Annotated in this window: 50 protein-coding genes, 2 tRNA genes and 1 other RNA gene (1 of these 53 running past the window's edge); 30 read left to right on the forward strand and 23 right to left on the reverse strand. The window is 68.0% G+C overall.

All coding sequences use genetic code 11. The features are described 5' to 3' along the window. A partial coding sequence (locus tag DFP85_RS19150; RefSeq protein WP_243737337.1) for a pyruvate kinase occupies positions 1-113 on the reverse strand: 113 nt, incomplete at its 3' end. 380 nt (positions 114-493) lie between these two features. On the opposite strand from DFP85_RS19150, the gene gap reads away from it, so the two are divergent. Both gap and DFP85_RS17075 read left to right on the forward strand, forming a co-directional pair. Next, positions 494-1,516: a type I glyceraldehyde-3-phosphate dehydrogenase gene (gene gap, locus DFP85_RS17070; protein WP_133637632.1), complete on the forward strand. Its 1,023-nt coding sequence runs from the start codon at positions 494-496 to the stop codon at positions 1,514-1,516. A 113-nt stretch (positions 1,517-1,629) separates the two neighbouring features. Continuing rightward, the gene (locus DFP85_RS17075; protein WP_133637633.1) at positions 1,630-2,376 is read left to right on the forward strand and encodes a sulfite exporter TauE/SafE family protein; all 747 of its coding nucleotides are present in this window, start codon (positions 1,630-1,632) and stop codon (positions 2,374-2,376) included. A 3-nt stretch (positions 2,377-2,379) separates the two neighbouring features. On the opposite strand, the gene DFP85_RS17080 is transcribed toward DFP85_RS17075, so the two are convergent. The 5 genes from DFP85_RS17080 to smpB form a co-directional block, all read right to left on the reverse strand. Then, on the reverse strand, positions 2,380-3,675 hold the full coding sequence (locus DFP85_RS17080; protein ID WP_166644655.1) for an aspartate kinase: 1,296 nt from the start codon (positions 3,673-3,675) through the stop codon (positions 2,380-2,382). Positions 3,676-3,895: 220 nt separating this feature from the next. Then, positions 3,896-5,053 (reverse strand): carboxynorspermidine decarboxylase, encoded by a 1,158-nt coding sequence (nspC, locus tag DFP85_RS17085; protein ID WP_133637635.1) that lies wholly within the window; start codon positions 5,051-5,053, stop codon positions 3,896-3,898. A 6-nt stretch (positions 5,054-5,059) separates the two neighbouring features. Next, entirely contained in the window at positions 5,060-6,259 is a 1,200-nt protein-coding gene (locus tag DFP85_RS17090; protein ID WP_133637636.1) for a saccharopine dehydrogenase family protein, read from the reverse strand. 316 nt (positions 6,260-6,575) lie between these two features. Next, positions 6,576-6,955: a transfer-messenger RNA gene (gene ssrA / locus DFP85_RS17095) on the reverse strand. 40 nt (positions 6,956-6,995) lie between these two features. Then, positions 6,996-7,487, reverse strand: a complete 492-nt coding sequence (gene smpB, locus DFP85_RS17100) for an SsrA-binding protein SmpB (protein WP_133637637.1) — start codon at positions 7,485-7,487, stop codon at positions 6,996-6,998. Between the two features lie 128 nt (positions 7,488-7,615). Between smpB and DFP85_RS17105 the strand changes: the two genes are divergently transcribed. Both DFP85_RS17105 and DFP85_RS17110 read left to right on the forward strand, forming a co-directional pair. Then, on the forward strand, positions 7,616-8,050 hold the full coding sequence (locus DFP85_RS17105) for a type II toxin-antitoxin system RatA family toxin (protein ID WP_106232298.1): 435 nt from the start codon (positions 7,616-7,618) through the stop codon (positions 8,048-8,050). Further along, complete coding sequence (locus tag DFP85_RS17110) at positions 8,040-8,354, forward strand: RnfH family protein (protein WP_166644656.1); 315 nt, start codon at positions 8,040-8,042, stop codon at positions 8,352-8,354. The genes DFP85_RS17105 and DFP85_RS17110 overlap by 11 nt, the downstream gene beginning before the upstream one ends. 57 nt (positions 8,355-8,411) lie before the next feature. On the opposite strand, the gene DFP85_RS17115 is transcribed toward DFP85_RS17110, so the two are convergent. Then, positions 8,412-8,840 carry an outer membrane protein assembly factor BamE gene (locus DFP85_RS17115; RefSeq protein ID WP_133637638.1) on the reverse strand — a complete coding sequence of 143 codons (429 nt, stop codon included), beginning with the start codon at positions 8,838-8,840 and terminating at the stop codon, positions 8,412-8,414. Positions 8,841-8,912: 72 nt separating this feature from the next. On the opposite strand from DFP85_RS17115, the gene fur reads away from it, so the two are divergent. Continuing rightward, positions 8,913-9,359 carry a ferric iron uptake transcriptional regulator gene (gene fur, locus DFP85_RS17120; RefSeq protein ID WP_106232295.1) on the forward strand — a complete coding sequence of 149 codons (447 nt, stop codon included), beginning with the start codon at positions 8,913-8,915 and terminating at the stop codon, positions 9,357-9,359. Between the two features lie 119 nt (positions 9,360-9,478). Here the strand turns inward: fur and recN are convergent, their stop codons facing one another. Further along, entirely contained in the window at positions 9,479-11,152 is a 1,674-nt protein-coding gene (gene recN, locus DFP85_RS17125) for a DNA repair protein RecN (RefSeq protein WP_133637639.1), read from the reverse strand. Positions 11,153-11,388: 236 nt separating this feature from the next. Between recN and grpE the strand changes: the two genes are divergently transcribed. From grpE to dnaJ, 3 genes are all read left to right on the forward strand, one after another. Beyond that, positions 11,389-12,018 (forward strand): nucleotide exchange factor GrpE, encoded by a 630-nt coding sequence (grpE, locus tag DFP85_RS17130; RefSeq protein ID WP_133637640.1) that lies wholly within the window; start codon positions 11,389-11,391, stop codon positions 12,016-12,018. Between the two features lie 124 nt (positions 12,019-12,142). Beyond that, positions 12,143-14,071 carry a molecular chaperone DnaK gene (gene dnaK / locus DFP85_RS17135; protein WP_133637641.1) on the forward strand — a complete coding sequence of 643 codons (1,929 nt, stop codon included), beginning with the start codon at positions 12,143-12,145 and terminating at the stop codon, positions 14,069-14,071. A 92-nt stretch (positions 14,072-14,163) separates the two neighbouring features. Continuing rightward, positions 14,164-15,315 (forward strand): molecular chaperone DnaJ, encoded by a 1,152-nt coding sequence (gene dnaJ / locus DFP85_RS17140; RefSeq protein WP_133637642.1) that lies wholly within the window; start codon positions 14,164-14,166, stop codon positions 15,313-15,315. 75 nt (positions 15,316-15,390) lie between these two features. On the opposite strand, the gene DFP85_RS17145 is transcribed toward dnaJ, so the two are convergent. Both DFP85_RS17145 and corA read right to left on the reverse strand, forming a co-directional pair. Further along, positions 15,391-16,335 carry an HNH endonuclease gene (locus tag DFP85_RS17145; protein ID WP_133637643.1) on the reverse strand — a complete coding sequence of 315 codons (945 nt, stop codon included), beginning with the start codon at positions 16,333-16,335 and terminating at the stop codon, positions 15,391-15,393. Between the two features lie 126 nt (positions 16,336-16,461). After that, positions 16,462-17,427, reverse strand: coding sequence for a magnesium/cobalt transporter CorA (corA, locus tag DFP85_RS17150; protein WP_133637644.1), 966 nt, complete (start codon positions 17,425-17,427; stop codon positions 16,462-16,464). 183 nt (positions 17,428-17,610) lie between these two features. Between corA and DFP85_RS17155 the strand changes: the two genes are divergently transcribed. After that, positions 17,611-17,889, forward strand: a complete 279-nt coding sequence (locus tag DFP85_RS17155) for a DUF2218 domain-containing protein (protein ID WP_133637645.1) — start codon at positions 17,611-17,613, stop codon at positions 17,887-17,889. Then, complete coding sequence (locus tag DFP85_RS17160; protein ID WP_243737336.1) at positions 17,886-18,791, forward strand: DMT family transporter; 906 nt, start codon at positions 17,886-17,888, stop codon at positions 18,789-18,791. The genes DFP85_RS17155 and DFP85_RS17160 overlap by 4 nt, the downstream gene beginning before the upstream one ends. Here DFP85_RS17160 and DFP85_RS17165 read toward each other — a convergent pair. Next, positions 18,788-20,734 carry an MBL fold metallo-hydrolase gene (locus DFP85_RS17165; RefSeq protein ID WP_166644657.1) on the reverse strand — a complete coding sequence of 649 codons (1,947 nt, stop codon included), beginning with the start codon at positions 20,732-20,734 and terminating at the stop codon, positions 18,788-18,790. The two genes, DFP85_RS17160 and DFP85_RS17165, sit on opposite strands and share 4 nt — an antisense overlap. Before the next feature lie 123 nt (positions 20,735-20,857). On the opposite strand from DFP85_RS17165, the gene dapB reads away from it, so the two are divergent. The 4 genes from dapB (at position 20,858) to greA (ending at position 27,035) form a co-directional block, all read left to right on the forward strand. Next, complete coding sequence (gene dapB / locus DFP85_RS17170; protein ID WP_133637647.1) at positions 20,858-21,664, forward strand: 4-hydroxy-tetrahydrodipicolinate reductase; 807 nt, start codon at positions 20,858-20,860, stop codon at positions 21,662-21,664. Between the two features lie 453 nt (positions 21,665-22,117). Next, positions 22,118-23,263: a glutamine-hydrolyzing carbamoyl-phosphate synthase small subunit gene (gene carA, locus DFP85_RS17175; RefSeq protein ID WP_208108542.1), complete on the forward strand. Its 1,146-nt coding sequence runs from the start codon at positions 22,118-22,120 to the stop codon at positions 23,261-23,263. A 53-nt stretch (positions 23,264-23,316) separates the two neighbouring features. Then, on the forward strand, positions 23,317-26,562 hold the full coding sequence (carB, locus tag DFP85_RS17180; protein ID WP_133637649.1) for a carbamoyl-phosphate synthase large subunit: 3,246 nt from the start codon (positions 23,317-23,319) through the stop codon (positions 26,560-26,562). After that, a complete protein-coding gene (greA, locus tag DFP85_RS17185; RefSeq protein WP_133637650.1) occupies positions 26,559-27,035 on the forward strand; it encodes a transcription elongation factor GreA in 477 nt (158 codons plus the stop codon). The genes carB and greA overlap by 4 nt, the downstream gene beginning before the upstream one ends. Positions 27,036-27,184: 149 nt before the next feature. Here greA and yhbY read toward each other — a convergent pair whose 3' ends face one another. Further along, the gene (gene yhbY, locus DFP85_RS17190) at positions 27,185-27,511 is read right to left on the reverse strand and encodes a ribosome assembly RNA-binding protein YhbY (RefSeq protein ID WP_133637651.1); all 327 of its coding nucleotides are present in this window, start codon (positions 27,509-27,511) and stop codon (positions 27,185-27,187) included. 193 nt (positions 27,512-27,704) lie between these two features. On the opposite strand from yhbY, the gene rlmE reads away from it, so the two are divergent. From rlmE to pnp, 15 genes are all read left to right on the forward strand, one after another. Next, positions 27,705-28,370, forward strand: coding sequence for a 23S rRNA (uridine(2552)-2'-O)-methyltransferase RlmE (rlmE, locus tag DFP85_RS17195; RefSeq protein ID WP_133637652.1), 666 nt, complete (start codon positions 27,705-27,707; stop codon positions 28,368-28,370). Between the two features lie 200 nt (positions 28,371-28,570). Further along, entirely contained in the window at positions 28,571-30,535 is a 1,965-nt protein-coding gene (gene ftsH / locus DFP85_RS17200) for an ATP-dependent zinc metalloprotease FtsH (RefSeq protein ID WP_133637653.1), read from the forward strand. Positions 30,536-30,601: 66 nt separating this feature from the next. Then, positions 30,602-31,465, forward strand: coding sequence for a dihydropteroate synthase (gene folP / locus DFP85_RS17205; RefSeq protein WP_481808279.1), 864 nt, complete (start codon positions 30,602-30,604; stop codon positions 31,463-31,465). After that, entirely contained in the window at positions 31,458-32,807 is a 1,350-nt protein-coding gene (gene glmM, locus DFP85_RS17210; RefSeq protein WP_133637654.1) for a phosphoglucosamine mutase, read from the forward strand. Before folP ends, glmM begins: the two co-directional genes overlap by 8 nt. A 78-nt stretch (positions 32,808-32,885) precedes the next feature. Then, positions 32,886-33,635, forward strand: coding sequence for a triose-phosphate isomerase (tpiA, locus tag DFP85_RS17215; protein ID WP_133637655.1), 750 nt, complete (start codon positions 32,886-32,888; stop codon positions 33,633-33,635). Between the two features lie 4 nt (positions 33,636-33,639). Further along, positions 33,640-33,999: a preprotein translocase subunit SecG gene (gene secG / locus DFP85_RS17220; protein ID WP_133637656.1), complete on the forward strand. Its 360-nt coding sequence runs from the start codon at positions 33,640-33,642 to the stop codon at positions 33,997-33,999. Between the two features lie 23 nt (positions 34,000-34,022). Next, positions 34,023-34,109: transfer RNA gene (locus tag DFP85_RS17225), tRNA-Leu, on the forward strand. A gap of 111 nt (positions 34,110-34,220) precedes the next feature. Next, a tRNA-Met gene (locus tag DFP85_RS17230) sits at positions 34,221-34,297 on the forward strand. Between the two features lie 217 nt (positions 34,298-34,514). Then, positions 34,515-34,973 (forward strand): ribosome maturation factor RimP, encoded by a 459-nt coding sequence (rimP, locus tag DFP85_RS17235; protein ID WP_106232276.1) that lies wholly within the window; start codon positions 34,515-34,517, stop codon positions 34,971-34,973. Between the two features lie 43 nt (positions 34,974-35,016). Continuing rightward, positions 35,017-36,510, forward strand: a complete 1,494-nt coding sequence (nusA, locus tag DFP85_RS17240) for a transcription termination factor NusA (protein WP_133637657.1) — start codon at positions 35,017-35,019, stop codon at positions 36,508-36,510. Between the two features lie 27 nt (positions 36,511-36,537). Continuing rightward, a complete protein-coding gene (infB, locus tag DFP85_RS17245) occupies positions 36,538-39,069 on the forward strand; it encodes a translation initiation factor IF-2 (protein WP_133637658.1) in 2,532 nt (843 codons plus the stop codon). Positions 39,070-39,087: 18 nt separating this feature from the next. Beyond that, positions 39,088-39,549: a 30S ribosome-binding factor RbfA gene (gene rbfA / locus DFP85_RS17250; RefSeq protein ID WP_133637659.1), complete on the forward strand. Its 462-nt coding sequence runs from the start codon at positions 39,088-39,090 to the stop codon at positions 39,547-39,549. After that, complete coding sequence (gene truB / locus DFP85_RS17255) at positions 39,549-40,466, forward strand: tRNA pseudouridine(55) synthase TruB (RefSeq protein WP_133637660.1); 918 nt, start codon at positions 39,549-39,551, stop codon at positions 40,464-40,466. Before rbfA ends, truB begins: the two co-directional genes overlap by 1 nt. A 79-nt stretch (positions 40,467-40,545) precedes the next feature. Further along, positions 40,546-40,815, forward strand: a complete 270-nt coding sequence (gene rpsO, locus DFP85_RS17260) for a 30S ribosomal protein S15 (protein WP_133637661.1) — start codon at positions 40,546-40,548, stop codon at positions 40,813-40,815. 336 nt (positions 40,816-41,151) lie between these two features. Further along, positions 41,152-43,287: a polyribonucleotide nucleotidyltransferase gene (gene pnp / locus DFP85_RS17265; protein ID WP_208108543.1), complete on the forward strand. Its 2,136-nt coding sequence runs from the start codon at positions 41,152-41,154 to the stop codon at positions 43,285-43,287. 224 nt (positions 43,288-43,511) lie between these two features. Here the strand turns inward: pnp and DFP85_RS17270 are convergent, their stop codons facing one another. The 11 genes from DFP85_RS17270 to dksA all read right to left on the reverse strand — a co-directional run bounded on the left by DFP85_RS17270 (position 43,512) and on the right by dksA (position 55,772). Beyond that, positions 43,512-44,687 (reverse strand): acetyl-CoA C-acetyltransferase, encoded by a 1,176-nt coding sequence (locus tag DFP85_RS17270; protein ID WP_133637663.1) that lies wholly within the window; start codon positions 44,685-44,687, stop codon positions 43,512-43,514. 212 nt (positions 44,688-44,899) lie between these two features. Further along, entirely contained in the window at positions 44,900-45,280 is a 381-nt protein-coding gene (gene panD, locus DFP85_RS17275) for an aspartate 1-decarboxylase (RefSeq protein ID WP_133637664.1), read from the reverse strand. Between the two features lie 36 nt (positions 45,281-45,316). Continuing rightward, the gene (gene panC / locus DFP85_RS17280) at positions 45,317-46,165 is read right to left on the reverse strand and encodes a pantoate--beta-alanine ligase (protein ID WP_133637665.1); all 849 of its coding nucleotides are present in this window, start codon (positions 46,163-46,165) and stop codon (positions 45,317-45,319) included. Positions 46,166-46,190: 25 nt separating this feature from the next. Further along, positions 46,191-46,982: a 3-methyl-2-oxobutanoate hydroxymethyltransferase gene (panB, locus tag DFP85_RS17285; RefSeq protein WP_133637666.1), complete on the reverse strand. Its 792-nt coding sequence runs from the start codon at positions 46,980-46,982 to the stop codon at positions 46,191-46,193. Between the two features lie 115 nt (positions 46,983-47,097). Further along, positions 47,098-47,610, reverse strand: coding sequence for a 2-amino-4-hydroxy-6-hydroxymethyldihydropteridine diphosphokinase (gene folK / locus DFP85_RS17290; protein WP_133637667.1), 513 nt, complete (start codon positions 47,608-47,610; stop codon positions 47,098-47,100). Beyond that, a complete protein-coding gene (pcnB, locus tag DFP85_RS17295; protein ID WP_133637668.1) occupies positions 47,607-49,004 on the reverse strand; it encodes a polynucleotide adenylyltransferase PcnB in 1,398 nt (465 codons plus the stop codon). The genes folK and pcnB overlap by 4 nt, the downstream gene beginning before the upstream one ends. An 841-nt stretch (positions 49,005-49,845) precedes the next feature. Further along, entirely contained in the window at positions 49,846-51,234 is a 1,389-nt protein-coding gene (locus DFP85_RS17300) for a sigma-54-dependent transcriptional regulator (RefSeq protein ID WP_133637669.1), read from the reverse strand. Then, positions 51,212-54,172, reverse strand: coding sequence for an ATP-binding protein (locus tag DFP85_RS17305; protein ID WP_133637670.1), 2,961 nt, complete (start codon positions 54,170-54,172; stop codon positions 51,212-51,214). Before DFP85_RS17305 ends, DFP85_RS17300 begins: the two co-directional genes overlap by 23 nt. Continuing rightward, on the reverse strand, positions 54,162-54,338 hold the full coding sequence (locus DFP85_RS18945) for a hypothetical protein (RefSeq protein WP_166644658.1): 177 nt from the start codon (positions 54,336-54,338) through the stop codon (positions 54,162-54,164). Before DFP85_RS18945 ends, DFP85_RS17305 begins: the two co-directional genes overlap by 11 nt. Before the next feature lie 12 nt (positions 54,339-54,350). Beyond that, entirely contained in the window at positions 54,351-55,244 is an 894-nt protein-coding gene (gene gluQRS / locus DFP85_RS17310; RefSeq protein ID WP_133637671.1) for a tRNA glutamyl-Q(34) synthetase GluQRS, read from the reverse strand. Between the two features lie 90 nt (positions 55,245-55,334). Then, the gene (dksA, locus tag DFP85_RS17315; RefSeq protein WP_106232261.1) at positions 55,335-55,772 is read right to left on the reverse strand and encodes an RNA polymerase-binding protein DksA; all 438 of its coding nucleotides are present in this window, start codon (positions 55,770-55,772) and stop codon (positions 55,335-55,337) included. Between the two features lie 219 nt (positions 55,773-55,991). Here dksA and DFP85_RS17320 point away from each other — a divergent pair, with 219 nt between their 5' ends. Continuing rightward, on the forward strand, positions 55,992-56,123 hold the start of the coding sequence (locus DFP85_RS17320; RefSeq protein WP_133637672.1) for a pyridoxal phosphate-dependent aminotransferase. 1,029 nt of this gene lie beyond the right edge of the window; the window shows 132 of its 1,161 coding nt (coding positions 1-132); its start codon is at positions 55,992-55,994; its stop codon lies off the right edge, out of view.

Genomic DNA, 56,123 nt, shown 5'->3' on the forward strand with positions numbered 1-56,123 from the left:
TCGACGCCGGCCTCGAGCATCGCCTCGAGGACCCCCTCCCGGTCGCTGGCCGGGCCCAGGGTGGCGACGATCTTGGTGCGACGGATGGGGGTGTGCAGTGGGGTGGTCGACATGTCGTGCTCCTCCGGTGGACGCGAGTTGTTATCCGGTCACGATAACGCTTTCAAGGTAAGTTTACTACATTGTGGCCGATGCCGGCCTTCCCTTGTGGCTCGGCGAAAGCCTCTTTCTTATGGCGGAAGCTATCGGGTGTGTGGGTTTGCGGGCAGTGGCATCCGGTGTCAGGGTGAAGAGCGATATGTTGTAAAGTTACTAAAAAGTGCTTGAGCCTTGGACAGGACTGGTCCACATTATGGGGCAGATGACACGTGGCCACCGCGCAGGGATGAACGATCGCGCAGGCACGATTCGAGCCGGGCGCTCGCCAGGACCCGCTGGCCCATCGGCTCCGCCACGACCCATAGAACGCTACTGGACCGAGGAGAACAACGCCATGACGCTCAAGATCGCCATCAACGGTTTCGGCCGCATCGGCCGCAACGTGCTGCGTGCGCTTTTCGAGAACGGCTACCGCAATCGCGTGCAGGTGGTCGCCATCAACGATCTCGGCGACCCGGCGCTCAATGCGCACCTGCTGCGCCATGACACCGTGCACGGTCACTTCCCCTTCGCCGTCGAGCACGACGAGGAGAGCATGACCGTGGATGGCGAGCGCATCGCCATCCTCTCCGAGCGGGACCCCGCGGCACTGCCGTGGAAGGCCCTGGGCGTGGACCTGGTGATGGAGTGCACCGGCCTCTTCACCAAGCGCGAGGCCGCCGCCAAGCACCTCGCGGCCGGCGCCGAGCGGGTGCTGATCTCGGCGCCAAGCCCCGATGCCGACGCCACTGTGGTGTACGGCGTCAATGAGGACGTGCTCACGCCCGAACACAAGGTGGTCTCCAACGCCTCCTGCACCACCAATTGCCTGGCCCCGGTGGCCCAGGCGCTGCACCAGGCGGTGGGCATCGAGAACGGCCTGATGACCACGGTGCACGCCTACACCAACGACCAGAACCTCTCCGACGTCTACCACAAGGACCCCTATCGGGCACGCAGCGCCACGCACTCGATGATCCCCACCAAGACCGGCGCCGCCGCCGCGGTGGGCCTGGTGCTGCCGGAACTGTCGGGCAAGTTCGATGGCCTGGCCGTGCGCGTGCCGGTGATCAACGTCTCGCTGGTCGACCTGGTGTTCACCGCCGGTCGCGACACCACCAGGGAAGAGATCAACGAGATCGTGGCCAACGCCGCCGAGGCCTCCCCGGTGCTGGCGGTCAACGCCCAGCCGCTGGTCTCCATCGACTTCAACCACGATGCTCACTCCTCGACCTTCGATGCCAACCACACCCGGGTGAACGGCCGCCTGGTCAAGGTGATGGCCTGGTACGACAACGAGTGGGGATTCTCCAACCGCATGCTGGATACCGCCCTGGCCATGCACGCCGCCGCAGGGCACAAGCGCGACGCCGCCTGATGGCTGGCCGTCCCTGACGGTCACCCTTGCAGCGTGCGGTATGATGACGCCGGGCCACCACCGTGGCCCGGCGTCGTCTCGTGACGAGGATGGATGAAACCCAAGGAAGGCCCATGTCGCTCCCTGACTACTCCTGGCTGGCCTGGACCCTCATCGTGGTGTCCACATACCTCACCGGTGTCTCCAAGGGCGGGTTCGCCGGCGGCTTCGGCACCCTCTCGGTGCCGCTGATGGCGCTCGCCATCGGCCCCGTCGAGGCGGCCGGCCTGCTGCTGCCGCTGCTGCTGGTGATGGATGCCTTCACGGTGAAGGCCTGGTGGGGGTATCACGACCCTACCGAGGTGCGTCGTGTGCTTCCGGGGCTGGCCATCGGGGTGGTCATCGGCACCCTGCTGATCGGTCGCCTGGACGAGGATGGCGTGCGCCTGCTGCTGGGCGTGATCTCCCTGCTGTTCGCTGCCTACATGCTGCTCAAGCCGGGGGCGGGGCGTCCCCTCTCGACCCGCTGGGCACTGCCGGCCGGTGTTGGCTGCGGCTTCACCAGCTTCCTGGCCCATGCCGGGGCGCCGCCGCTCAACCTCTACCTGGTTCCCCGGCGGCTGAGCAAGCAGGCCTTCATCGCCACCAGCGCGATCCTCTTCGCCGCGGTCAACCTGATGAAGCTGCCGCCCTACCTGTGGCTCGGCGAGATCAACCTGACGAGTGCCGGGGCCTCGCTGCTGCTGGTACCGGTGGCCTGGGCCGGGGTGCGCAGCGGCCTGTGGCTGCAGCACCGGGTCAGCGAGCGGCTCTTCTACCGCCTGGTGATCCTGGCCATGGCCATCGTCGGTGTGCAGCTGCTGCTCCGGGCGCTGGGCTGAGCCTCAGGCCGGGATGTGCCAGGTCCCCCGGCACTGGCTGCCGGGGAAGACGCGCTGGGCGGTATCGGCGTTGCGCCGTTCGGCGAGGCTGTCGCGTCCGGCGCCCAGGGCTGCGAGCAGGGCGTCGTCGGCATGGCGCACAGTGAGCAGGGTCAGGTCGTCGCGACGCGCCACCGCGTAGTCGTCGCACAGCGACGCGACCAGCGGCTCCAGGCGCTCGGGGTGGCCGTCCAGGCACAAAGAGAGACGCATGGCGCCGCTGTCGATCAGGCCGGCATGCAGCCCGGCCGCCACCAGACGGCCGAGGATGTCGTGCTGGCGGGCCTCGTCCATGAAGGCGAAGTCCCGGGGGCGGATCTCCAGCAGCGTCTGCGCCTCGCGCAGGATAAGGGAGGGCGTCTGAGTGTCGAACCGGGTGTCGCGGCCGATGGTGCTTGGCGGCGCCTCCAGGTCCTCGAAGGAGCGCACCGTCAGCGGGATCGCCTTCTGCTGCAGCGGCCCCAGGGTCTTGGGGTGGATCACCTTGGCGCCGTGCCAGGCCAGCTCGATGGCCTCGCCGTAGGAGATCTGCTCGAGCTGTTCCGCATTGTCGAAGCGCCGCGGGTCGGCATTGAAGAGCCCGGGCACGTCCTTCCAGATGGTGACCTCCTCCGCGTCCAGGCAGTGGGCGAGGATCGCCGCGCTGAAGTCGGAGCCCTCGCGGCCCAGGGTGGTCGAGGCGCCCTCGGCGGTGCCGCCGATGAACCCTTGGGTGACGCGGATCCTGCCGTCGTCGCTATCCAGGCCGCGCACCCGCTCGGCGGTGGCCTGCCAGTCGACGTTGGCCGCCTGGTGGCAGTCGTCGGTGACCACCAGCTCCCGGGCATCGAGCCACTGGGTGGCCATGCCGGCTTCCTCGAGCCAGGCACTGACGATGGTGGTGGAGAGCAGCTCGCCGAAGCAGACGGTCTGGTCGTAGTGGAAGGGGCGCTCGCGGCCCGCATGGCGGCGATGGCGGCGGTCGAGCTCGGTGATCAGTGCCTCGACCCGCTCCGCCACGGGGCCGGTCCTGGTGCCGAACAGGCTCTCCACCGCGGCCAGGTGCTCCCGGCGCAGGGTCTCGAGGCGGTCGCGATAGTCGTCGTCCTCGCCCTCCCGTGCCGCTTCCAGCAGCGCCTCCAGGGCATTGGTGGTCTTGCCCATGGCCGAGACCACCACCACCAGGGGACGCGCCCGGAAGCGGGCCAGCAGCTCCCCCAGTCGGCGGATTGCCGCGGCGTCCTGGATCGAGGCACCGCCGAACTTGAAGACCTGGGTCATCCGAATCCTCCCGCCGTTCGCTGTGGTCACGGGTGCTACCTTGCGTGAAATCGCCGCTCGGGGAAAGGGCATGACGCCGCTGGCCAGGCGGTAGGTGGCTGTCGGCTGCCTCGTCGCCTCCAAGGCATGAACCCACGGCGGACCAGAAAGGCGACAGGCACCCTTGGGTGCCTGTCGCGTTCTGCCTGTCGTGGCATGCCTGCCGGGCCCTTCGCGGGCGTCAGCTCAGCCGCTGCCGGTAATCCTCGTAGCCGAAGTGCTTCACCGTGCGCACCTCGCGGCTGGCCTCGTCGATCCGGCAGATCGACGGCAGGCGCATGCCGTTGAAGGTGGTGGTCTTCACCATGGTGTAGTGGGCCATGTCGGTAAACACCAGCCGGTCGCCGATCGCAAGCGGAGCGTCGAAGCTGTATTCGCCCACCACGTCGCCGGCCAGGCAGGTCAGCCCGCCCAGCCGGTAGGTGTGGGCCTTCTCGCCGGGCTCGCCGGCGCCGATGATCTCGGGCCGGTAGGGCATCTCCAGCACGTCGGGCATGTGCGCCGTGGCGGAGGTGTCGAGGATGGCGATGGGGCCGTCGTTCTCGACGATGTCCAGCACGCTGCATACCAGGTAGCCGGTGTTGAGCGCGATCGCCTCGCCGGGCTCCAGGTAGATCTCGAGGTGCGGATGGCGCGCCTTGAAGTCGCGGATCACCCGCACCAGCCGCTCCACGTCATAGTCCTCGCGGGTGATGTGGTGGCCGCCGCCGAAGTTCACCCACCGGCGACCGGCGAGGTGGCGGCCGAAGCGCTCCTCGAAGGCGGCCAGGGTGTGCTCCAGGGCGTCGCTGTTCTGCTCGCACAGGGTGTGGAAATGCAGGCCCTCGAGCCCAGCGAGGTCCACGCCCTCCAGGTCCACGGCCCGGGTGCCGAGCCGTGAGCCCGGGGCGCAGGGGTCGTAGAGCGCCACCTTGCCCTCGGAGTACTCGGGGTTGACCCGCAGGCCGCAGGAGACCCGCCGCGGCGCCTGGGCCACCCGCTCGCGGAAGCGCTGCCACTGGGCCGGGGAGTTGAAGCTGAGGTGGTCCGCGTACTGCAGCACCACCGCCATCTCCGCCTCGCTGAAGGCCGGCGAGTAGCAGTGTACCTCGCCGCCGAAGGTCTCGGCCCCCAGCCGCGCCTCGTCCTGGCCGCTCGCCGTGGTGCCCACCAGGTACTGGCTGACCAGCGGAAAGGTGTCCCACATGGCGAAGCCCTTCAGCGCCAGCAGGATGCGCGCGCCGCTCTCTTCCTGGACTCGCTGCAGCAGCTCCAGGTTACGGCGCAGCAGGGCATCGTCCACCACGTAGGCGGGCGACGGGCAGGCCTCGATGTCGAAGGGGTAAGCCGTCTCGGACATCGTGGGTCAGGCCAGCGGGTCGGCATCGGGGTCGAGCTCGACCATCTGCCACGGCAGGCCCATGTCGCCGATGCGCTCCATGAAGGGGTCCGGGTCGAGCTGCTCGACGTTGAACACGCCGTCGCCCTTCCACAGGCCCTCGAGCATCAGCATGGCGCCGGTCACCGCCGGCACGCCGGTGGTGTAGGAGATCGCCTGGGACTGCACCTCGGCGTAGCACTGCTGGTGGTCGCAGATGTTGTAGATGTGCACCTTGCGACGCTTGCCGTCCTTGATGCCGTCGAGGATCACGCCGATGTTGGTCTTGCCCTTGGTGCGCGGGCCGAGCGAGGCGGGATCCGGCAGCACCGCCTTGAGGAACTGCAGCGGAGCGATCTCGCGGCCCTCGAACTCGATCGGCTCGATGCGGGTCATGCCGACGTTCTCGAGCACCTTGAGGTGGGTGATGTACTTCTCGGAGAAGGTCATCCAGAAGCGGATGCGCTTCAGCCCCTTGATGTTCTGGCTGAGGGACTCGAGCTCCTCGTGATAGAGCAGGTAGAGGTCCTTCTCGCCGATGCCGTCGAAGTCGAAGGTGCGCTTCTCGGCCAGCGGTGCGGTCTCCTTCCACTCGCCCTCTTCCCAGTAGCGGCCGTTGGCGGTGATCTCGCGGATGTTGATCTCGGGATTGAAGTTGGTGGCGAACGGGTAGCCGTGGTCGCCGCCGTTGGCATCCAGGATGTCGATGCGGTGGATCTCGTCGAACAGGTTCTTCTGGCCCCAGGCGCAGTAGATGTTGGTCATGCCCGGGTCGAAGCCGCAACCCAGGGTGGCCATGTTGCCGGCCTTGGCGTAGCGCTCCTGGAAGGCCCACTGCTCCTTGTACTCGAACTTGGCCTCGTCCGGGTGCTCGTAGTTGGCGGTATCCAGGTAGGGCACGCCGGTGCGCAGGCAGGCCTCCATGATGGTCAGGTCCTGATAGGGCAGGGCGACGTGGATCAGCACGTCGGGCTGGAAGGACTCGATCAGCGCGACCAGCGCCTCGACGTCATCGGCATCCACCTCGGCGGTCTGGATGGGGCGCTCCAGCTGGGCCGCGATGGCGCGGCACTTCGCCTGGTTGCGGCTGGCCAGGCAGATCTCGCTGAACACCTCGGGATGCTGGGCACACTTGTGGGTGACGACACCGCCGACGCCGCCGGCGCCGATAATCAGGACTTTGCTCATGGGGGTTCGAATCCAGATCGGGAAAATATCAACAATGGTAGGGTCTTATCGGTAATTGGAGCGCCTTGGCGCGTCCGGACCCGATGCCACCCCGGTCTCACTCTCGCCTGGCCGGTCGCATGGGCCGGCGAGTGGGCGCTGATAATGGCTCCCCCTGAGGCTGGTCGCAAGAGGTTTTCGCGTCAAGGCTAATACGAAAGTCGGGGGTGGGCTCAGCCGGTTTCTCGAGCCCTCTGCAGGTCGACGCGCGGGTGAGGCAGGTTCGGCAGGCCGGAAACGAAAAAAGCGCCCGTAGGCGCTTGATTCGTCGACTGTTTGGTGGAGGCGGCGGGAATTGAACCCGCGTCCGCCGGCACTCACCCATTGGCTCTACATGCTTAGTTTCGTCTTTTGATTTAACGCGACTGGCTCCGACGAGCAGGATCCAGCCACGCGATTCCTCTGAGTTTTAACGACCGGCGAGAGGACACCACCGATCGCGATCCCATCAGTCGTCGCTCGTATCCCCTCCGTGATGAATGGGCACATCACTTCGGGGCCGGGCTAGAAGCTAGCGGCGTTTAAGCTGCCAGCGCGCCCTGAGCGTAGTTGTCGTCGTTTGCGACTATTCAATCGTGATGTTGTATTTACGAGATACATCACGCTCTCGGCATGCACCTCAGGGATTGTCACCGGCGTCGAAACCGTGTCGCCCCCGTAATGCGCATCCTAACAGGATGTGCGGTTCTGTGACACCTCAGGCCTTGGTTTGTTCCCGCATGATGCGACCCTTCTGGCGCTGCCAGTCGCGGTCCTTCTCGGTGGCCCGCTTGTCGTGCAGCTTCTTGCCGGTCACCAGGGCCAGCTCGCACTTCACCCGGTTGTTCTTCCAGTAGAGCTTGATCGGCACGCAGGTGTGGCCCTTCTCCTGGCTGCGCGAGAAGATCTTGGCGATCTCCTTGCGATGCAGCAGCAGCTTGCGGGTGCGCGTCGGGTCCGCCACCTCGTGGGTGCTGGCGGTGTTGAGCGGCATGATATGGCTGCCCAGCAGCCAGGCCTCACCGTTCTTGACCAGGATGTAGGTGTCGGTGAGCTGCGCCTTGCCGGCCCGCAGGCTCTTCACTTCCCAGCCGGCCAGCACCAGGCCGGCCTCGAAGGTCTCGTCGATGTGGTACTCGAAGCGAGCCTTCTTGTTCTGGGCGATGACGTTGTTGCCGGGCCCCTTGCTCTTGCCTTTCTTGTTGGCCATGAAACCTCGTGTCCTGTATCTGCCGGTGGCGCTGCCCCTTCGATGTGGGGGGAAGCGTGGTACCATTCAAGGCCTGAAATAACCGCTCATGATACGCCCTGGGCACTGTGAAGTCAGCGGAGAGCTCAATGCCAACGGTCAATCGGTCCGCCATGGTGCGGCACACCCCCAAGGACATGTTCGACCTGGTCAACGACTTCGAGCGTTATCCGGAATTCCTGCCCGGCTGCCGGCGCGCGCGCCTGCTCGAGCGCGACGACTCGCACCTGATCGGCGAGATGACCCTGGGGCGGGCCGGGATCGAGCAGAGCTTCACCACCCGCAACGACCTGATCGAGCCCGAGCGCATCGAGATGTCGCTGGTCAGCGGCCCCTTCAAGCGCCTGCGGGGCCGCTGGCTGTTCCTGCCCATGGGCGAGCGGGCCTGCAAGGTGAGCCTCGAGCTGGAGTTCGAGTTCGCCAACCGCCTGCTGGGCATGGCCTTCGGCAAGCTCTTCCAGCAGGTGGCCGGCCAACTGGTGGACTCCTTCACCCGCCGGGCGGACAACCTCTATGGCCGCTAGCGAACCCGCCATGCTCGAGGTCGAGGTGGCCTTCGCGCTGCCCGAACGGCAGCGCATCATCCCGCTCGCGGTGCCCGAGGGCACCACGGCGCGCCAGGCGGTGGCAATGGCGGGGCTGGAAGAAGCGTTTCCGGAACTGCCCCCGGCCACCTTCCTCGAGGCCGACCTGGGGATCTTCGGCAAGCGGCTGCGCGACCCGGACGCGGTGCGGCTGCGCGCCGGGGACCGCGTCGAGGTCTATCGCCCGCTGCAGCTCGACCCCAAGGCGGCGCGCAGCGCGCGGGCCGCCCGCGAGAAACGCTGACGCCCCGCCCGGCGAGGGCCGGCACGGGGCGTCAGCAAGGGATACCGCTCGGCGCGATCAGGGGCGGTCCGGGGTGACGTTGTCGATGGGCTCCATCTGGGTGTCCGAGGCCCCCTCGACGCGGGGGCCGGTCCCCTGGTCCTCGGGCAGCTTGATGTCACCGGCGATATCGCCCTCGCTCTCGATGCCGGCCAGGCGCTCGCCCTGGAAGGTGAGGGTGACCCGGCGCTGCTCCACGCCGCCATAGGCCTCGTCGAGGCGATAGACATAGTCCCACTGGCTGGCATCGAAGGGCGCCTCGAGCAGCGGGCTGCCCATCAGGTCGACCACTTGCTGTCGGCTCATGCCCGGCCGCAGCTGCTCGACCATGGCCTCGGTCACCAGGTTGCCCTGGGGCAGGTCGCGCTTGTACACGCCGAAATAGCTGCAACCGCTGATCATCAGCAGGGCGAGGGAAAGGGTGACGATTCTGGTCAGCTTTTGCATTTGCGCCTGTTCTTCACTATCGTGGATTCGGTCGATCATAACCGACCCTACCCGATACTGCGAAGAGCGACCATGGCCGACCAGAACCATGAATTGCGCAAGGCCGGTCTCAAGGTGACCCTGCCGCGCGTCAAGATCCTGCAGATCCTCGAGAATGCCTCCGAGCAGCACCACCTGAGTGCCGAGGATGTCTACAAGACCCTGCTGGATGCGGGCGAGGACGTGGGCCTGGCCACCGTCTATCGCGTGCTGACCCAGTTCGAGTCCGCCGGCCTGGTGATCCGCCACAACTTCGATGGCGGGCATGCGGTCTTCGAGCTCTCCCAGGAGGAGCACCACGATCATATGGTGTGCCTGGAGAGCGGCGAGATCATCGAATTCTTCGACGAGACCATCGAGCGTCGCCAGCAGGAGATCGCCGAGGAACACGGCTTCGAGCTGGTGGACCACGCCCTGGTGCTCTACGTCAGGCCGCGTGGCTCACGGGCGACCCGCCAGGAAGGCATCCAGAAGAAGTGACCTCGCCTTGCTGAACCCGGCAGGCAGACGACTGCGGCCCCGATCTCCGGATCGGGGCCGCAGTGCGTTAGCGCTAGTGTAAAGGCTTGGCGTCACGGCCGGGCGAGCGGCACGGGGGCTCAGTGGTGGGCGCGCTGGCTGGCGTCGAGCATCTCCCGGGCATGGGCCAGGGTGCGGTCGGAGAGGTTCACCCCGCCCAGCATGCGGGCCAGCTCGCCGACCCGGCCGGCCTCGTCGAGCAGCGCCATGCGGGTCAGGGTGGAGGCCTCGTCGGCCTGCTTCTCGATATGCAGGTGATGGTGCGCCTGGGCGGCCACCTGGGGCAGGTGGGTCACGGTCATCACCTGGCCGTTCTTCCCCAGCCGGCGCAGCAGCTGGCCGACGATCTCGGCGGTGGCGCCGGAGACGCCCACGTCCACCTCGTCGAACACCAGGCTGGCGATGGTCGAGTGCTGGGCCGCCACCACCTGGATCGCCAGGCTGATGCGCGAGAGCTCGCCGCCGGAGGCGACCCTGGCCAGCGGCCGGGCCGGCTGGCCGGGGTTGGCGCTGATCAGCATGCGGGCGATTTCGAGCCCCTCGGCGGCCGGGGCCTCGCGGGGCTCCAGCTCGACCTCGAAGGTCGCCTTGTCCATGGCCAGGAAGGCCAGCTGCTCCTGCACGGCCTCGCCGAAGCGGCGGGCGGCCTGGCGGCGGGCCCGGGAGATCACGGTGGCCTGTTCCTGCCAGCACGTCTTCAGGGCCTCGGCCTCGGCGGCCAGCGCCTCCAGGTCGCCGTCGCCGCCCTCCAGGCCCTCGAGCTCCTCGGCCAGCCGCCGGTGCAGGGCGAGGAGCTCCTCGGGCAGCACATGGTGCTTGCGGGCGATGCGATGCACCTCGCCCAGGCGCGTCTCGACCCAGGCCAGCCGCTCCGGGTCCAGCTCGACGCTGCCGGCGAAGTGGCCCAGCTCGCGGCTGGCCTCCTCGACCTGGATGCGCGCATCGCCGAGCATGGAAAGGGTGTCGGCCAGGCTGCCGCGCTCGCTTCCCGGCAGCGCCGAGAGGTGCTGGATCGCCTGGTTGAGCAGCGACAGGGCGCCGCCCTCGTCACCATCGCAGCATTCGGCGGCGAACTGGGCTTCGCGCAGCCGCTCCTCGGCGTGGGCCAGCTCCTCCTGCTCCTCCTCGAGCCCCTTCAGCTCGTCCTCGGCCAGGGCCAGCTGGTCGAGCTCCTCGACCTGGTAGCGTAGCAGCTGGCGGCGGGCGCGGATCTCGTCGCCATCCTCGGCCAGGCGCTCCAGGCGGCGGCGGGTCGCCTGCCAGTCGCGGAAGGCCTGGCGCATCTCGGCCACCTGCTCGCGGTGGCCGGCGAAGTCGTCGAGCAGGCGCAGGTGGGTCTCCTCGTGGAGCAGCGCCTGGTGGGCGTGCTGGCCGTGGATCTCGATGAGGTGCTCGCCCAGGGCGCGCAGGTCGGCCACGGTGGCGGGCTGGCCATTGATCCAGGCCTTGGAACGCCCGGCCCGGGTGACCACCCGGCGCAGCAGGCAGTCGTCCGTGGGCAGCTCGCGAGCCTCGAGCCAGGCACGGGCGGCGGGCAGCGCCTGGAGGTCGAAGCGGGCGCTGAGGTCCGCCCGCTCGCGGCCATGGCGCACGCTGGCGCTGTCGGCGCGCTCGCCCAGGCAGAGCCCCAGGGCCCCCAGCAGGATGGACTTGCCGGCCCCGGTCTCGCCGGTGATGGCGGTCATGCCGCCGGAAAGCTCCAGCTCGAGGTGGTCGACGATGGCGAAGTCGCGAATGGCAAGCTCTGTCAGCATGGTGCCTCCCGGGGCCTGTCTGGGAATACTCGGTCTTTGGCTACTGGGTATCCATACACATATTGTGCGTTTATACAGTAGTCAAGGTTCTCCCACAATGCACGTCCGGCGTCGTCGCCCGATGACGCCTTGAGTTCGCCACGACCAGCCCCATATACCCCGCAGACACGCGCTCAAGCCATCATTCATGCCTTGCCAGCGGCCCCTGGCCGCTGATTGCCATTCAGGAGACCCACATGGCCAAAGACCCCCAGACCCCGCTGGACGACGAACTCGCTCGCGAGGAGCAGGAAGCCGAGCCGCAGGCCGAGCCCGAGACCGTGGAGGGTGAACTGGAGGACGCCATCGAGGGCGCCGAGCAGGCCGCCACCGAGGCCCAGGCCGCGGACAATCCCGAGGCCGAGGTGCTGGCCGCCCGGGTCGAGGAGCTCGAGCAGAGCGTCGCCGAGGCCAAGGACCAGGCCATGCGCGCCGCCGCCGAGGCGCAGAACGTGCGCCGCCGGGCGGAGCAGGAGGCCGAGAAGGCCCGCAAGTTCGCCCTGGAGAAGTTCGTCAAGGAGCTGCTGCCGGTGGTCGACAGCCTGGAGAAGGCGCTGGATGCCATGCAGGACGGCGCCAGCGAGGCGCACCGCGAGGGCGTCTCCATGACCCTCAAGATGCAGCAGGACGTGCTCGGGAAGTTCGGCGTCGAGGTGGTGGAGCCCCACGGCGAGCCCTTCGACCCGCAGTACCACGAGGCCATGGCCATGGTGCCCAACCCCGAGATGGAGCCCAACACCGTCATGGAAGTGATGCAGAAGGGCTACCTGCTCAACGGACGCCTGGTACGCCCGGCCATGGTGGTGGTCAGCCAGGCCGCCGGCTGAGGCCGGGCCACACAAAAGCGGCCCTCGGGTCTTGAAAAGGTTCCGAGGGCCCCCAGATAGACGGCAACCCCGCGGTGAAAGCCGCAGACGACGAATTCAACTGCACTAATTTCGAGGATTTCCTATGGGACGCATCATCGGTATTGACCTGGGGACCACCAACTCCTGTGTCGCCGTGCTCGACGGTGACAAGGCCAAGGTGATCGAGAACGCCGAAGGCGCGCGCACCACGCCCTCCATCATCGCCTACACCGAGGACGGCGAGATCCTGGTGGGCCAGGCGGCCAAGCGCCAGGCGGTGACCAACCCCGAGAACACCCTGTACGCCATCAAGCGCCTGATCGGCCGTCGCTTCAAGGACGACGTCGTCCAGAAGGACATCAAGATGGTGCCCTACACCATCTCCGAGGCCGACAACGGTGACGCCTGGGTGGAAGTGAAGGGCAAGAAGCTCGCCCCGCCGCAGGTCAGCGCCGAAGTGCTGAAGAAGATGAAGAAGACCGCGGAAGACTACCTGGGTGAGGAAGTCACCGAGGCGGTCATCACCGTGCCGGCCTACTTCAACGACAGCCAGCGTCAGGCCACCAAGGATGCCGGCCGCATCGCCGGCCTCGAGGTCAAGCGCATCATCAACGAGCCGACCGCAGCCGCCCTGGCCTATGGCATGGACAAGTCGCGCGGCGACAAGACCATCGCGGTCTACGACCTGGGCGGTGGTACCTTCGATATCTCCATCATCGAGGTGGCGGACGTCGACGGCGAGACCCAGTTCGAGGTGCTGGCCACCAATGGCGACACCTTCCTGGGCGGCGAGGACTTCGACCTCAAGCTGATCAACTATCTGGTCGACCAGTTCAAGGCCGACAGCGGCATCGACCTCTCCGGCGACAACCTGGCCATGCAGCGCCTCAAGGAAGCCGCCGAGAAGGCCAAGATCGAGCTCTCCAGTGCCCAGCAGACCGACGTCAACCTGCCGTACATCACGGCCGACAACACCGGCCCCAAGCACCTCAACGTCAAGGTGACCCGCGCCAAGCTCGAGTCGCTGGTCGAGGAGCTGGTCAAGCGCTCCATGGAGCCGTGCAAGACCGCGCTCAAGGATGCCGGCCTGTCCGCCTCCGAGATCGACGACGTCATCCTGGTCGGCGGCCAGACCCGCATGCCCATGGTGCAGAAGTCCGTGGCCGACTTCTTCGGCAAGGACGCCCGCAAGGACGTCAACCCGGACGAGGCCGTGGCCGTGGGTGCTGCCATTCAGGGCGGCGTGCTGGGCGGCGACGTCAAGGACGTGCTGCTGCTCGACGTCACCCCGCTGACCCTGGGTATCGAGACCCTGGGCGGCGTGATGACCCCGCTGATCGAGAAGAACACCACCATCCCGACCAAGAAGACCCAGACCTTCTCGACCGCGGATGACAACCAGACCGCCGTGACCATCCACGTGCTGCAGGGCGAGCGCAAGCAGGCGGGCGGCAACAAGTCGCTGGGCCGCTTCGACCTGGCCGACATCCCGCCGGCGCCGCGCGGCGTGCCGCAGATCGAGGTCGCCTTCGACTTGGACGCCAACGGCATCCTGCACGTGTCTGCCAAGGACAAGGCCACCGGCAAGGAGCAGTCGATCGTCATCAAGGCCTCCAGCGGCCTCTCCGAGGACGAGATCGAGCAGATGGTCCAGGACGCCGAGGCCCACGCCGACGAGGACAAGAAGTTCGAGGAGCTGGTCCAGCTGCGCAACCAGGCCGACGGCATGGTCCACGCCGCCCGCAAGACCCTCGAGGAGGCCGGCGACAAGGCCAGCGACGAGGAGAAGCAGGCCATCGAGAGCGCCGCGACCGAGCTCGAGGAGGCGATCAAGGGCGACGACAAGGACGACATCCAGGCCAAGCTGGACAAGCTGACCGAGGCCTCCGGCAACCTGGCGCAGAAGATGTACGCCGAGCAGGGCGAGGCTGCCCAGGGCGCCGAGGCCGGCAGCGAGGCTGGCGCCAAGCAGGAAGATGACGTGGTCGACGCCGAGTACGAAGAAGTCAACGACGACCAGAAAAAGCAGTAAACCACGACATCTGAACCACGGATGACGCCAGCGCGGGGGCCTGACTCCCGCGTTGGTGTTTCCGCAGAGTCCCTACGGAGGCGGACAGACTCATGTCCAAGCGTGACTACTACGAAGTACTGGGCGTCGAGCGCGGTGCCGACCAGAAGGACATTAAGAAGGCCTACCGACGCCTCGCCCAGAAATTCCACCCGGACCGCAATCCGGAGGATGACACTGCGGCGGAGAAGTTCCGCGAGGTCTCGGAGGCCTACGAGGTCCTGAGCGACAGCGAGAAGCGTGCCGCCTACGACCAGTTCGGCCATGCCGGTGTCGACGAGCAGGCCGGTGGCTTCGGCGGGGGCGGCTTCGGCGGTGCCGGGGCCGGCGGCTTCAGCGACATCTTCGGCGACGTGTTCGGCGACATCTTCGGCGGGGGCGGCGGTCGCCGCCATCCCAACGCGCCGCAGCGCGGCAGCGACCTGCGCTACAACCTCGAGCTCGACCTCGAGGACGCCGTGGCCGGCACCAGCGTGGACATCCGCGTGCCGCGCCACATCGAGTGCGAGCGCTGTGACGGCGGCGGTGCCGAGCCGGGTTCCAGCAAGGAGACCTGCCCGACCTGTAACGGCATGGGCCAGGTACGCATGCAGCAGGGCTTCTTCGCCGTGCAGCAGACCTGCCCGACCTGCCACGGCAGCGGCCAGCACATCAAGGTGCCGTGCCACAAGTGCAACGGCGAGGGCCGGGTGCGCGAGACCCGCACCCTCTCGGTGAAGATCCCGGCCGGCGTGGATACCGGCGACCGCATCCGCCTCAACGGCGAGGGCGAGGCCGGCATCAACGGTGGCCCGCCCGGGGACCTCTACGTCCAGGTGGCGATCAAGCCGCACCACATCTTCCAGCGCGACGGCCGCCACCTGCAGTGCGAGGTGCCGATCAACTTCGTCGACGCCGCCCTCGGCGGTGAGCTGGAGGTGCCGACCCTGGACGGCCGGGTCAAGCTGAAGATCCCGCCCGAGACCCAGACCGGAAAGCTCTTCCGCCTGCGCGGCAAGGGGGTCAAGCCGGTACGTGGCGGCCCGCCGGGCGACCTCCTGTGCAAGGTCGTGGTCGAGACCCCGGTCAAGCTCAACGAGGAGCAGAAGGACCTGTTGCGCACCTTCCAGGACAGCCTGGGCGGCAGCAACGGCCATCACCACTCACCGAAGAAGTCGAGCTTCTTCGACGGTGTGAAGAAGTTCTTCGAGGACATGAAGCCGTAAGGGCAGTCCTGCGGAGAATGACAGGGCCCCGGTATCACACGATGCCGGGGCCCTGTCGCGTCTGGGCCGTGCCGGTCAGCGCTGCAGGTGGTCCATCCGCCATGCCAGCGCTTCGGACATCGGTTGCCATCGCGGATTTCTGGGCAGGACCAGGGGCTTGCCGTCGAGGCGGCAGAGCCAGTCGTTGTCGGGCACCAGGGCGTCTACCGCCGGGCTGACATGCCAGCGATGATCGGGGCCCGGGGCGATCAGGTGGTTGTCCATCGCCCAATGCAGGTTGGGCGTAAGCGCCAGGCCGTTTGTCGGGCGATCATCCTGGCTGACGCGGAAGGGAATCAGGTGGGCCGCTTCCACCAGGTAGCGGTAGTCCGGCGTGATATAGCGCAGCCGGCTGGCCGCACAGCGATAGTCGTAGGCATCCAGCACCAGGGTCCGAAAGGCCGCTGAGCGGGCGTACTGCTGGCTACTTTCCTGGAGGACTCCGGCCAGGTTTTCAGGCGCTTTCTCGTATTCGCTGCTGGCCAGCGCACACTCGAGATAGTCCGTCAGGCGTCTGAAGGCCTGAGGGTCGTCGGAAAGGTAGTGCTGGGTCAGGAGCGCACAGGCCTGGCGAGCAACCTGGGCATCCTGAAGGGCGGCGAACAGCTCTGCATCGAGGTGGGCCGAGGCAAAGCGCGCCAGCAGGTTATCCAGGGACTTCGGTTGGCCGAGCTGGTCCGAGAGTGAGGCCATCTCTGGCACATAATCCGGTGACCAGAGTGGCCCGGTGGGACCCTGGTCATTGCGCAGGTGCCAGAGGGGAAGCTGAGGATTGGCGGCGTGTCTGTTCCCTGTGGCGGCCTCATAAAGATCGTGGTAGCGGGCAAGCAGTCGCTTGTCGATGACCACTTCGGGCGCGCTGAAATGCCCCGACTGGATCTCGCAGATGAGGGCCAGCAGCAGGCACGGTTTGTTGGGCGCGGGACCGGTCTTGCGCTGCCCCACTCTGAGCCGTGTCAGGTACTCCAGCCGCGTATCCATTGCACTCCCTTTTGCGATTCCTGTGGCCGTTGCCCCGCGGCTTGATCCCCTCCGCCATGCCTTGCTCCTCAGGCATGAAGCTACCCTATATCACTCATGTGCTGGTGTGCAGTCCGATGGCCCTCGCTACAGCCAGCCGGCGCGCCGGAAGCGCCAGTAGAGCCACCCGCAGGCACTGCCCATCACCAGCAGTGCCAGGGGGTAGCCCAGGCGCCAGTCGAGCTCGGGCATGTGGGTGAAGTTTATTCCCCAGACCCCGGCGAGGATGGTGGCCACCGCGAAGATGGCGGCCCAGGCCGCCAGCCGCTTGTGCACCTCGCCCTCGTCGATCGCCACCATCGAGAGGTTCACCTGGATCGCGGTGATGGTCATCTCGCGGATGGTATCCACCGCCGACTCGATGCGATTGAGGTGGTCGTATACGTCGCGGAAATACTCCCGAGTCTTGCGGCACAGTGCCGGCACCCGGCCGCCGAACAGTTGGCTCGCCGCCTCGCCCAGGGGCATGGTGGCATGCTTGAGCCGCATGGTCTGGCGCTTGAGCTGGTAGAGGCGTTCCAGGCTCTGACGGGCCGATCCGCGGATGAAGATCTGGTCCTCGATGCTCTCGAGCTCGGCCTGCAAGGCCTCGACCACCGGGAAATAGCGGTCGACGATGGTGTCCATCAGGGCATAGATCACGAAGGCGGGGCCATGTTTGAGCAGCTTCGGCTCGTGCTCGCAGCGCTGGCGGACCTCGGTGAAGCCCCGGCCCGGGTGTAGGCGCACCGAGAGCACGTAACCCGGGCCGGCGAACACCGCCACCTGGCCGGTCTCCAGCTGGTCGTCACGCATCGTGACCATGTGCATGATCACGAACAGCGCCTCGCCATACTCCTCGAGCTTGGGGCGCTGGTGCCCGTTCAGGGCGTCCTCCACGGCCAGCTCGTGCAGGCCGAACACCGCCTGGAAGCGGGCCATCTCCTGCGCATCGGGCTCGTGCAGTGCCACCCACACGAAACGGTCGGGCTGGCCCAGGTAGCCGTCGATCTCGTCGGGCTTTATGTCTTGCAGGCGATGTCCCTTCTCGTAGGCCACGCAGTTGATGATCATTGCCGAGTTCTCCCGATCGGTGGTGGTGTCCTGTGCCACAGCATAGTGCCTGGGGGCGGGCACCTGTCTTGCCCCAGCCAGCGCACGTGGGATGCCGTGAAAAGGCGCCTCGGGAAAGGGGGTGGCGTTCATCGGGGCGCCGTCATAGGCTGGGATTTCACCCAACGAGACGCGGAGGCCGCCATGCCGATTTCACGAGCCGAGATTCCCGCCGAGGATGCCAAGGGGCTGGTCGAGCGCCTCTGCCGGGACTGGGCCGATGCCCAGCCGATCGACCGCGAGGAGACCCAGGCGCGGGTCACCTTCGACGAGGGCAGCTGCCTGCTACAGGCCGAGCCGGACCGGTTGATCGTGGCCGTCGAGACGCTGGATGACGAGACCCTGGACCGGCTCGAGGGCAAGGTGAACGCCGCGCTCGAGGGGCTGACGGGCGTGAGCCTGGAGATCGTCTGGGAAAATTGAGCGACGGCGTCTCGCCCCGCGCCGCCCATCTCGGCATGCTGCTGTGGGCGGCGCTGGTGGGGCTGTCGTTTCCCGCGGTGGGCGCGATGAGCGAGCTGCCGCCGTTCTCGCTCACCTCGCTGCGCTTCGTCATCGCCTGCAGCGGCCTGTGGTGGCTGGCCCGGCGCTCGCCGGACTTCCTCCCCGCCTGGCGGCGGCTCCCGCTCTATGCGCTGATGGGGCTCTGCCTGGCCGGCTTCTTCGGCGCCATGTTCTGGGCGGCGCACCATGCCACGGCCCTCTCCATGGCCACCCTCTTCGTCACGGTACCGCTGCTGGCCTTCCTGCTCGGGCTGGGCTTCGGCGTGGAACGGCTGGCCTGGCGCCTGCCGGCGATCCTGGCGCTGGGGGCGGCGGGGGCGCTGGGCCTGGCCTTTGCCGAATCCCTGGCGAAGGGCGGTCGCCTGCAGTTCGGCATCGGCGAGGCGGTGTTCTTCCTGGGGTGTCTCTCCACGGCGCTCTATCCGGTGCTCAGCAAGTGGGGGCTGTCGACCGGGCGCCTGCCGGCGTCGGCGGCGGTGCGCACCTTCTGGAGCCTGGGCCTGGGCGCGGTGCTGATCGGGCTGCTGGGGCTGGCCGTCGAGCCGGTGGCGCGCCTGGCCACCATGAGCGGGCGGGACCTGCTGCTGCTGGTCTACCTGGGGCTCTTCTCCACGGCCCTGACCTTCTGGCTCCTGCAGCGCGCTACCTCGGCGCTCACCCCGGGGGCGGTCACCGCCTACAGCTACCTGGTGCCCTTCGTCTCCATGCTGCTGCTCTTCGTCCGCGAGCCCGAGCGGGTCGGCTGGGTCTGGCTGCCGGGCAGCCTGCTGGTGATCGTGGCGATCGCGCTGCTGCTGCGTAACGGCCGGGCGGCCGGCTAGCCGGCCTCCTCCTTCCCCGCGGGTTCGTCGGCTGCCTCGCCGGGAAAGGCCAGGCGAATCTCGTCGTGCAGGCGGCGGGTATCGGTGATGTGGCGGCGCGAGAAGTGGAAGGGCACCAGGCGTGCCACCCCGGCCGCCGCGGCGATCTCGCCACAGGCCCGGGCGGTCAGGTGGCCGGTACGCCGGGCCTGCTCCGCCTCGGCCGCCAGGAAGGGGGCCTCGCAGAAGAGCACCCGGGCACCCCAGGCCAGGGCGACCAGGCGCCGGCGGTTCTCCGCGGTGTCGCCGAGGTCGGTGGCATAGACCAGCCGTTCCCCCGGCCGGGTCAGCAGCAGGGCCTGTGCCAGGCTGGCGGCGCTCCGGGTGGTGCCGTCCGGCAGCCGGATGCGGGCCTCTCCCTCGCCCGCCAGGACATGATGCTTGAGCGTGCCGAGCCAGGGGCCCGGCGGCCAGCCATGGGCCTCCAGCCGCTCCTTGCGCACCGCCACCTGCCGTTCGGGCTCCAGGGCAAAGGCCAGCACCGGCGTGCCGTGGTCGAGGGTGGTGGCCCGCACGCGAAAGCCGAGCTCCTCGTGCAGCAGGCCACCGGGGGCCGGGCGCGCGGGCAGGGGGGTGGGGCGCGTCTCGCCGGCGACGATCCGCCAGCGTACGAGGCGCTCGCCATGCAGCTCGCCGACCTCGAAGCGGGGCGCCTTCTCGGCGACCCGGTCCCAGAGGATGCCGCTCACCAGCCCCTGCAGGTGCTCCGCCAGCCCCGGCGGGCCGTAGAGCCGGCAGGGTGGGTACTCGCCGATGCGCGAGCGCAGCAGCCACAGGAAGCCGCCGATGTGGTCGAAGTGGGCGTGGCTGATGAAGACGTCGCTGACCTGGTGGGCGAGACGCGCCGGCAGGCGGCCGGGGTCGCCCAGGTCGAACAGCAGGCTGCGCGACTGGTGGCGCAGCCGCAGGTGCAGCAGCGGGTCGCCGAAGACGCCGTTGACCAGTGTCGCGGTGAAAGTGCCGAGATCGGCCCGGGGGCGCGGGCCGTCGCGGCTCTCCAGGGGCGCGGGGGTGTCGTCCAGCCCGGGCGTCTCCGGGGCGGTTGCGTGGGGCAGGGCGGTGCCCAGCTGGCCGTCGCGGCCGCGGCGAGCATCGCGCACCACCAGGGAATGGGGCGTGCCGGCAAGCGGCGGCGTGCGAATCCGCAGCCGCTCACCCTCCAGCGCCAGGATCTCGCCGAGCCCCAGGGTGTCGCCCCGGGCATCGAGCAGTCCCACCTGGCGCCCCGCCCAGGCCTCGGGGGCGCTGCGCGGCGGGGTGGTACCGGTCAGGGAAAGCGAGGGCAGCTCGAGTACGGCCTCGTGGGCCTGCACCAGCCAGGCGTCCCAGTCGTCGCTGCGCCGCGCGCGGCGCCAGCGCTTTCCGGGATGGCGGGCGTGCGGGGCCGGCGCCAGGGTGACGCTCTCCCGACCCAGGGCGCGACACTCCTCGTGCAGCGGGAAGGGCGCCGCTTCTGCCGCCAGCACCAGCAGGGCACCGACGCCTGCGGCCTGTGCCAGCGCCGGCAGCAGCTCGGCCCCGGCAGCGCCGCGTACCACCCCCGGGGCGTCCAGCAGCAGGGTGCCGGCGGGGGCCTGCTCGGCCAGCCGTCGCACCGCCTGCACCAGCGGCAACCGGAAACGGGCGGCATCCAGGGTGGCCAGCGCGGCGATCGCTTCCAGCCGCCACTCCCCGGCTTCCCAGCGGCCCAGGCAGGCCGCACCGGGTGGCCCGATGCCGGGCAGTCCCGGGTCGGCGCTCAGGCAGTGGCATGCCTGGCCCCGGGCGGCCAGGGTCGCCGCGGCGGCGCGCACCAGGGTGCTCTTGCCGCTGCCCGGCGCGCCGGCCACCAGCACGCGCTCATGGCGCTGCAGCAGGGCCAGCAGGGGGTGGTCCGCGGGGAGGTGCTCGGTCGGTGCAGGCATGTTGATGGCCCTCGGCATCGATATGCCCAGTGTGGGGGGATTGCCGAGGGGCGGCCACCCCGGTCGGGTGGCCTCTGGTATACTGCCGCCCATTCCGCAGCCATCGAATTCGCAGGAGTCCGCATGACCCGTATCGCCATCGTCGGCGTCGCCGGCCGCATGGGCCGCACCCTGGTCAACGCCGTGCAGCAGGATGCCGGGGCTACCCTGGCCGGCGGCATCGTCGAGCCCGGAAGCTCCCTGGTGGGCGCCGATATCGGCGAGCTGGCGGGGGTCGGCAAGCTGGGCGTGGCCGCCGTGGATTCACTCGAGGCCATCGTCGACGACATCGATGTGCTGATCGACTTCACCGCGCCGCAGGTGACGCTGGCCAACCTGGCCTTCTGCGCCGAGCACGGCAAGCGCATCGTCATCGGCACCACCGGCCTGAACGACGAGGAGCTCGCCGCGCTGGACGCCTTCCGCGACCGGGTGCCGATGGTCTTCGCGCCGAACATGAGCGTGGGAGTGAACCTGACGCTGAAGCTGCTCGAGACGGCGGCGAAGGCGCTGGGCGACGAGGGCTACGACATCGAGGTGATCGAGGCCCACCACCGCCACAAGGTGGATGCCCCCTCCGGCACGGCGCTGAAGATGGGCGAGGTGGTGGCCGAGAGCCTGGGGCGCACCCTCAAGGAGCATGGCGTCTTCGCCCGGGAGGGCCAGTGCGGGCCGCGCAGTGACAAGGAGATCGGCTTCGCCACCGTGCGTGCCGGTGACATCGTCGGCGAGCACACCGTGATGTTCGCCACCGAGGGCGAGCGCATCGAGATCACCCACAAGGCCTCGAGCCGCATGACCTTCGCCAAGGGCGCGGTGCGTGCCGCGCGCTGGGTGACCGGGCAGGCCAACGGCCGCTACTCGATGCAGGATGTGCTTGGGCTGGAGTGATGGCACTTGTGGGAGCCGTGCTTGCACGGCGATGTGATGCCCTCCGCCTATCGCGCTGCAAGCAGCGCTCCCACAAATTGATGGCCTCCGCCTTTCGTCGTGCAAATCGAAGCGTCGAACCGACGACTCCCGCAAAGCCCACCGCAGGCTATGGCGTGACATGGCCCCTTGGCAGCCCAGTATCGATGGCCCGCTCGGGGGTAGCCGCCGGGCACCATTTCCTGTAATATCCCCAAAATTTTGGCCGGGCGCGCGGGCAAACAGCCCTCTCGAGCGCTTGTTGCTTCGGCCCAGGCATTCCGAGCGAATGACAACAAGCGGGATGAAACCGGTCTTACATCGGGTTTCGTCCCGCTTTTTTACGGGCCGGCCACCCGGGGCCCGGCCATGGCCCCGCAGTATTCCTTGACGAGCTGTCTCGATAGCTCTCTATACACCTGGGAGGACGTTGCATTGAACAGACCCGCGATACTGGCCCTGGAAGACGGCAGTGTATTCCACGGCACGGCCATCGGTGCCGATGGACAAACCAGCGGTGAGGTGGTGTTCAATACGGCCATGACCGGTTACCAGGAAATCCTGACCGACCCCTCCTACACCCGTCAGATCGTCACCCTCACCTATCCGCACATCGGCAATACCGGCGTCAATGCCGAGGACGTCGAGTCCGGCGCCATCGCCGCCGCCGGCCTGGTGATCCGTGACCTCCCCCTGCTGGCCAGCAGCTTCCGCAGTGAACAGACGCTCTCCGACTACCTCAAGGGCCAGAACGTGCTGGGCATCGCCGACATCGATACCCGCCGCCTGACCCGCATCCTGCGCGACAAGGGCGCCCAGAACGGCGCGATCCTGGCGGGTGGCGAGGCCGAGGGCGACGATGCCGTGGAGCGGGCACTGGCCGCGGCCCGCGCCTTCCCGGGCCTCAAGGGCATGGACCTGGCCAAGGTGGTCTCCTGCCAGACCCCCTACGAGTGGAGCGAGGGCGAGTGGGCCCTGGGCAAGGGGTACGCCGATACCACCCAGGGTGAACGTCCCTACCACGTGGTCGCCTACGACTACGGCGTCAAGCGCAACATCCTGCGCATGCTCGCCTCCCGCGGCTGCCGCCTCACCGTGGTGCCGGCCCAGACCCCGGCCGCCGAGGTGCTGGCCATGGCCCCCGATGGCGTCTTCCTGGCCAACGGGCCCGGCGACCCCGAGCCCTGCGACTACGCCATCAAGGCGATCCAGGAGCTCCTCGAGACCGGGATCCCGGTGTTCGGCATCTGCCTGGGCCACCAGCTGCTGGCGCTGGCCAGCGGGGCGAAGACGGTGAAGATGAATCACGGCCACCACGGCGCCAACCACCCGGTGCAGGACCTCGATACCGGCCGCGTGATGATCACCAGCCAGAACCATGGTTTCGCCGCCGACGAGGCGAGCCTGCCGGCCAACCTGCGGGCCACCCACCGCTCGCTGTTCGACGGCACCCTGCAGGGCGTCGAGCGCACCGACCGCCCGGCCTTCAGCTTCCAGGGCCACCCCGAGGCGAGCCCGGGGCCGCGCGACGTGTCGCCGCTGTTCGACCGCTTCGTCACCATGATGAAGGAACGCCGCTAGGCAGCATCGCTCTCCATCAGACCGTCATTCATCGATTAGCCGCGGGAACCGTCATGCCCAAGCGTACCGACATCCAGAGCATCCTGATCATTGGTGCTGGCCCCATCGTCATCGGCCAGGCCTGCGAATTCGACTACTCCGGCGCCCAGGCCTGCAAGGCGCTGCGCGAGGAGGGTTACCGGGTCATCCTGGTCAACTCCAACCCGGCCACCATCATGACCGACCCGGTGATGGCCGACGCCACCTACATCGAGCCGATCACCTGGCAGGCGGTGGAGAAGATCATCGAGGCCGAGCGCCCGGATGCCGTGCTGCCGACCATGGGCGGCCAGACGGCGCTCAACTGCGCCCTGGACCTGGACAAGCACGGCGTGCTGACGAAGTACGGCGTGGAGATGATCGGCGCCAACGCCGATGCCATCAACAAGGCCGAGGACCGCGACCTCTTCGACCAGGCCATGAAGCGCATCGGCCTGGAGTGTCCCAAGGCCGAGGTGGCGCACAGCATGGAAGAGGCCTGGCGGATCCAGGCGTCGCTGGGCTTCCCGGTGATCATCCGCCCCTCCTACACCATGGGTGGCTCCGGCGGCGGCGTGGCCTACAACAAGGAGGAGTTCGAGGAGATCTGCACCCGCGGCTTCGAGCTCTCCAACAACCACGAGCTCTTGATCGACGAGTCGCTGCTGGGCTGGAAGGAGTACGAGATGGAGGTCGTCCGTGATCGGAACGACAACTGCATCATCGTCTGCGCCATCGAGAACTTCGACCCCATGGGCGTGCACACCGGCGACTCCATCACCGTGGCCCCGGCCCAGACGCTGACCGACAAGGAATACCAGATCATGCGCGACGCCTCGCTGGCGGTGCTGCGCGAGATCGGCGTCGAGACCGGCGGTTCCAACGTGCAGTTCGGCGTCGACCCCGACACCGGGCGCGTGGTGGTCATCGAGATGAACCCGCGGGTGTCGCGCTCCTCGGCGCTGGCCTCCAAGGCCACCGGCTTCCCGATCGCCAAGATCGCCGCCAAGCTGGCGGTGGGCTACACCCTGGACGAGCTTTCGAACGACATCACCGGCGGGCGCACCCCGGCCTCCTTCGAGCCTTCCATCGACTACGTCGTAACCAAGATCCCGCGCTTCACCTTCGAGAAGTTCCCCCAGGCCAACGATCGCCTGACCACCCAGATGAAGTCGGTGGGCGAGGTGATGGCCATCGGTCGCACCTTCCAGGAGTCGCTGCAGAAGGCGCTGCGTGGCCTGGAGACCGGCAACGACGGCCTCGACCCCAAGTTTCCCGAGTTCAAGCCCGGCGAGTTCAGCGACGAGGCCATGGCGCACATCAAGGGCGAGCTGCAGGCCGCCGGTGCCGAGCGCATCTTCTTCGTCGCCGACGCCATGCGCGCCGGGATGAGCGTCGACGAGGTCTTCGCGCTGACCAACATCGACCGCTGGTACCTGGTGCAGATCGAGGACCTGGTGGCCACCGAGGCCGAGGTGGCGCGTCGCTCGCTCTCCGAGTTCACTCCCCGCGAGCTGTTCGCCCTCAAGCGCAAGGGCTTCTCGGATGCCCGCCTGGCGAGCCTGCTGGGGGTCGCCGAGAAGGAGTTCCGCCGCACCCGCCAGCAGGCCGGCATTCGCCCGGTCTACAAGCGGGTCGACACCTGTGCCGCGGAGTTCGCCTCGGACACCGCCTACATGTACTCGACCTACGAGGAGGAGTGCGAGGCGGAGGTCTCCGACCGCCAGAAGATCATGGTGCTGGGTGGCGGGCCCAACCGCATCGGCCAGGGCATCGAGTTCGACTACTGCTGCGTCCATGCCGCCTTCGCCATGCACGACGACGGCTATGAGACCATCATGGTCAACTGCAACCCGGAGACCGTCTCCACCGACTACGACACCAGTGACCGCCTCTACTTCGAGCCGGTGACCCTGGAGGACGTGCTGGAGATCGCCGACAAGGAGCAGCCGGTCGGCGTGATCGTGCAGTTCGGCGGCCAGACCCCGCTGAAGCTCGCCCGCGAGCTCGAGGCCGCCGGCGTGCCGATCATCGGCACCACCCCGGACGCCATCGACCGCGCCGAGGACCGCGAGCGCTTCCAGCAGATGATCGACAAGCTGGGCCTCAAGCAGCCGCCCAACGCCACCGCGCGCAGCTTCGAGGAGGCCTTCGCCAAGGCCGAGGCGATCGGCTATCCGCTGGTGGTGCGTCCCAGCTACGTGCTGGGCGGACGCGCCATGGAGATCGTCTACGACGCCTCTGAGCTGGAGAACTACATGACCCACGCGGTCAAGGTCTCCAACGACTCCCCGGTGCTGCTCGACCACTTCCTCAATGCCGCCATCGAGATCGACATCGACGCGGTCAGCGACGGGGCCGAGGTGGTGATCGGCGGCATCATGCAGCACATCGAGCAGGCCGGCGTACACTCCGGCGATTCCGCCTGCTCGCTGCCGCCCTACTCGCTGCCCGCCGAGGTGCAGGACGCGATGCGCGAGCAGGTCCGGCAGATGGCCGTGGAGCTCGGCGTCAAGGGCCTGATGAACGTCCAGCTGGCCTGGCAGGACGGCGAGATCTACGTCATCGAGGTCAACCCGCGCGCCTCGCGCACCGTGCCTTTCGTCTCCAAGTGCATCGGCACCTCGCTTGCCCAGATCGCCGCGCGCTGCATGGCCGGCACCAGCCTGGCCGAGCAGGGCTTCACCCGCGAGATCGTGCCGCACTTCTTCAGCGTCAAGGAGGCGGTCTTCCCGTTCAACAAGTTCCCGGGGGTCGACCCGATCCTCTCCCCGGAGATGAAGTCCACCGGCGAGGTGATGGGCAGTGGCGACACCTTCGCCGAGGCCTTCTACAAGGCGCAGCTCGGCGCCGGCGAGGCGATCCCGCCACTCGAGGGCGAGCGCAAGGCGTTCCTCTCGGTGCGTGACCCGGACAAGGCGGGAGTTATCGAGGTGGCCCGTTCTCTGGTAACCTTGGGGTTCACTCTGTGCGCGACCCGTGGCACGGCGGAGGCCCTTGAGGCCGCCGACCTGCCGGTGGAGATCGTCAACAAGGTCTATGAGGGCCGTCCGCATATCGTCGATCTGCTCAAGAACGACGAGGTCGCCTATATCGTCAACACCACCGAGGGCCGCCAGGCCATCAATGACTCCTCGGTGATCCGCCGCACTGCACTCGCCCGCAAGGTTCCCTATGCCACCACCCTGGCAGGGGCCAATGCCGTTTGCATGGCGCTCGAGTACGGCAATGCCATTACCGTGCGGCGGCTACAGGAACTGCATGCAGGAGCTACGCAATGAACAAGGTCCCGATGACCGTCGCCGGTGAGAAGCGGCTTCGCAAGGAGCTGGAGGAGCTCAAGGGCGAGGCGCGGCCGAGGGTGATTGCCGCCATCGCCGAGGCTCGCGAGCACGGCGACCTGAAGGAGAACGCCGAGTACCATGCGGCCCGCGAGCAGCAGGGGTTCATCGAGGGGCGCATCCAGGAGATCGAGGGCAAGCTCTCCAACGCCCAGGTGATCGACGTCACCAAGCTGCCCCAGACCGGCAAGGTGATCTTCGGCGTGACCGTGGGGCTGATCAACCTGGAGACCGACGACGAGGTGACCTACCGCATCGTCGGCGAGGACGAGGCCGACATCAAGGCCGGCCGCATCTCGGTGACCTCGCCCATCGCTCGTGCCCTGATCGGCAAGGAGGAGGGCGACGTGGTGGTGGTGCGCACCCCCGGCGGCGAGGTCGAGTACGAGATCTCCAGCGTCGAGCACCTGTAGCCCTTCGGGCAGCGACAAGCTACAAGGATCAAGCTACAAGAAAGCCCCGCAGGCGAATGCCTGCGGGGCTTCTTCATCTCTGCAAGACGGCAAGCTGTGCTTGCTCCTTGCTCCTTGCTCCTTGCTCCTTGCTCCTCGCGCGAAGCGCGTCAGCGCCGCCCGTGGTGATTCTCGAAGCGCGTGATGTTGGAGAGCTTCGGGTTGGCCCGGGGGTTGTGGCGGTAGAGCAGGGCCATCTTGCCGATCTTCTGTACCAGCTCGGCGCCGCTCGCCGCGACCAGCTCGTCGAGCATGGCGGCGCGGTCATCGCGGTCGGGCAGGGCGAGCTTGACCTTGACCAGCTCATGGTCGCCCAGGGCGCGGTCGAGCTCGGCGAGGACCCCCTCGGAGGCCCCGTTCTCGGAGACGGTGACCACGGGGTCGAGGTGGTGGCCGATGCTGCGGAATGCTCTCTTTTGTGCCTGTGACAAGCTCATGGTATCTTGCTTCTTCCCGGTTGGCGCGCAGCGCACATGGTACGGTGAAACGCCGCGTGGCGAAAGCTCGCCGCCCTGTCTCCGCATGTTTCCTTCGACCGGTCCCGCAGGTCAGCACCCCGTCGTACCTCCACCAGGTCTTACCGGAATCCGCTCGACTGCCTGTCATTCATGGTCATTCACAGGTGATGCCGTGGCACGTTCCAACGCTTCCCGCTCCAAGGGCGCTGCCGGCAAGGCGCCGGCCAGCAAGACCAGCAAGGGCTGGCTGAAGGAGCACTTCGACGACCGCTTCGTGCAGCAGAGCTGGCAGGACGGCTATCGCAGCCGCGCCAGCTACAAGCTGCTGGCGCTTGACGAGAAGGACCGCCTGCTGCGTCGCGGAATGACGGTGATCGACCTAGGCGCCGCCCCGGGCGGCTGGAGCCAGGTGGCCGCCGAGAAGGTCGGCTCCGAAGGGGTGGTGATCGCCTCCGACATCCTCGAGATGGATGCCCTGGCGGATGTCGACTTCATCCAGGGCGACTTCACCGAGGAGCGCGTGCTCGAGGAAATCCTCGCCGCCCTCGGTGACCGGCCGGTAGACCTTGTGATGTCCGACATGGCCCCCAACATGAGTGGGATGGCGGCCATCGACCAGCCCCAGGCGATGTACCTCGTCGAGCTGGCGCTGGACCTGGCGCGCCAGACGCTCTCGCCCGGCGGCACCTTCCTGGCCAAGGTGTTCCAGGGTGAGGGGTTCGATGCCTTTCTCAAGGAGCTGCGCGGCAGCTTCACGCGGGTGGTGACCCGCAAGCCGGAGGCCTCCCGGGCACGCTCCCGCGAGGTCTACCTGCTGGCGGAAGGGTTTCGCGGCTGAGGCACGTCCTCGGCCGCACACGGGGCGCGGCTGTGATAGGCCGCGCCTAACGGGCCGATTGCCGGACAGGACGCCGCGACTGTGTCACAGTGGCGGCAGTTTCCCGCTCCGGCCGTAGGCTGGCTGAACATGTGCCGCTCATGTAGTGTCGAAGGACCAGGCATTTTCGGCCGACAGATTCTTGCAATGAGGGTAGTCCCTTGAACGACATGGCGAAGAACCTGATTCTGTGGTTGGTCATCGCGGCAGTGCTGCTGACGGTGTTCAACAACTTCAGCGTCGACAGCTCACCGCAGGCGATGAACTACTCCCAGTTCGTCCAGCAGGTGCAGAACGAGCAGATCCGCAGCGTGACCATCGATGGCTACACCGTCACCGGTGAACGCACGGACGGGTCCCAGTTCCGGACCATCCGCCCGGCGGCGGAGGATCCCAAGCTGATGGATGACCTGCTCGCCAATAACGTCACCGTGGTGGGCAAGGAGCCCGAGCAGCAGAGCCTGTGGATGCGCCTGCTGATCGCCAGCTTCCCGATCTTGCTGATCCTCGCCATCTTCATGTTCTTCATGCGCCAGATGCAGGGCGGTGGGGCCGGCAAGGGCGGGCCGATGAGCTTCGGCAAGTCCAAGGCCAAGCTGCTCTCCCAGGACCAGATCAAGACCACCTTCGCCGATGTCGCCGGCTGCGACGAGGCCAAGGAGGAGGTCGAGGAGCTGGTCGACTTCCTGCGCGACCCGACCAAGTTCCAGCGCCTGGGCGGTACCATTCCGCGCGGCGTGCTGATGGTGGGCCCGCCGGGCACCGGCAAGACCCTGCTCGCCAAGTCCATCGCCGGCGAGGCCAAGGTGCCGTTCTTCTCGATCTCCGGTTCCGACTTCGTCGAGATGTTCGTCGGCGTGGGCGCCTCCCGCGTGCGTGACATGTTCGAGCAGGCCAAGAAGCAGGCGCCCTGCATCATCTTCATCGACGAGATCGACGCCGTGGGCCGCTCGCGCGGTGCCGGCATGGGCGGCGGCAACGACGAGCGCGAGCAGACCCTCAACCAGCTGCTGGTCGAGATGGACGGCTTCGAGGCCAACGAAGGCATCATCGTCATCGCCGCCACCAACCGTCCCGACGTGCTCGACCCCGCGCTGCTGCGCCCGGGCCGCTTCGACCGCCAGGTGGTGGTGCCGCTGCCGGACATCCGCGGCCGCGAGCACATCCTCAACGTGCACCTGCGCAAGGTGCCGCTGGCCGACGACGTCAAGCCGTCGCTGATCGCCCGCGGCACCCCGGGCTTCTCCGGCGCCGACCTGGCCAACCTAGTCAACGAGGCCGCGCTCTTCGCCGCACGGCGCAACAAGCGCCTGGTGAGCATGGAAGAGCTCGACATGGCCAAGGACAAGATCATGATGGGCGCCGAGCGCAAGTCCATGGTCATGACCGACAAGGAGAAGCTCAACACCGCCTACCACGAGTCGGGCCACGCCATCATCGGCCTGGTGATGCCGGAGCACGACCCGGTCTACAAGGTGACCATCATCCCCCGCGGCCGGGCGCTGGGCGTGACCATGTTCCTGCCGGAGGAGGATCGCTACAGCCTCTCGCGCCAGCAGATCATCAGCCAGATCTGCTCGCTGTTCGGCGGCCGCATCGCCGAGGAGATGACGCTGGGGCCGAACGGTGTCACCACCGGCGCCTCCAACGACATCAAGCGGGCCACCGAGCTGGCGCACAACATGGTCGCCAAGTGGGGCCTCTCCGAGGAGATGGGGCCGATCATGTACGACGAGGACGAGTCCCACCAGTTCCTCGGCGGGCCCGGCCAGGGTGGCAAGCTCAAGTCCGGCGAGACCACCTCCAAGCTGGACAAGGAGGTGCGCAAGATCATCGACGGCTGCTACGACCAGGCCAAGAAGATCCTCGAGGAGAATCGCGACAAGCTCGACGCCATGGCCGAGGCGCTGATGAAGTACGAGACCATCGACTCCCATCAGCTCAAGGACATCATGGAAGGGCGGGATCCGCGGCCCCCCGAGGGCTGGGACGATCCGAGCAGCGGCGCCCCCTCGGGCGGCGAGCCGCGCCCCGAGCCGGCCCCGGAGTCGAGCGACGATGCCGAGGACGACGAGACGCCCAGGCGTCGACCCTCCGACCCGCTGGGAGGTCCGGCCGGCAGCTGAGGCCGTCCGCCAAGCAACCACAGGCGCCCTGCGGGGCGCCTTTGCCGTTCGACCGACAGGAAGACGATGGATACCCGAACACCGACGCATCTGCCGTGTGGCCGGCACCGGCTCGACCTCTCCTTTCCCCGCATCATGGGGATCCTCAACGTTACCCCCGACTCCTTCTCCGACGGCGGCCGCCATGCGGTGCCGGATGACGCCCTGCGTCATGCCGAACGGATGCTGGCCGAGGGGGCCGCGATCATCGACGTGGGCGGCGAGTCCACGCGGCCCGGTGCCGAGCCGGTCTCGGTCCAGCAGGAGCTGGACCGGGTGGTGCCGGTGGTGGAGGCCCTGGTGCGCGAGTTCGATGCCCTGGTCTCGGTGGATACCAGCACCCCCGAGGTGATGCAGGCGACGGCCCAGGCCGGCGCCTGCATGATCAACGACGTGCGCAATCTGCGCCGCGAGGGGGCGCTCTCGGCGGCGGTCGCCAGCGGGCTGCCGGTATGCCTGATGCACATGGTCGGCGAGCCCGGCGACATGCAGGACGACCCGCGCTACGACGTGCCGGTGGAGGAGGCCGTGGCCGCCTTCCTGAGCGAACGGGTGGCGGCCTGCGAGGCGGCCGGCCTGCGACGCGAACGCATGCTGCTCGACCCGGGCTTCGGCTTCGCCAAGACGGTGGAGCACAACCTGCGCCTGCTCAGGCACATGGACCGCCTGGAGGCGCTCGGGCTGCCGCTGCTGGTGGGCATGTCGCGCAAGAGCATGATCGGCAAGGTGCTGGGGCGGCCGGTGGAGGAGCGCCTCTCCGGCGGCCTGGCGCTCTCCGCCATGGCGGTGGAGCGCGGCGCCCGCATCCTGCGCGTCCACGACGTGGGGCCCCACGTGGACGCGGTGAACATGACCTGGGCCGTACTCGAGGAAGGCAGGACGCATGACTAGACGCTATTTCGGCACCGATGGCATTCGCGGCACCGTGGGGGAGTCCCCCATCACCGCGGACTTCATGCTCAAGCTGGGCTGGGCCACCGGCCGGGTGCTGACCCGGGAGAAGGGGCGTGCCCGGGTGATGATCGGCAAGGACACGCGGATCTCCGGCTACATGTTCGAGTCGGCCCTGGAGTCCGGGCTCTCCGCCGCCGGCGTCGACGTCATGCTGCTGGGGCCCATGCCGACGCCGGCCATCGCCTACCTGACGCGCACCTTCCGCGCCGACGCCGGCATCGTCATCTCGGCCTCCCACAATCCCTTCCAGGACAACGGCATCAAGTTCTTCTCCGCCGCCGGCACCAAGCTGGCCGACGAGGTCGAGGCGCGCATCGAGGCCATGCTCGAGGAGCCTCTGACCACCGTGGCGCCGGATCGCCTGGGCAAGGCGATGCGGGTCGACGACGCCCCCGGCCGCTACATCGAGTTCTGCAAGTCCACCATTCCCGATCGGGTCAGCCTGCACGGGCTGAAGATGGTCGTCGACTGCGCCCACGGCGCCACCTATCACATCGCCCCCAGCGTGTTTCGCGAGATGGGTGCCGAGGTCAGCCTGATCGGCGCCACCCCGGACGGCCTCAACATCAACCAGGAAGTGGGCTCGACTCACCCCGCCGCGCTGCGGGCGGCGGTGATCCAGCAGGGGGCCGACCTCGGGGTGGCCTTCGACGGCGACGGCGACCGGGTGCTGCTGGTGGATGCCGACGGTCGCGAGATCGACGGCGACGACATCCTCTACCTGATCGCCAGGGATCGCCATGCCCGGGGGGAGCTGGGCGGTGGCGTGGTGGGGACCCTGATGTCCAACTTCGGCCTGGCGGCCGCCATGGAGGAGCTCGAGATCCCCTTCGAGCGCGCCAAGGTGGGCGACCGCTACGTCATGGAGCGGCTGGCGACCCACGGCTGGCAGCTGGGTGGCGAGTCCTCCGGCCATATCGTCTGCGGTCACGTGCAGACCACCGGCGACGGCATCGTCTCGGCACTGCAGGTACTGGCGATCATGGTCCGCGAGCAGCAGTCGCTGGGTCGCCTGCTGGCCGGCCTGCAGAAGGCTCCCCAGGCGCTGGTCAACGTGCGCCTGACCCCGGGCAGCGATGCCAAGGCGCTGCTGGAGCAGGCCTCCCTCAGGCAGGCGGTGAGCAGCCTGGAGGCGGAACTCGGCGACCAGGGGCGCGTGCTGCTGCGGGCCTCGGGTACCGAGCCGCTGATCCGCGTGATGGTCGAGGGGCGTCCCCACCTGGACGTCGATGCCCTGGCGCGTCGCCTGGCCGACGACGTCCAGGCGCTGCTCGGCTGATCGGAGGCGGTCAGGGCCCGGTTGTCTTGACCGGGCCCCTCCTATACCATTTCGCACCACCTTGAAAGAGGACCCCCCATGCGCATGCCGCTGATCGCCGGTAACTGGAAGATGAACGGCTCCCTGGCCCTGGTCGAGGAGTTCGGCCGGGCCTTCGCCGACGTCTCCCTGCCCGTGAGCGTCGAGGTGGCGCTGATGGTGCCCTTTCCCTTCCTGGACGCGGCGGGCCGGGCGCTCGGCGAGACGTCGGTGACGGTCGGCGCCCAGACGCTCAGCGACCAACCCTCGGGGGCCTTCACCGGCGAGGTCAGCGCGGCGATGCTGCGCGAGTGCGGCGCCCGGCTGGTGCTCGTCGGCCACTCCGAGCGCCGCACCCTGTTCGGCGAGGATGATGCCGCGGTGCTGGCGCGGGTCAAGGCGGCCCTCTCCGAGGAGCTCACGCCGGTGCTGTGCGTCGGCGAGACCCTCGAGGAGCGAGAGGCCGAGCGCACCGAGGCGGTGGTGCTGGGCCAGGTCGAGGCGGTGTTCGACGCCCTCGATGCGGCCGAGCGCGCCCGCCTGGTGGTCGCCTATGAGCCCGTCTGGGCCATCGGCACCGGCCGCACGGCGAGCCCCGAGCAGGCCCAGGCGGTGCACGCGGCCATCCGCGGGTGCCTGGCGCGCTACGACGCCGGCCTGGCCGACGGCATGCGTCTGCTGTACGGCGGCAGCATGAAGGCGGATAATGCCGCCGAGCTGCTCGCCCAGCCCGATATCGACGGCGGCCTGGTGGGCGGTGCCTCGCTCAAGGTCGACGATTTCCTAGCCATTTGTCAGTCAGCAGGTTGAATCCATGCAAGTTGCCATTCTCATGACCCACGTGGCGATCGCCATCGCCCTGGTCGTCCTGATCCTGCTGCAGCAGGGCAAGGGCGCCGAAGCCGGTGCCGCCTTCGGTGGCGGTGCCTCCCAGACCGTGTTCGGCTCGCGGGGCAGCGGCAGCTTCCTGGCGAAGTTCACCGGGCTGCTGGCCGTGGCCTTCTTCGCCACGTCCCTGACCCTGGCCTGGTTCGCCTCCCAGGCGGGCGAGGCGCCGGAGGCCGGCATTCCCGATGCCGAGCTGATCGAGCAGCAGAATGCCGTGCCGACCCTTGACGATGCCGGTGGGGATGTGGATAATACGGCGCCAGCGCTGGAGGAAAGCGGCGACTGACGTCGTCATCCAGCCTCCCCGATGCCGAAGTGGTGGAATTGGTAGACACGCTATCTTGAGGGGGTAGTGACCTTACGGTCGTGCGGGTTCAAGTCCCGCCTTCGGCACCATATGCGAAGCGCTCGACGCAGTCGTCGGGGCTTCGAAGCAGGATTGGCAGTATGCGGTGTTGCCGCTTGACGAAGTCGTCATGCGGGCTTACAATCACCGGCCTAGATTGATGCGGGGTGGAGCAGTCTGGTAGCTCGTCGGGCTCATAACCCGAAGGTCATCGGTTCAAATCCGGTCCCCGCTACCATCTTCCTGGCAGGCATGCAGAGGTTAGAGGGGCATGCCAGAGAGCCGAAGTGGTATACAGGTTTCTTGTGAAAGCCCCTTCCTGTGAAGGGGCTTTTTGTTAGCAGCTTGCCGGCCGGAGACGGCGGCGCTGCTCCGGGCAACGCCAATCAGCCACCTGACTCTTCTCTTCACTCCCGGCCAGGTGCCTGATGCAACGGCTGTAGGAGCTTTCTTCCGTGGCAATCAAGGATGCTGCGCTGCATGCGCTGATCGAGCCGGTGGTCTCCGCCATGGGGTTCGAGCTATGGGGCATCGATCATCTGTCCCAGGGCAAACATTCCCGCCTGGTGATCTATATCGATCATGAGGACGGGGTGAGCGTGGACGATTGCGCCGACGTCAGCCGCCAGGTCAGTGCGGTGCTCGATGTCGAGGACCCGGTGCCCGGCGAGTACCGGCTGGAAGTCTCCTCGCCGGGCATGGACCGGCCGCTGTTCACCCTCGAGCAGTTCGAGCGCTACGCCGGTCATGTGGTGGCCGTGAAGCTGCGCCTGCCCTTCGACGGGCGGCGCAAGTTCCAGGGGTTGCTGGCCGGGGTCGAGAGCGACGAGGTACTGCTGCAGATTGACGGCGAGGAGTATTGCTTTCCCATCGAGGGCATCGATCAGGCGCGGGTCGTCCCGCAGTTCACGTGATGGGCTCGGTGCATAAGGACAGGTTCACTGGCGAGGCTAAGGCATGAGTAAAGAAATTCTGGCGGTCGTCGACGCGATCTCCAACGAGAAGGGGGTCAACCGCGAGGTGATCTTCGAGGCCGTCGAGGCGGCCCTGGCCAGTGCATCGCGCAAGCGCTTCGAGGACGAGGAAGCCAGCGTGCGCGTGCACATCGACCGCGAGACCGGCGACTACGAGACGTTCCGTCGCTGGGAGGTGGTCGAGGACGATGACTTCGACGGGCCCGATGCCCAGATCAAGCTCTCCTTCGCCGAGCGCCGTGACCCGCCCCTGGGGCTGGGCGACGTGGTCGAGGAGCGCATCGAGAACGCCTCCTTCGGCCGGATCGCCGCCCAGACCGCCAAGCAGGTCATCGTGCAGAAGGTGCGCGAGGCCGAGCGGGCCGAGGTGGTACGCCAGTATGCCGAGCGCGAGGGCGAGCTGGTCGCCGGCATCGTCAAGAAGACGACACGCGACGGCCTGATCATCGACCTGGGCGAGAATGCCGAGGCCTTCCTGCCGCGCAGCGAGATGATCCCCGGCGAGCGCTACCGCATGAACGAGCGGGTCCGCGCGCTGCTCACCAAGGTCGACCCCGAGGCGCGCGGCGCCCAGTTGATCCTGTCGCGCACCTGTCCGGAGCTGATCATCGAGCTGTTCAGCATCGAGGTGCCGGAGATCGCCGAGCAGCTCATCGAGATCAAGGGCGCGGCACGCGACCCGGGCTCGCGGGCCAAGATCGCGGTCAAGACCAACGACCGGCGCATCGACCCGGTGGGGGCCTGCGTGGGCATGCGCGGCTCGCGGGTGCAGGCGGTCTCCTCGGAGCTGCAGAATGAGCGCGTGGACATCGTGCTGTGGGACGACAACCCCGCCCAGCTGGTGATCAACGCCATGGCGCCCGCGGATGTCGCCTCGATCCTCGTCGACGAGGAGGCCCACGCCATGGACGTGGCCGTCGCCGAGGACAACCTGGCCCAGGCCATCGGCCGCAGTGGCCAGAACGTGCGCCTGGCCTCCGAGCTCACCGGATGGCGTCTCAACGTCATGACCGAGGAGGAGGCCGAGGACAAGCGCGATCAGGAGATCGACAGCCTGGTCGAGCATTTCATCCAGCATCTGGACATCGACGAGGATGTGGCGCGCCTGCTGGTGGAGGAGGGCTTTACCTCCCTGGAGGAGGTCGCCTACGTGCCGGTCGAGGAGATGCTGGAGATCGAGGAGTTCGACGAGGAGCTCATCGAGGAGCTGCGCGCTCGTGCCAAGGACGAACTGCTGAACCTGGCCATCGCCTCCGAGGAGGAGCTCGATGGTGCCCAGCCGGCCGACGACCTGCTGGAGATGGACGGTATGGAGCGCCACCTGGCCTTCATCCTGGCCAGTCGAGACATTGTCACCATGGAGGACCTGGCCGAGCAGTCCGTCGATGACCTGCTGGACATCGAGGGAATCGACGAGGAGCGCGCCGCGGCACTGATCATGACTGCCCGTGCGCCATGGTTCGAGAACGAACAGTAAACGGGTCACGGGCTGAGGAGGGTCGTAATGTCAGAAATGACCGTTAAGGATTTTGCAGCGAAGGTGGGGCGCGACGTGCCCCGCCTGCTGGAGCAGATGAAGGAAGCCGGGCTCGGTCAGAAGTCCGAGAGTGATGCCGTGTCCGAGGAGGACAAGCGGCAGCTGCTCGACTATCTCACCAAGAGCCACGGCGGCAGCGGCGCGGGGGCGAAGAACCGCATCACCCTGACGCGCAAGACGCGCAGCCGCATCAAGACCGGTGAGCGGGGCAAGAGCATCGAGGTGCAGGTGCGCAAGAAGCGCACCTACGTCAAGCGCGAGGAAGAGAAGCCCGCCGAGGAGCCGCAGGCCCAGGATCACGGGCCGCGCCAGCTGGTGGGCGACATGGCCGATTCCCAGCAGGCCCAGGCCGCCAAGGATGCCCGCGAGGCCGAAGAAGCCCAGGCGCGTGCCGCCGAGGAGTCCGCCCGCGAGGCCGCGGCCAAGCTCGAGGCCGAGAAGGCCGCCGCCGAGCCCGAGATTCCGGTGCCGGAGCTCGACACCGCCCAGCCCGCGGAGGAGCCCCCGGCGCCGCCCAAGGAGGGACGTCCCGAGCCGCGCCGCGCCGCGGTCAAGAAGGCGACCACCAAGGCCGGCGCCGGCAAGAAGGGCCGTGGCGAGCGTGACGATGACGATCGCGGTGACCGCGAGGAGCGTCGCCGTGGCGGCAAGAAGGCCAAGCGCGCCGAGCGTCGTGGTGGCCGCCGCGGTGGTGCCAGCCAGGGCGGTGGCGGCAAGCACGGCTTCCAGAAGCCGACCCAGCCGATCGTCCGCGAGGTCTCCATCCCCGAGTCGATCAGCGTTGCCGACCTGGCCGACAAGATGTCGATCAAGGCCAACGAGGTCATCAAGGCCATGTTCACCATGGGCGCGGCGGTGACCATCAACCAGACCATCGACCAGGACACCGCGGCCATCGTGGTCGAGGAGATGGGCCACAAGCCCAAGCTGGTCAAGGACGATGCGCTGGAGACCGAGGTCCTCGAGGGCATCTCCTACGAGGGCGAGGAGATCACCCGCTCGCCGGTGGTCACGGTCATGGGTCACGTCGACCACGGCAAGACCTCGCTGCTCGACTACATCCGCAAGGCCAAGGTGGCGACCGGCGAAGCCGGCGGCATCACCCAGCATATCGGTGCCTACCACGTCGAAGACGACCACGGTGGCGTGACCTTCCTGGATACCCCGGGCCACGCGGCGTTCACCGCCATGCGTGCCCGCGGTGCCAAGGCCACCGACGTGGTGGTGCTGGTGGTGGCCGCCGATGACGGCGTCATGCCCCAGACCATCGAGGCGATCGAGCACTCCAAGGCCGCCGAAGTACCGATGGTGGTCGCGGTCAACAAGATCGACAAGTCGGGCGCGGATCCGGACCGGGTCAAGAACGAGCTCTCCCAGCACGGCGTGATCTCCGAGGAGTGGGGCGGCGACACCCAGTTCGTGCACGTCTCCGCCCACACCGGCGAGGGCATCGAGGAGTTGCTGGAAGCCATCCAGCTGGTCTCCGAGGTACTCGAGCTCAAGGCGGTCCCCGAGGCGCCCGGCAAGGGCGTGGTGGTCGAGTCGCGCCTGGACAAGGGCCGCGGCCCGGTGGCCACGGTGCTGGTCCAGAACGGTACCCTGAAGAAGGGTGACATCGTGCTGGCCGGCCTGCACTACGGCCGTGTCCGCGCGCTGACCAACGAGCTGGGCAAGCAGGTCGACGAGGCCGGTCCCTCCACCCCGGTGGAGATCCAGGGCCTGGACGGCACCCCCGAGGCGGGCGACGACTTCATGGTGCTGGCCGACGAGAAGAAGGCCCGCGAGGTCGCCAACTTCCGTCAGGGCAAGTACCGCGAGGTGCGCCTGGCGCGCCAGCAGAAGGCCAAGCTGGAGAACATGTTCAGCCAGATGGGCCAGGACGTGGCGGCCAAGCTCAACATCGTGCTCAAGGCCGACGTCCAGGGTTCCCTGGAAGCGATCAAGGGCGCCCTGGAAGAGCTCTCCACCGACGAGGTGGAAGTGGCCGTGGTCTCCTCCGGCGTGGGCGGCATCACCGGTACCGATGCCAACCTGGCGCTGGCCAGTGACGCCATCGTGGTCGGCTTCAACGTGCGTGCCGACGCCGCGGCTCGCGAGATCATCGAGCGTGAAGGGCTGGACCTGCGCTATTACAGCGTCATCTACCAGCTGATCGACGAGGTCAAGCAGGCCATGAGCGGCATGCTGGCGCCGGAGTGGAAGGAAGAGATCGTCGGCGTGGCCGAGGTCCGCGACGTCTTCCGCGCACCCAAGATCGGTGCCGTGGCCGGCTGCATGGTGGTCGAGGGCAGCGTCTTCCGTAACAAGAAGATCCGCGTGCTGCGCGACAACGTGGTGATCTACGAGGGCGAGCTCGAGTCCCTGCGCCGCTTCAAGGACGACGTCCAGGAAGTGCGCAACGGCATGGAGTGCGGCATCGGCGTGAAGAACTACAACGATGTCCAGGTCGGCGACAAGATCGAGGTCTTCGATCAGGTCAAGGTCGAGCGGACCCTCTAAGGGCTCGAGGAGTCGTACATGCGCGAGTTCAAGCGTACCGACCGGGTGGCCGACCAGCTCCAGAAGGAGCTGGCGGTGCTCATCCAGCGCGAGGTCAAGGACCCGCGCCTGGGCATGGTCACCGTCAGCGGCGTCGAGGTCAGTCGCGACCTCGGCTATGCCGATGTCCACGTGACCCTGCTGGGCGAGCAGACCCCGGAGCGCATCAAGGAGAACCTGGCGGTGCTCAAGCGGGCCGCCGGTTTCCTGCGCAGCCAGATCGCCCGTCGCATCAAGCTGCGCCATGTGCCGGAACTGCGCTTCCACTACGACGAGAGCGTGGTGCGTGGCCAGCGGCTGTCGTCGCTGATCGACGAGGCCGTCGCCAGCGACCAGGCCCAGCACGACGAGGCGGCGGATGACGACCGCGGCCCGGCCGACGGTTCGGTCGACGATCGTTCGGCAGGCAGTGGTTCGGCAGACAGGGACGAGCGCGACTGATGGCAAGGCGGCGTCGCGGGTTGCCGGTGAACGGTGTGCTGCTGCTGGACAAGCCGAAGGGCCTCTCCAGCAACCATGCGCTGCAGCGGGCGCGGCGCCTGTTCCAGGCCCAGAAGGCCGGCCACACGGGAACCCTGGATCCCATGGCCACCGGCCTGCTGCCAGTGTGCTTCGGCGAGGCGACCAAGTTCTCCGCCCACCTGCTGGAGGCCGACAAGGTCTACCGCACCCGGGTGGAGCTCGGCGCGATCACCGACACCGGTGATGCCGAGGGCGAGGTGGTCGAGCGCCGCGCGGTGCCCCGGCTGACCGAGGCCGACATCGAGGGCGTGCTCGAGCGCTTCCGCGGCGAGATCGAGCAGGTGCCGCCGATGTATTCGGCGCTCAAGCATCAGGGACGCAAGCTCTACGAACTGGCCCGCGAGGGCAAGTCGATCGAGCGTGCAGCCAGGCGCGTGAGGGTGTATGATGCGCGCCTTCTTGCCCTTGCCGACACCGCCTTCGAGCTCGAAGTGCGCGTCAGCAAGGGGACCTATATCCGTACCCTGGCCGAGGACATCGGCCAGGCCCTGGGCTGCGGAGCGCACATCAGCGCGCTGCGCCGCCTGGAGACGGGCCCCTTCACGGGCGAGGGCATGCTGACCCTCGACGCGCTGGAGGCCCTGCCCGGCCAGGCCGAGCGCGAGGCGGTGCTGCTGCCCGTCGACGTGCTGGTCGACCACCTTCCGCGGCTCGAGGTCGATGCCGCGGCAGCCAGCCGGCTGACCCATGGCCAGGCGGCCCGGGTCGAGACCGGCGAGCTGGCCGGGGACGAGACGGCAAGACTCTACTGCGACGGGGCCTTCCTGGGCCTCGGCGTGGTGGCGGGGCCACAGGAGGTGGCGCCGAAACGGCTGCTGAGCAGCGCAGCCGAGTGAAGGGAGAGACGCCAGAGACTGCAAATATGCGTGGTCTCACACACTCATCATTCAGGCATATTGCTTACTGGAGAGACAGATGGCACTGACAGCCGAGCAGAAGTCCGCAATCGTCAACGAGTACGGTCGTGGCGAGAACGACACCGGTTCCCCCGAAGTGCAGGTGGCCCTGCTGAGCGCCAACATCGATGGCCTGCAGGACCACTTCAAGACCAACAAGCAGGATCACCACTCCCGTCGTGGCCTGATCCGCATGGTCAACCAGCGCCGCAAGCTGCTGGACTACCTGAAGCGCAAGGACTTCGAGCGCTATCAGGCACTGATCCAGCGCCTGGGCCTGCGCCGCTAAGCGACGCATCCCACGCGGTAACGAAACGGGCAGCCTTCGGGCTGCCCGTTTTGTATTGGTAAGTATGAGATTTCAAATAGTTATTGGAGTCATGAAAAGCGAGGGGCGCTGGGGGCAAGTCGAAGAGGAGATCCTACGCCATGGAGGGCGTCGGTAGCGTACAGGGAAGTATTCACAGCGCCTCCTCGAAGGCTTGCCGCCAGATCAGGCCCGAGCGACGAATGCTGATGCGATACCCAGGAAATGCCGCTATCTGGTGGCCGCGGGGCGCGTCAACCCCTAAAATGGTCGCCGAGTCAAAACGACCCAAACACAGAAAAGTTGAAGGAAGTCGCCGTGAACCCGGTCAAGAAAACGTTTCAGTACGGTCGCAGCACCGTCACCCTGGAAACTGGGCGCATTGCCCGCCAGGCTACCGGTGCCGTGATGGTCACCATGGACGACACCGTGGTGCTGTGCACCGTGGTGGCGAGGAAGGAGGCCAACCCTGCGCAGCCCTTCTTCCCGCTCTCCGTCCACTATCAGGAGAAGACCTACGCGGTCGGCAAGATTCCCGGCGGCTTCTTCAAGCGCGAGGGGCGTCCCACCGAGAAGGAGACCCTCACCTCGCGGCTGATCGACCGCCCGATCCGCCCGCTCTTCCCCAAGGGCTTCATGAACGAGGTGCAGGTGGTCTGCTCGGTGCTCTCCACCGACCGCAACCATGACCCGGACATCGCCGCGATGCTCGGCACCTCCGCCGCCCTGGCCATCTCCGGCGTGCCCTTCAATGGCCCGATCGGCGCCGCACGCGTGGGCTTCACCGAGGACAATGGCTACTTCCTCAACCCCACCGTCGAGGAGCTGACCGGCTCCGAGCTCAACATGGTGGTCGCCGGGACCGAGAAGGCGGTGCTGATGGTCGAGTCCGAGGCCAACGAGCTGCTCGAGGACGAGATGCTCGGCGCCGTGCTCTACGCCCACCAGGAGATGCAGGTAGCCATCCAGGCCATCAACGAGCTGACCGCCGAGGCCGGCAAGCCCAGGTGGGAGTGGCAGCCGGCCGCCGAGAATGTCGCCCTCAAGGGTGCCATGGCCGATGCCTTCGAGCAGAAGGTCGGCGATGCCTATCGCATTACCGACAAGATGGCCCGCCAGGACGCCCTGGCCGCCCTCAAGGATCAGGCGGTGGAGCAGTTCGCCGGCGAGGAAGAGGGCAAGTACGACGCCGACGAGGTCAAGGGCGCCTTCGCCGGGCTGGAGAAGCGCGTGGTGCGTTCGCGCGTGGTCAAGGGCGAGCCGCGCATCGATGGCCGTGACCACAAGACCGTGCGTCCGCTCTCCATCGAGGTCGGCACCCTGCCCAAGACCCATGGCTCGGCGATCTTCACCCGCGGCGAGACCCAGGCGATCGTGGTGGCGACGCTGGGCACCCTGCGCGACTCCCAGCTGATCGAGTCGCTGGAGGGCGAGCGCAAGGACCGCTTCCTGCTGCACTACAACTTCCCCCCCTACAGCGTGGGCGAGGCCGGCTTCATGGGCGGCCCGAAGCGCCGCGAGATCGGCCACGGCCGCCTGGCGCGCCGCGGCGTGCAGGCGATGCTGCCCGACGAGGCGGAGTTCCCCTACACCATCCGTGTGGTCTCCGAGATCACCGAGTCCAACGGCTCGAGCTCCATGGCCTCGGTGTGCGGTTCGTCGCTGGCGCTGATGGATGCCGGCGTACCGATGAAGGCCCCGGTGGCCGGCATCGCCATGGGCCTGGTCAAGGACGAGGACGGCTTCGCCGTGCTCACCGACATCCTGGGTGACGAGGACCACCTCGGCGACATGGACTTCAAGGTGGCCGGCAGCGCCGAGGGCGTCACCGCCCTGCAGATGGACATCAAGATCGAGGGCATCAACGAGGAGATCATGGAGGTGGCCCTGCAGCAGGCCTATGACGCCCGCCAGCAGATCCTCGAGCAGATGAACACGGTGATCGCCCAGAGCCGTGCCGAGGTCTCCGAGAACGCCCCCTCGATGGCGACCATCAAGATCGACCCGGAGAAGATCCGCGACGTCATCGGCAAGGGCGGCGCCACCATCCGCAAGATCTGCGAGGATACCGGCGCCTCCATCGACCTGGACGACGACGGCACCGTGCGCATCTATGCCGAGGACAAGTCGGCGGCCAAGGCGGCCATCGACACCGTGCTGGCGATCACCGCCGAGCCCGAGATCGGCAAGCTCTACCGCGGCAAGGTGGTGCGCATCGCCGACTTCGGCGCCTTCGTCAACATCATGCCGGGCACCGACGGCCTGGTGCACATCTCGCAGATCGTGCCGGAGCGGGTCAACGACGTGCGCGACTTCCTCAACGAGGGTGACGAGATCGTGGTCAAGGTGCTCGACATCGACAACCGCAACCGGGTGAAGCTCACCATCAAGGAGATCACCCCGGAAGAGAAGGCGGCGTTCGAGGCCGAGGAGGCCGCCGAGCCCGCGCTGTAAGCGACCGCCTTCGGCGAGCCGCAAGCGCCAAGGCGCAAGGAAAACCGCCGTCAGGGTCATGCCCTGGCGGCGGTTTCTTGTATGTAGGAGGCCGAAAAGAACATGCCCCGGGACGAATCCCGGGGCATGCTGTCTGCTTGGCGCTTGGCGCTTGGCGCTTGGCGCTTGGCGCTTGGCGCTTGGCGCTTGGCGCTTGGCGCTTGGCGCTTGGCGCTTGGCGCTTTTTAGCGCTCGATGGCCAGCGCCACGCCCTGTCCGCCGCCGATGCACAGCGTCGCCAGGCCCTTCTTGGCATCGCGGGCGATCATCTCGTGGACCAGGGTCACCAGGATGCGGCAGCCGGAGGCGCCGATGGGGTGGCCGATGGCGATGGCGCCGCCGTTGACGTTGATCTTGGACGCATCCCAGCCGAGCTCCTTGTTGACGGAGAGGGCCTGGGCGGCGAAGGCCTCGTTGGCCTCGATCAGGTCCAGGTCATCCAGGCTCCAGCCGGCCTTCTCGAGGCAGCGGCGGGTGGCCGGCGCCGGGCCGATACCCATGATGGAGGGTTCGACACCGGCGTTGCTGTAGGCCTTGATGCGGGCCAGCGGCTCCAGGCCCAGCGCCTTGGCCTTCTCGGCGGAGCACAGCATCACCACGGCGGCGCCATCGTTGATGGAGGAGGCGTTGCCGGCGGTGACGGTGCCGTCCTTCTTGAAGGCCGGGCGCATGCCGGCGAGCTTCTCGGCGGTGACGTCACGCGGGCCCTCGTCGGTGTCGAAGACCACCGGGTCGCCCTTGCGCTGGGGAATCTCGATCGGGACGATCTGCCCCTTGAACTTGCCCTCGCGGATGGCGGCCGCGGCCTTCTGCTGGGAACCGGCGGCGAACTCGTCCATCTCCTCGCGGGTGATGCCGTACTTCTCCGCCAGGTTCTCGGCGGTGATGCCCATGTGGTAGTTGTTGAAGGCATCCCACAGGCCGTCGTGGACCATGGTGTCGATGGCCTTCCAGTCGCCCATGCGCTGGCCGGTACGCGAGTTGGGCAGCACGTGGGGCGAGGCGGACATGTTCTCCTGGCCGCCGGCGATGATCAGCTCGGCGTCGCCGAGCATGATGGCCTGGGCACCCAGGTGCAGGGCCTTGAGGCCCGACCCGCACACCTTGTTGATGGTCATGGCCGGCACGGCGTCCGGCAGGCCGGCCTTGATGGAGGCCTGGCGGGCGGGGTTCTGGCCGACGCCGGCGGTGAGCACCTGGCCGAGCAGTACCTCGTCGACCTGGTCCCCGGCCACACCGGTAGAGGACAGGATGTCCTTGATGACATGGGCACCCAGGTCGCTGGCGGGAATGCCGGCCAGGGAGCCACCGAAGGTGCCGACGGCGGTGCGGCGAGCGGCAACAATCACCACGTCTTGCATGGGAGATACTCCTGAAGAATGACTAGCGGGCTTGCGGCCGTGTCTGTAGGACAACCTGAGCTCGAACACGTCTCAGACAGAGCCGGGTCTTCCAGCATAGGGGACCTTTGTGCGTCGCGGCAATGCTTCCATGGCCGAATGCGCGGGGGGATGGCAGGGGGAGAGGCGAGCAGGAGCCGCGGCACCCCGCAGGGTGCCGTGGCAGGCGGGCGTCAGGCCAGCTGGACGGGGATGGCGTTGCTGGTGTGGCTGACGACATTGCCCTCCTGGAGGTAGACCAGGGCTGGATGGTGGTTTTCCAGTTCGGCGTCGCTGTAGTGGGCGTAGCTGCAGATGATCACACGCTGCCCTTCGCTGGCCAGGTGGGCCGCGGCACCGTTCACCGAGATGATCCTCGAGCCCTCTTCCGCGCGGATGGCGTAGGTGGTGAAGCGCTGGCCGTTCTCGACGTTGTAGATCTGGATCTGCTCGTTCTCGCGGATACCGGACATGTCGAGCAGCTCGCCGTCGATGGCGCAGGAGCCCTCGTAGTTGAGCACGGCGTGGGTGACGCGGGCCATGTGCAGCTTGGCCTTGAGCATGATGGTCTGCATGGAGCGTAGGTTCCTCTGTTTGACCGCGCCACGCCCTCAGCGTGGCAGGGTCAGGCTCAGGTTATCGATCAGGCGGGTCGGGCCCAGGCGCGCCGCGGCGAGCAGCACCGCCTCTCGGGTGGTGGCGGTGACCGGCCCCAGGTCGGCGTCGCGAAGCTCGAGGTAGTCCGGCGCGAAGCCGGCCTCCCCCAGCCGGGCGAGGCCGTCATCCAAGGCCGGCGCGACCTCACCGCCGGCCTCCAGGGCGTCGCGCAGCGAGCACAGGGTGCGATAGAGCGCCGGGGCGATGGCACGCTGCTCGGCGTCCAGATAGCCGTTGCGCGAGGAGAGGGCCAGGCCGTCCTCAGCGCGCACGATGGGTACGCCGACGATCTCCACGGGGAGGTGCAGGTCGGCCACCAGGCGGCGGATCACCGCCAGCTGCTGGTAGTCCTTCTCGCCGAAGCAGGCCACGTCGGGCTGCACCAGGTTGAAGAGCATGGTGACGACGGTGGCGACGCCGTCGAAGTGCCCGGGCCGGTCGCCTCCGCAGAGCCCCTCGCTCACCTCAGGGACGCACACCCGGGTCTGGGCAGCGAGGCCGCGCGGGTAGACGGTTATCGTCTCGGGGGCGAACAGCAGGTCGCAGCCGGCCTCCTCGAGCTTCGCCTGGTCCTCGGCGAGGGTCCGCGGGTAGGCCTCCAGGTCCTCGCCGGCCCCGAACTGCAGCGGATTGACGAAGATGGTCGCCACCACCACGTCGCCCCGGCGACGCGCCTCCGCCACCAGGGCCAGGTGGCCGTCGTGCAGGTTGCCCATGGTCGGCACCAGGGCGATGCGCTGGCCGCGGCGACGGAATTCGTCCAGGGCCTCGCGCAGGGGCGGAATCTCTCGCAGGGTACGCATCGCGGCGAGCTCCTCGAAACGCGGCTTAGAAACAGTGCTCCTGGGCGGGGAAGCGGCGGGCCTTGACGTCCTCGTGGTAGCGGCGGAAGGCGCCCGGGATATCGTCGGCATCGACCATGAAGTTCTTCACGAAACGTGGCGTGCGCCCGTGGGTCACCCCCAGCACGTCGTGCATCACCAGGATCTGGCCATCGGTGTCGGGGCCCGCGCCGATGCCGATCACCGGCACCTCCAGCGCCTCGCTCACCGCCCGGCCCAGGCTTGCCGGCACGCACTCGAGCAGGATCACCGAGGCGCCGGCCTCGACCAGGGCGCGGGCATCCTCGAGGATCCGGGTCGCCTGCTCGGCCTCACGCCCCTGCACCTTGTAGCCGCCCAGCTGGTAGACCGACTGGGGGGTCAGGCCGAGGTGGGCGCAGACCGGCACGCCGCGCCGCGTCAGCTCGCGGATGCCATCTGCCATCCAGGCCTCGCCCTCGACCTTGACCAGCTCGGCCCCGGCACGCATCAGCGCGCCGGCATCCTGGAGCAGCCGCTCGGTGCTCGAGTTGCTCATGAAGGGCAGGTCGACCATCAGCAGGCTGGCGCCCTTGCCGCGGGCCACGCAGCGGGTGTGGTAGCAGACCTCGTCGAGGGTCACCGGCAGGGTGCTGGCGTGGCCCTGCAGGACCATGCCCAGGGAGTCGCCCACCAGCAGCACCTCGATGCCGGCCTCTCCGGCCGCACGGGCGAAGGAGGCGTCATAGGCGGTCAGGCAGCTGAACGGCTCACCGGCGCGCTTGAAGGCCTGCAGCGTGCTCAGGGTGACGGTTTTCATGGCGTGCTCTCATCGTCGGGTCGTGGGAGGCCTCCGGGGGGCCTGCCTCGGTGTAACCCGAGATTGTTACCCGAATCATGCCGAAGTGTCGATAGGTAACAGTCCGGGGTGTTTCTCAGCCCTGGGGTAACGCGTCTTGCGGTAACACGGGCCGCAGGTCCCATGCGTCGAGCCCGGCGGCCAGGTCTGCCAGGGGGCGACCGTCGAGTACCAGATGCGGCGCCAGCTCGGCCAGCGGCACCAGCACGAAGGCGCGCCGGGCCATCTCCGGATGGGGCAGCGTCAGGCGCGGCAGCGTGACCCGCCGGTCATCGAAGAGTAGCAGGTCCAGGTCCAGGGTCCGGGGGCCCCAGTGCCGGCCGCGTACGCGGCCATGGCGCTGTTCCAGGGCCTGCAGCTGGTCGAGCAGGGCGAGCGGCGAGAGCCGTGTCTCCAGCCGGGCCACGGCATTGATGTAGTCCGGCTGGTCGGCGGGCCCCACCGGCGCACTGGCATAGAGCTTTGATGCGGCGACCCGGCGGGTCAGGGGCAGTCGGTCGAGCTCGTCAAGGGCGCGCTCGACATGCGCCCGCGGGCCATCGAGGTTGCTGCCCAGGCCGATCCAGGCAGCGTGCCGTGGCGGGCTCATGTGTCGCTCGCGGGGCCCCGCGGCTTGCGGCGGCGACGGCGGCGCTTGCGCGGCTGGCCACTGCCTGCCGGGTCGGCGCCGACCTTGCCCAGCAGGCGGCGCTGCTCGTGCTCGTCGGCCTGCTGGAAGGCGGTCCACCAGTCGCCCAGGCCGGGAGGAATCTCGCCGGCGCCTTCGCGCAGCAGCAGGAAGTCGTAGGCGGCCCGGAAGCGCGGGTGCTCGCGGGTCTGGAAGACGCGCTTGCCGCGGCGCAGCGGCAGCCGCTGCTGCAGGTCCCAGATGTCGCGCATCGGCAGGCTGAAGCGCTTGGGGATGGAGATGTGCTGGAGCTGGCGCGAGACCACCTGCTGGGACGCCGCCTGGAGCGCGGGGATGGGTGGCATGCCATCGGCCTCGAGGATCGCCTGGCGCTGCTGGACGGGAGCCCAGAGCAGGGCGGCGAACAGGAAGGCCGGGGTCACCGGGCGGTCCTCGGCGATGCGCCGGTCGGTGCTCTCCAGCGCCAGCTCGACCAGGCGCTCGGCCCAGGGCAGCTCCTCCATGGCCTCGTCGGCCTCGGGGAAGAGCATCGCGAAGAGCCCGTAGTCGCGCAGCAGATGGAAGGTGGCCACACCCTGGCCGGCCATGAATAGCTTGAGCACCTCGTCGAACAGCCGCGCCGGGGGGATCTGCAGCAGCAGCGGCGCGGCGTCGTGGATGGGGGCCTCGGTGGCCGGGTCGAGGTGGAAGTCGAGCTTGGCGGCGAAGCGCACCGCCCTGAGCATCCTCACCGGGTCCTCGCGATAGCGGGTCGCCGGGTCGCCGATCAGCCGCAGGGTGCGGGCCTCGATGTCCTTTACGCCATTGGCGAAGTCGTGGATCGAGAAGTCGGCGATGTTGTAGTAGAGCGCATTGACGGTGAAGTCGCGGCGCAGGGCGTCTTCCTCGATGTTGCCCCAGACATTGTCGCGCAGCAGCAGCCCATCGTCCGATTGCTGGGAGATATGGTCGGCGTGGTCATCGTTGGGCTTGCCGCGGAAGGTGGTGACCTCGATCACCTCGCGCCCGAAGCGGACATGCACGATGCGGAAGCGCCGGCCGATGATGCGCGAGTTGCGAAACAGGTCCTTGACCTGCTCCGGGGTGGCATCCGTGGCGACATCGAAGTCCTTGGGCATGTGGCCGAGCAGCGCATCGCGGATACACCCGCCCACCAGGAAGGCCTGGAAGCCGGCATTGTGAAGCCGGTAGAGCACCTTGAGGGCGGCGTCGCTGAAGTGCTGACGCGAGACAGGATGTTCCTGGCGGGGAATGATGCGCGGCCCGGTGCTGCCGGCCGGCGCATCCTGAGGGCCGAAGAGCGACTTGATGCGCTCGCCCGGACTCTGCAGAAAGCGGGTAAAACCTTTGATCATGCGGCGATATCGACTCGCGGGACGCGGAAAGCGTTGAGTGTAGCCGACCACTGACACCTTGCAAAGCGCGGCACGGTGCCGAGGGCGGCCAGGAAGCAGAAAGGGGAGGCCGATGGCCTCCCCTGTAAGCAGGATGCAGCATCCCTGCTGCTGATTCTTCTTCGTGATGGCGCATCGCCCTGAATACGCACCACAGTCACCAAGGAGTGTTCAGGCAAGCGGTGTTGTTGTGTTTGTTGATGCTCCTGACGGCGACCGTCTCGTATTCAAAACAATAGTCCAACCACGACGGCATGGAAGCATGCCTCCTCCCGGCTTGTTGATCTTGTTGCCGGGAGTGCACCTCGACGGCCCGTTGTCATTGTTGGTCGGCCATACCTGGGTGCGTCGCGTCCTGATGGCTCCGGTGCTTCGAGCAGCTTGTTCTTGTTGGGGCCCGAAGGCCTCGCGCCGTGCCGATGCTGTTCTTGTTGTCGGCAAGCGCCGAAGTCGTAGGGGCCCGGGTGTCTTGTTGTTGTTGTCGGGTCGGGCCCTGTCACGCCTGGCTGTCCTGTTGTTGTTGTTGTTGGCAGCGGGTGACATCCGGATTTGTTTTTCTTGCCCTAGATGTAGCAGGCGGCGTGCCATCGATAAATAAACTTATGAAAAACAGATGGTTGTGGTAGTTCGGAAAAGTTCACGCCTGGGTGAGGGGGTGGAGTGTTACCCGATCTGCCCCGTTGTGGGGCACGGGCTGTGTGGGAAGGTAACAAATGGTGCGGAAGGGGTGTCGGGAAGGAGGGAGGGCAGGCCCGAGGACGATGCCGCGAGGCCTTGCACTATGGTCGCATGGCCAGCCGCCTCAGCCCGTGCTGCGGCGTGGGCTCTTCTTGCGGGGGATGCCCAGGCGCTGGCGACGCTCCCACAGGCACTTGCGGCTGATGCCGAGCTTCTGGGCGAGTTCGGTCTCGCTCATCTGGTCCTGGTGCTCCAGCACGAAGTGCTGGAAGTAGTCCTCCAGGGAGAGGTCCTCGTCCTCGCCGCTCTCCGGCTCCGCCTGGCCGGCGAGGGCCGGCGCCGGTGGTGCAGGCTTGCTCGGCAGCGGGGTCGCCGGCGCGAGCCCCAGGTCGTCGGGATGGATGAGGTGGCCCTCGGCGAGGATCACGCCGCGCTCCAGGGCATTCTCCAGCTCGCGCACGTTGCCGGGCCAGGGGTAGTCGCGGATGGTGCGCCGGGCGGCCCGCGAGAGGCGCAGCCCGTCGCGCTCGTGGCGCCGGCAGGCCTTCTCCAACAGGACATCGGCGATCTCGAGGATGTCGTCCTCGCGCTCGCGCAGGGCCGGCAGGTCGATCTGCATCACGTTGAGGCGATAGTAGAGATCGAGGCGGAACTCGCCGGTCTTCGACAGGCTCTGCAGGTCGCGGTGGGTGGCGGCGATCAGGCGCACGTCGACATGCCGGGTCTCCACCGAGCCGATCTTTCGGATCTCGCCCTCCTGCAGCACCCGCAGCAGGCGCGCCTGGGCGTCGAGCGGGAGCTCGCCGATCTCGTCGAGGAAGAGGGTGCCGCCATCGGCGGCCTCGACCAGGCCGGTACGCGCGGCACTGGCCCCCGTGAAGGCGCCCTTCTCGTGCCCGAACAGCTCCGACTCGATCAGCGTCTCGGGGATGGCGGCGCAGTTGACGCAGACCAGCGGCGCCTGGGCGCGGCGGCTCTGCTGGTGCAGGGCGCGGGCGACCAGCTCCTTGCCGGTGCCCGACTCGCCCTGGATCAGCACGGTGACGTCGGCCGGCGCCGCCTTGCGAATGCGCGTGTAGACCACCTGCATGGCGGGGCAGTTGCCGATCATCGGCTGGCGGGTACCGCCAGGCTCGGCAATGTCGGGCGGCTCGCCCTGCTGCGAGGCCTGGCGGTGCAGGACCCGGGCCACGGTCTCGAGCAGCTCGTCATGGTCGAAGGGCTTGGCCACATAGTCCACGGCCCCGAGCTTCAGCGCCTCCACCGCGGAGCGCATGCTGGCATAGCTGGTCATGATCAGCACCGGCACCGGGGCGGCGCGGGCGATCAGTTCGGTGCCGGGCTCGCCGGGCAGGCGCAGGTCGCTGATCACCAGGTCGAAGCCCTGGGGCTCGAGCGCCAGGGCCTCGGCCACCGAGCCGGCCTCGCTGACCCGGTGGTCGTGGCGCTCCAGCAGCCGCTTCAGGGCGCTGCGGATGATGGCTTCGTCTTCAACGATCAGGATCCGGCTCATCGGTGCGTTCACCATGCTCTGGGTTGAGGGGCAGCCACAAGTGGATGCGGGTGCCCTTGGCCTGCCCGGGGGGCGGGGAGTCGATATCGATCTGGCCGCCGTGCTCGGCAATGATGCTGTAGACCAACGGCAGGCCGAGTCCCGTGCCTTCGCCGGGGGGCTTGGTGGTGGTGAAGGGCTCGAACAGGTGGTCGCGCACCCGCTCGTCGATGCCGTGGCCCTGGTCGGTGACGGTGACGTGAAGCCACTCACTCTCGGGGGCGGCATCGATGACCACCTCGCCGCCCGGGGTGCTGGCGTCGCGGGCATTGCCGAGCAGGTTGACCATCACCTGCAGCAGCCGCTGGGCATCGCCCTTGACCTCGAGGCCCGCCGGGCAACGGTTGTGGTAGCGGATATCCTCCCCCGAGCGGGCCAGGTGGATCAAGTGCAGGGCCTCGTCGGTCAGGGTGGCCAACGACACCGGGGCGAAGGGATGGCCGGTCACGTGGCGGCCGCCGTGGGCGAAGCCCACCAGCGACTCGACGATGCGCGAGATGCGGTCGGTGAGCTGCTGGATCTGGGTGGCGGTCTCCAGCACCTCCGGGTCGTCGGTGTCGTAGCGCAGGTTCTGGGCCAGCGAGGAGATGCCGGTGACGGGGTTGCCGATCTCGTGGGCCACGCCCGCCGCCAGCTGGCCGATGGAGGCCAGTCGGGCGGCATGCACCAGCTCGTCCTCCAGCCACTTCATCTCGCTGTGGTCCTCCACCAGGACCACGGTGCCGCCGCGCATCTCCTCGTCGGCCTCCAGCTCGGCCTTGTGCAGGCTCAGGTAGCGGGTGGTGCCGGCAAGCGTCACCGGCTGCTTGTAGAGGTGGTCGTGATGCTCGAGGAGCACGCGTCCCAGCAGGTCCCTCCAGGGGGGCGGCAGGCCATCGCGGCGCGAGCCGACCACGCTGTTGCCATCGATTCCGGAGAGCTCGGCGAGGGCGTCGTTCCACATCAGCAATTCGTCGTCGACGCCGAAGGCGCACAGTCCCACCGGCAGCCGGGTGAGGATACGGCGGTGGTAGCGGCGCAGGCCGTCGAGCTCACGGGCGAGGCCGGTCAGCCGGGTGCGATAGGCCTCCAGGCGGCTCTCGACGAAGTGGATATCGTCGTTGGGCTCCAGGCCGCCGCGGCGATAGGGCAGGTGGCGGTCGACGATGTCCTGGGCCACCGAGGGGCCCATCAGCCCCGAGAGGTTGGCCTGGATGCGGTCGCGCAGCCGGCGCAGGGCATAGGGGCGGCCATCCAGCGGTGACAGGCCCAGGTCGGTGAGGGCGCGGTCGACCTCGCGCCCGGCGACCTCCTCGCCGAGGGCGCGGGCCAGGTGGTGCTTGAACTCCGCGCCGTTGCCGGCCACCAGCGGCAGGCGCTTGGGACGGATCACCGCATCCACCGAGCAGGCCTCGGCCGCGGCCCGCTCGCCGGCGGAGGTGGGCGTGAGCAGCGAGACCAGGATGAGGGTCAGGATGTTGGCCGCCAGCGAGACCAGGGTCACCACGTACCAGACCGGCTCGCCGGCCAGTGCCTCGAGGCCAGGCGGCAGCAGCACCAGGGCCGGAACATCGCTCAGCAGGGGCACCCAGGTGCCGGCGAGCCACACCAGCACGCCCGCCGTCAGCCCGCTGACCATGCCCTTGCGGTTGGCGCCCGGCCAGTAGAGCAGCGCCAGCATGCCCGGCAGGCACTGGGCCATGCCGATGAAGGCGGCCAGCCCCAGGGTGGTGAGGTCGTGGTTCACCCCCACCAGGCGGTAGAAGAGCCAGCCGCCGAGGATCACCGCCACGATCAGGGCGCGACGTAGCCAGCGCAGCCAGCGATAGAGGTCCGGCTGGTCCACCGGGGGGTGGGCGACCAGTACCAGGTGGTTGAGGATCATCCCCGACAGCGCCAGGGAGATGATGACCATGGTGCCGCTGGTGGCGGCCAGGCCGGCGATGAACACCAGCCCCTGGAGCCACAGCGATTCGGAGAGCCCATAGGCCAGGTAGGCGGTGCCGAGCCCGCCGGCATCGACCCCCAGGCGCTGGGCGGCCCACAGGATCAGCGGCACCGGCAGCGCCATCAGCAGCAGGAACAGCGGCAGCGTCCAGGCGGCCTGGAGGAGGGTGCGCCGCGAGAGGGTCTCGGCGAAGGTGATGTGGAACATGTGCGGCATCAGGAAGGCCGCGGCGAAGAACAGCAGCAGCAGGGTGCGCCACTGGGCGGGGTCGAGGTGGGCGACCCGCGCCTGGGCCGCACGCCCGGGGCCGTCCAGCCAGGCCTGGAGGTCCGCGGGGCCATCGAAGACCACGAACAGCGCGAAGGCCCCCAGGGCCAGCATGGCGACGAGCTTGACCAGCGACTCCAGGGCGATGACCGCGAGCAGGGTGTCATGACGGGCGTGGAGCCGGGTATGGCGGGCGCCGAAGAGGATGGCGAACAGCGCGATCAGCGCGCTGAACAGCAGGGCCAGCAGGGCCGGCGAGGCGGTGCCAGTCATCAGGTAGATGGTGTCGCCCAGGGTCTGCACCTGGAGGGCCAGTAGCGGCAGCACGGCCAGCAGGCTGACCAGGGTGATCAGGGTGCCGACCCAGCGCGAGCGGAAGCGGAAGGCGAAGAGGTCGGCCAGCGAGGCCAGCTGGTAGGTGCGGGTCATGCGCTGGATCGGCACCAGCAGGACCGGGGCGAGCAGGAAGGCGCCCGCCACCCCCAGGTAGTAGGCGAGGTAGCCGTAGCCGGCATTGCCGGCCAGCTCCAGGCTGCCGTAGATCGCCCAGGCGCTGGCGTAGACCCCCAGCGCCAGGGTGTAGACCGCCGGGTGGCGGGCGATGCGCGTGGGAATCCAGTGCCGCTCCACCGCCAGGGCAACGAGGAACAGCAGCAGCAGGTAGCCGCTGCCGAGGGCCAGCAGGCCGCCGAGGCTAGCGTTCATCGAGCTTCCTCTTCTGCTCCAGCCACAGGGTCAGGGCGATCAGCACCCCCCAGATGACGAAGGGGCGATACCAGGCCACCTCGGGGCTGGCCCAGCCGCTCATCAGCAGCGGCGAGAGCAGGTAGCCGCCGAAGACCAGGAACAGCATGATGCGATAGACGTACATGGCGGGCTCCTCTCAGGGCGCGAGGCTGCCGGCCTGGCGGTGGGCCTCGGCGCGCAGTCGGGCGATCTCCCAGTGCCCGACGGCCCAGCGCAGCTGCTCCGCCACCGGTGCCGTGGCAAGGGGGCGGGGCGGGGCCTGGTCCAGTGCCGCCAGGGCCGCGTGCAGCAGCGGGCGCACCGCATCGTCCTGCTCCGGCAGGGCCGGCGCGAGGTTCTGCTTGGAGAGCTTCTGGCCGTCCTCGCCGATGATCAACGGCAGGTGCAGGTAGCGCGGTTCGGGGTAGCCCAGGGCGTGCTGCAGCTGGCGCTGCCAGGGGGTGTTGTCGAGCAGGTCGAAGCCGCGCACCACGTCGCTGATGCCCTGGTCGGCGTCGTCGACCACCACGGCGAGCTGGTAGGCCCACAGGCCGTCCTTGCGCTGGAGCACCACGTCGCCGAGCTCGGCCGGGTCGAAGCGCTGCTCGCCGAACAGCCGGTCCTGCCAGACCACCGGGCGCAGGCCCAGGTGGCTGCGCAGTCGCCAGGCCACCGGCTTGCCGGGTTCGCGCACCCCGTCCCGACACCAGCCGGGGTAGACGCGATAGTCACGCCACTGCCGTCGCGAGCAGCTGCAGGGATAGGCGAGCCCCAGGCCCTTGAGTCGCTCCAGCGCGGCGCCGTAGGCGTCATCGTGGTCGTGCTGCCAGGTGACCGGGCCATCCCAGTGCAGGCCGAAGGCCTCGAGCTGGCGCAGGATCGTATCGGCGGCCCCGGCGGGGCAGCGCGGCGGGTCGATGTCCTCGATGCGCAGCCGCCACTCGCCGCCTGCCCGGCGGGCATCCAGGAAGCTGGCCAGGGCCGCCACCAGGGAGCCGAAGTGCAGGGGCCCCGAGGGGGTCGGCGCGAAGCGTCCACGGTAGGCGCTCACCGGCTCCCCCCGTTGCGCCGGGCCGACATGCAAACGGGCACCCTGGGGTGCCCGTCGCGGGGTGGGACAGCGGAGACCGGCATGGCCACCTCAGCCGCCCAGCTGCTTTTCCTTGAGCTCGGCCAGGGTCTTGCAGTCCACGCAGAGGGTGGCGGTGGGCCGTGCCTCGAGGCGGCGGATACCGATCTCGACGCCACAGGCCTCGCAGAAGCCGTAGTCGTCCTCGTCGATCTTCTCGAGGGTCTCGTTGATCTTCTTGAGCAGCTTGCGCTCGCGATCGCGGGTCCGCAGCTCCAGGTTGAAGCCCTCTTCCTGGGTGGCGCGGTCGGCGGGGTCGGCGTAGTTGTTCGCCTCCTCCTGCAGATGGCGCACGGTGCGGTCGACCTCTTCCATGAGCTCCTGTTTCCAGCCCAGCAGGATCTGTCGGAAGTGCTCCAGCTGCTTGTCGTTCATGTACTCTTCACCCGGCGCCGGCTCGTACGGGGTGAATTTCTTGGGAGCATCCATCTTCTTTTCTGCTACTGGCATGGGACTGCCTCGTTACTTGAGTGACTACTGATCAATACCCGCCGTGATGCATGGTATCTCACGCCAAAGGGGTGCTTGTTTAGCGTAAAAAGCGCGGCCGTGCAACCTCTTCCACCGCCGGGACTGCGCCGGCACGCCAAAAGTCGTAAGATGCCGGTTTTGACTCCCGGCCGCGGGAAAGATGCCCGTCGTGCCGTGACATGTCGAGAGGAGCCGTGCATGGCCTGGAATCCGCGCGTCGAGCGCATCGCCCCCTTCCGCGTGATGAGCCTGCTGGAGACGGCCCAGGCCCGTGAGGCCGCCGGGCACGATGTCATCCACCTGGAGGTGGGCGAGCCCGATTTCCCGACC

The sequence above is a fragment of the Halomonas ventosae genome, assembly GCF_004363555.1.
GTDB lineage: Bacteria > Pseudomonadota > Gammaproteobacteria > Pseudomonadales > Halomonadaceae > Halomonas > Halomonas ventosae.

What these genes read in the sequence shown, in the direction of transcription:
- DFP85_RS17300 (WP_133637669.1), bottom strand. Translation starts at nt 51,234, where the DNA reads ATGAGCCGGATCCTGATCGTTGAAGACGAAGCCATCATCCGCAGCGCC.
- secG (WP_133637656.1), top strand. Translation starts at nt 33,640, where the DNA reads ATGCAAGTTGCCATTCTCATGACCCACGTGGCGATCGCCATCGCCCTG.
- rpsO (WP_133637661.1), top strand. Translation starts at nt 40,546, where the DNA reads ATGGCACTGACAGCCGAGCAGAAGTCCGCAATCGTCAACGAGTACGGT.
- DFP85_RS17080 (WP_166644655.1), bottom strand. Translation starts at nt 3,675, where the DNA reads ATGACCCAGGTCTTCAAGTTCGGCGGTGCCTCGATCCAGGACGCCGCG.
- folP (WP_481808279.1), top strand. Translation starts at nt 30,602, where the DNA reads ATGGATACCCGAACACCGACGCATCTGCCGTGTGGCCGGCACCGGCTC.
- rbfA (WP_133637659.1), top strand. Translation starts at nt 39,088, where the DNA reads ATGCGCGAGTTCAAGCGTACCGACCGGGTGGCCGACCAGCTCCAGAAG.
- DFP85_RS17165 (WP_166644657.1), bottom strand. Translation starts at nt 20,734, where the DNA reads ATGCCTGCACCGACCGAGCACCTCCCCGCGGACCACCCCCTGCTGGCC.
- DFP85_RS17145 (WP_133637643.1), bottom strand. Translation starts at nt 16,335, where the DNA reads ATGGATACGCGGCTGGAGTACCTGACACGGCTCAGAGTGGGGCAGCGC.
- panB (WP_133637666.1), bottom strand. Translation starts at nt 46,982, where the DNA reads ATGAAAACCGTCACCCTGAGCACGCTGCAGGCCTTCAAGCGCGCCGGT.
- nusA (WP_133637657.1), top strand. Translation starts at nt 35,017, where the DNA reads ATGAGTAAAGAAATTCTGGCGGTCGTCGACGCGATCTCCAACGAGAAG.
- smpB (WP_133637637.1), bottom strand. Translation starts at nt 7,487, where the DNA reads ATGGCCAACAAGAAAGGCAAGAGCAAGGGGCCCGGCAACAACGTCATC.
- DFP85_RS17105 (WP_106232298.1), top strand. Translation starts at nt 7,616, where the DNA reads ATGCCAACGGTCAATCGGTCCGCCATGGTGCGGCACACCCCCAAGGAC.
- pcnB (WP_133637668.1), bottom strand. Translation starts at nt 49,004, where the DNA reads ATGATCAAAGGTTTTACCCGCTTTCTGCAGAGTCCGGGCGAGCGCATC.
- DFP85_RS17305 (WP_133637670.1), bottom strand. Translation starts at nt 54,172, where the DNA reads ATGAACGCTAGCCTCGGCGGCCTGCTGGCCCTCGGCAGCGGCTACCTG.
- grpE (WP_133637640.1), top strand. Translation starts at nt 11,389, where the DNA reads ATGGCCAAAGACCCCCAGACCCCGCTGGACGACGAACTCGCTCGCGAG.
- tpiA (WP_133637655.1), top strand. Translation starts at nt 32,886, where the DNA reads ATGCGCATGCCGCTGATCGCCGGTAACTGGAAGATGAACGGCTCCCTG.
- panD (WP_133637664.1), bottom strand. Translation starts at nt 45,280, where the DNA reads ATGCAGACCATCATGCTCAAGGCCAAGCTGCACATGGCCCGCGTCACC.
- carB (WP_133637649.1), top strand. Translation starts at nt 23,317, where the DNA reads ATGCCCAAGCGTACCGACATCCAGAGCATCCTGATCATTGGTGCTGGC.
- DFP85_RS17270 (WP_133637663.1), bottom strand. Translation starts at nt 44,687, where the DNA reads ATGCAAGACGTGGTGATTGTTGCCGCTCGCCGCACCGCCGTCGGCACC.
- DFP85_RS17155 (WP_133637645.1), top strand. Translation starts at nt 17,611, where the DNA reads ATGCCGATTTCACGAGCCGAGATTCCCGCCGAGGATGCCAAGGGGCTG.
- greA (WP_133637650.1), top strand. Translation starts at nt 26,559, where the DNA reads ATGAACAAGGTCCCGATGACCGTCGCCGGTGAGAAGCGGCTTCGCAAG.
- nspC (WP_133637635.1), bottom strand. Translation starts at nt 5,053, where the DNA reads ATGTCCGAGACGGCTTACCCCTTCGACATCGAGGCCTGCCCGTCGCCC.
- dnaK (WP_133637641.1), top strand. Translation starts at nt 12,143, where the DNA reads ATGGGACGCATCATCGGTATTGACCTGGGGACCACCAACTCCTGTGTC.
- DFP85_RS17115 (WP_133637638.1), bottom strand. Translation starts at nt 8,840, where the DNA reads ATGCAAAAGCTGACCAGAATCGTCACCCTTTCCCTCGCCCTGCTGATG.
- DFP85_RS17090 (WP_133637636.1), bottom strand. Translation starts at nt 6,259, where the DNA reads ATGAGCAAAGTCCTGATTATCGGCGCCGGCGGCGTCGGCGGTGTCGTC.
- infB (WP_133637658.1), top strand. Translation starts at nt 36,538, where the DNA reads ATGTCAGAAATGACCGTTAAGGATTTTGCAGCGAAGGTGGGGCGCGAC.
- recN (WP_133637639.1), bottom strand. Translation starts at nt 11,152, where the DNA reads ATGCTGACAGAGCTTGCCATTCGCGACTTCGCCATCGTCGACCACCTC.
- folK (WP_133637667.1), bottom strand. Translation starts at nt 47,610, where the DNA reads ATGAGCCCGCCACGGCACGCTGCCTGGATCGGCCTGGGCAGCAACCTC.
- panC (WP_133637665.1), bottom strand. Translation starts at nt 46,165, where the DNA reads ATGCGTACCCTGCGAGAGATTCCGCCCCTGCGCGAGGCCCTGGACGAA.
- glmM (WP_133637654.1), top strand. Translation starts at nt 31,458, where the DNA reads ATGACTAGACGCTATTTCGGCACCGATGGCATTCGCGGCACCGTGGGG.
- gap (WP_133637632.1), top strand. Translation starts at nt 494, where the DNA reads ATGACGCTCAAGATCGCCATCAACGGTTTCGGCCGCATCGGCCGCAAC.
- DFP85_RS18945 (WP_166644658.1), bottom strand. Translation starts at nt 54,338, where the DNA reads ATGTACGTCTATCGCATCATGCTGTTCCTGGTCTTCGGCGGCTACCTG.
- dksA (WP_106232261.1), bottom strand. Translation starts at nt 55,772, where the DNA reads ATGCCAGTAGCAGAAAAGAAGATGGATGCTCCCAAGAAATTCACCCCG.
- truB (WP_133637660.1), top strand. Translation starts at nt 39,549, where the DNA reads ATGGCAAGGCGGCGTCGCGGGTTGCCGGTGAACGGTGTGCTGCTGCTG.
- DFP85_RS17110 (WP_166644656.1), top strand. Translation starts at nt 8,040, where the DNA reads ATGGCCGCTAGCGAACCCGCCATGCTCGAGGTCGAGGTGGCCTTCGCG.
- dapB (WP_133637647.1), top strand. Translation starts at nt 20,858, where the DNA reads ATGACCCGTATCGCCATCGTCGGCGTCGCCGGCCGCATGGGCCGCACC.
- corA (WP_133637644.1), bottom strand. Translation starts at nt 17,427, where the DNA reads ATGATCATCAACTGCGTGGCCTACGAGAAGGGACATCGCCTGCAAGAC.
- dnaJ (WP_133637642.1), top strand. Translation starts at nt 14,164, where the DNA reads ATGTCCAAGCGTGACTACTACGAAGTACTGGGCGTCGAGCGCGGTGCC.
- yhbY (WP_133637651.1), bottom strand. Translation starts at nt 27,511, where the DNA reads ATGAGCTTGTCACAGGCACAAAAGAGAGCATTCCGCAGCATCGGCCAC.
- DFP85_RS17075 (WP_133637633.1), top strand. Translation starts at nt 1,630, where the DNA reads ATGTCGCTCCCTGACTACTCCTGGCTGGCCTGGACCCTCATCGTGGTG.
- fur (WP_106232295.1), top strand. Translation starts at nt 8,913, where the DNA reads ATGGCCGACCAGAACCATGAATTGCGCAAGGCCGGTCTCAAGGTGACC.